Source organism: Methanosarcina sp. DH1 (assembly GCF_020804205.1).
In the GTDB taxonomy this organism is placed as follows: domain Archaea; phylum Halobacteriota; class Methanosarcinia; order Methanosarcinales; family Methanosarcinaceae; genus Methanosarcina; species Methanosarcina vacuolata.
The window spans coordinates 1-57,671 of record NZ_WJBJ01000019.1 but is presented as its reverse complement, the minus strand read 5'-3'; the positions used below and the strand labels follow the sequence as shown (position 1 = coordinate 57,671).

At 38.8% G+C, this 57,671-nt stretch carries 44 protein-coding genes and 2 tRNA genes (1 of these 46 running past the window's edge); 22 read left to right on the top strand and 24 right to left on the bottom strand.

Going from position 1 to position 57,671, the window contains the following annotated elements:
* From FXW07_RS09230 to FXW07_RS09205, 6 genes are all read right to left on the bottom strand, one after another.
* Positions 1 to 959 carry the 5' portion of a GNAT family N-acetyltransferase gene (locus FXW07_RS09230; RefSeq protein ID WP_048153269.1) on the bottom strand. Its footprint begins 49 nt before the window's first position, so 959 of the gene's 1,008 nt are visible here — the first part of the coding sequence; it begins with the start codon at positions 957 to 959; its stop codon lies off the left edge, out of view.
* 128 nt (positions 960 to 1,087) lie between these two features.
* Positions 1,088 to 2,302: a glycosyltransferase family 4 protein gene (locus FXW07_RS09225; RefSeq protein WP_229395363.1), complete on the bottom strand. Its 1,215-nt coding sequence runs from the start codon at positions 2,300 to 2,302 to the stop codon at positions 1,088 to 1,090.
* Positions 2,303 to 2,353: 51 nt separating this feature from the next.
* On the bottom strand, positions 2,354 to 3,250 hold the full coding sequence (locus FXW07_RS09220) for a glycosyltransferase (RefSeq protein ID WP_255679023.1): 897 nt from the start codon (positions 3,248 to 3,250) through the stop codon (positions 2,354 to 2,356).
* Between the two features lie 19 nt (positions 3,251 to 3,269).
* On the bottom strand, positions 3,270 to 4,310 hold the full coding sequence (locus FXW07_RS09215) for a polysaccharide deacetylase family protein (RefSeq protein ID WP_346655640.1): 1,041 nt from the start codon (positions 4,308 to 4,310) through the stop codon (positions 3,270 to 3,272).
* A complete protein-coding gene (locus FXW07_RS09210; RefSeq protein WP_229395178.1) occupies positions 4,303 to 5,376 on the bottom strand; it encodes a DUF354 domain-containing protein in 1,074 nt (357 codons plus the stop codon). The genes FXW07_RS09215 and FXW07_RS09210 overlap by 8 nt, the downstream gene beginning before the upstream one ends.
* 596 nt (positions 5,377 to 5,972) lie before the next feature.
* Positions 5,973 to 6,251, bottom strand: coding sequence for a hypothetical protein (locus FXW07_RS09205; protein WP_048116821.1), 279 nt, complete (start codon positions 6,249 to 6,251; stop codon positions 5,973 to 5,975).
* A gap of 233 nt (positions 6,252 to 6,484) precedes the next feature.
* Here FXW07_RS09205 and FXW07_RS09200 point away from each other — a divergent pair, with 233 nt between their 5' ends.
* Complete coding sequence (locus tag FXW07_RS09200; protein ID WP_229395177.1) at positions 6,485 to 7,768, top strand: UDP-glucose/GDP-mannose dehydrogenase family protein; 1,284 nt, start codon at positions 6,485 to 6,487, stop codon at positions 7,766 to 7,768.
* A 202-nt stretch (positions 7,769 to 7,970) separates the two neighbouring features.
* Here the strand turns inward: FXW07_RS09200 and galU are convergent, their stop codons facing one another.
* Positions 7,971 to 8,858, bottom strand: coding sequence for a UTP--glucose-1-phosphate uridylyltransferase GalU (gene galU / locus FXW07_RS09195; protein WP_156150925.1), 888 nt, complete (start codon positions 8,856 to 8,858; stop codon positions 7,971 to 7,973).
* A gap of 210 nt (positions 8,859 to 9,068) precedes the next feature.
* Between galU and FXW07_RS09190 the strand changes: the two genes are divergently transcribed.
* The gene (locus FXW07_RS09190) at positions 9,069 to 10,028 is read left to right on the top strand and encodes an NAD-dependent epimerase/dehydratase family protein (RefSeq protein WP_229395176.1); all 960 of its coding nucleotides are present in this window, start codon (positions 9,069 to 9,071) and stop codon (positions 10,026 to 10,028) included.
* Positions 10,029 to 10,084: 56 nt separating this feature from the next.
* Here FXW07_RS09190 and FXW07_RS09185 read toward each other — a convergent pair whose 3' ends face one another.
* The 8 genes from FXW07_RS09185 to cooS form a co-directional block, all read right to left on the bottom strand.
* Positions 10,085 to 11,554, bottom strand: coding sequence for a flippase (locus FXW07_RS09185; protein ID WP_229395175.1), 1,470 nt, complete (start codon positions 11,552 to 11,554; stop codon positions 10,085 to 10,087).
* Between the two features lie 764 nt (positions 11,555 to 12,318).
* Positions 12,319 to 15,225, bottom strand: a complete 2,907-nt coding sequence (locus FXW07_RS09180) for a disaggregatase related repeat-containing protein (protein WP_229395174.1) — start codon at positions 15,223 to 15,225, stop codon at positions 12,319 to 12,321.
* A 765-nt stretch (positions 15,226 to 15,990) separates the two neighbouring features.
* A complete protein-coding gene (locus tag FXW07_RS09175; protein WP_229395173.1) occupies positions 15,991 to 17,991 on the bottom strand; it encodes a right-handed parallel beta-helix repeat-containing protein in 2,001 nt (666 codons plus the stop codon).
* Between the two features lie 881 nt (positions 17,992 to 18,872).
* Entirely contained in the window at positions 18,873 to 20,348 is a 1,476-nt protein-coding gene (locus FXW07_RS09170; protein ID WP_229395172.1) for a right-handed parallel beta-helix repeat-containing protein, read from the bottom strand.
* Between the two features lie 1,286 nt (positions 20,349 to 21,634).
* On the bottom strand, positions 21,635 to 22,939 hold the full coding sequence (locus FXW07_RS09165; protein ID WP_229395171.1) for an ISNCY family transposase: 1,305 nt from the start codon (positions 22,937 to 22,939) through the stop codon (positions 21,635 to 21,637).
* 152 nt (positions 22,940 to 23,091) lie between these two features.
* Positions 23,092 to 23,547 carry a universal stress protein gene (locus FXW07_RS09160; protein ID WP_229395170.1) on the bottom strand — a complete coding sequence of 152 codons (456 nt, stop codon included), beginning with the start codon at positions 23,545 to 23,547 and terminating at the stop codon, positions 23,092 to 23,094.
* A 179-nt stretch (positions 23,548 to 23,726) separates the two neighbouring features.
* Positions 23,727 to 24,236, bottom strand: a complete 510-nt coding sequence (locus tag FXW07_RS09155) for a 4Fe-4S dicluster domain-containing protein (protein ID WP_229395169.1) — start codon at positions 24,234 to 24,236, stop codon at positions 23,727 to 23,729.
* Between the two features lie 13 nt (positions 24,237 to 24,249).
* Positions 24,250 to 26,175 carry an anaerobic carbon-monoxide dehydrogenase catalytic subunit gene (gene cooS / locus FXW07_RS09150; protein WP_255679004.1) on the bottom strand — a complete coding sequence of 642 codons (1,926 nt, stop codon included), beginning with the start codon at positions 26,173 to 26,175 and terminating at the stop codon, positions 24,250 to 24,252.
* A gap of 1,685 nt (positions 26,176 to 27,860) precedes the next feature.
* Between cooS and FXW07_RS09145 the strand changes: the two genes are divergently transcribed.
* The 6 genes from FXW07_RS09145 to pyrE all read left to right on the top strand — a co-directional run bounded on the left by FXW07_RS09145 (position 27,861) and on the right by pyrE (position 33,660).
* On the top strand, positions 27,861 to 28,043 hold the full coding sequence (locus FXW07_RS09145; protein WP_048121313.1) for a methytransferase partner Trm112: 183 nt from the start codon (positions 27,861 to 27,863) through the stop codon (positions 28,041 to 28,043).
* 14 nt (positions 28,044 to 28,057) lie between these two features.
* Positions 28,058 to 28,801, top strand: a complete 744-nt coding sequence (locus FXW07_RS09140) for a hypothetical protein (protein ID WP_048121311.1) — start codon at positions 28,058 to 28,060, stop codon at positions 28,799 to 28,801.
* Positions 28,802 to 29,853: 1,052 nt separating this feature from the next.
* A complete protein-coding gene (gene pyrG, locus FXW07_RS09135) occupies positions 29,854 to 31,458 on the top strand; it encodes a CTP synthase (glutamine hydrolyzing) (protein ID WP_229395168.1) in 1,605 nt (534 codons plus the stop codon).
* Between the two features lie 151 nt (positions 31,459 to 31,609).
* A complete protein-coding gene (locus tag FXW07_RS09130; RefSeq protein ID WP_156151076.1) occupies positions 31,610 to 31,843 on the top strand; it encodes a hypothetical protein in 234 nt (77 codons plus the stop codon).
* Positions 31,844 to 32,461: 618 nt separating this feature from the next.
* Positions 32,462 to 33,007, top strand: a complete 546-nt coding sequence (locus tag FXW07_RS09125; protein WP_346655643.1) for a CDP-2,3-bis-(O-geranylgeranyl)-sn-glycerol synthase — start codon at positions 32,462 to 32,464, stop codon at positions 33,005 to 33,007.
* An 89-nt stretch (positions 33,008 to 33,096) separates the two neighbouring features.
* Positions 33,097 to 33,660 (top strand): orotate phosphoribosyltransferase, encoded by a 564-nt coding sequence (gene pyrE, locus FXW07_RS09120; protein WP_229395166.1) that lies wholly within the window; start codon positions 33,097 to 33,099, stop codon positions 33,658 to 33,660.
* A gap of 36 nt (positions 33,661 to 33,696) precedes the next feature.
* Here pyrE and FXW07_RS09115 read toward each other — a convergent pair whose 3' ends face one another.
* Positions 33,697 to 34,017, bottom strand: a complete 321-nt coding sequence (locus FXW07_RS09115) for a carboxymuconolactone decarboxylase family protein (protein WP_229395165.1) — start codon at positions 34,015 to 34,017, stop codon at positions 33,697 to 33,699.
* Positions 34,018 to 34,561: 544 nt separating this feature from the next.
* Here FXW07_RS09115 and purD point away from each other — a divergent pair.
* The 5 genes from purD (at position 34,562) to FXW07_RS09090 (ending at position 38,089) form a co-directional block, all read left to right on the top strand.
* On the top strand, positions 34,562 to 35,863 hold the full coding sequence (purD, locus tag FXW07_RS09110) for a phosphoribosylamine--glycine ligase (protein ID WP_229395164.1): 1,302 nt from the start codon (positions 34,562 to 34,564) through the stop codon (positions 35,861 to 35,863).
* A 268-nt stretch (positions 35,864 to 36,131) separates the two neighbouring features.
* Positions 36,132 to 37,040 carry an ornithine carbamoyltransferase gene (gene argF / locus FXW07_RS09105; RefSeq protein WP_229395163.1) on the top strand — a complete coding sequence of 303 codons (909 nt, stop codon included), beginning with the start codon at positions 36,132 to 36,134 and terminating at the stop codon, positions 37,038 to 37,040.
* 222 nt (positions 37,041 to 37,262) lie between these two features.
* A tRNA-Leu gene (locus FXW07_RS09100) sits at positions 37,263 to 37,347 on the top strand.
* 130 nt (positions 37,348 to 37,477) lie between these two features.
* Positions 37,478 to 37,945 (top strand): NUDIX hydrolase, encoded by a 468-nt coding sequence (locus tag FXW07_RS09095; RefSeq protein WP_229395162.1) that lies wholly within the window; start codon positions 37,478 to 37,480, stop codon positions 37,943 to 37,945.
* Positions 37,946 to 38,001: 56 nt separating this feature from the next.
* Positions 38,002 to 38,089 (top strand) — tRNA-Leu (locus FXW07_RS09090).
* Between the two features lie 703 nt (positions 38,090 to 38,792).
* Here the strand turns inward: FXW07_RS09090 and FXW07_RS09085 are convergent.
* Both FXW07_RS09085 and FXW07_RS09080 read right to left on the bottom strand, forming a co-directional pair.
* Positions 38,793 to 39,404, bottom strand: a complete 612-nt coding sequence (locus FXW07_RS09085; RefSeq protein WP_229395161.1) for a DUF6338 family protein — start codon at positions 39,402 to 39,404, stop codon at positions 38,793 to 38,795.
* A 381-nt stretch (positions 39,405 to 39,785) separates the two neighbouring features.
* A complete protein-coding gene (locus tag FXW07_RS09080) occupies positions 39,786 to 40,439 on the bottom strand; it encodes a hypothetical protein (RefSeq protein ID WP_229395160.1) in 654 nt (217 codons plus the stop codon).
* Positions 40,440 to 42,578: 2,139 nt separating this feature from the next.
* On the opposite strand from FXW07_RS09080, the gene FXW07_RS09075 reads away from it, so the two are divergent.
* Positions 42,579 to 43,268 carry a DUF169 domain-containing protein gene (locus tag FXW07_RS09075; RefSeq protein WP_229395159.1) on the top strand — a complete coding sequence of 230 codons (690 nt, stop codon included), beginning with the start codon at positions 42,579 to 42,581 and terminating at the stop codon, positions 43,266 to 43,268.
* Between the two features lie 499 nt (positions 43,269 to 43,767).
* Here FXW07_RS09075 and FXW07_RS09070 read toward each other — a convergent pair whose 3' ends face one another.
* On the bottom strand, positions 43,768 to 44,319 hold the full coding sequence (locus FXW07_RS09070; RefSeq protein ID WP_229395158.1) for a flavodoxin family protein: 552 nt from the start codon (positions 44,317 to 44,319) through the stop codon (positions 43,768 to 43,770).
* Positions 44,312 to 44,908 carry a sugar O-acetyltransferase gene (locus tag FXW07_RS09065; protein WP_229395157.1) on the bottom strand — a complete coding sequence of 199 codons (597 nt, stop codon included), beginning with the start codon at positions 44,906 to 44,908 and terminating at the stop codon, positions 44,312 to 44,314. Before FXW07_RS09065 ends, FXW07_RS09070 begins: the two co-directional genes overlap by 8 nt.
* Positions 44,909 to 45,376: 468 nt before the next feature.
* Here FXW07_RS09065 and FXW07_RS09060 point away from each other — a divergent pair, with 468 nt between their 5' ends.
* Together FXW07_RS09060 and FXW07_RS09055 are read left to right on the top strand one after the other, a co-directional pair.
* Positions 45,377 to 45,877: an NOB1 family endonuclease gene (locus FXW07_RS09060; RefSeq protein WP_048123986.1), complete on the top strand. Its 501-nt coding sequence runs from the start codon at positions 45,377 to 45,379 to the stop codon at positions 45,875 to 45,877.
* A gap of 212 nt (positions 45,878 to 46,089) precedes the next feature.
* A complete protein-coding gene (locus FXW07_RS09055) occupies positions 46,090 to 46,704 on the top strand; it encodes an orotate phosphoribosyltransferase-like protein (RefSeq protein WP_048121286.1) in 615 nt (204 codons plus the stop codon).
* Positions 46,705 to 47,109: 405 nt separating this feature from the next.
* Here FXW07_RS09055 and FXW07_RS09050 read toward each other — a convergent pair whose 3' ends face one another.
* Positions 47,110 to 49,242, bottom strand: a complete 2,133-nt coding sequence (locus FXW07_RS09050; protein ID WP_229395156.1) for a DHH family phosphoesterase — start codon at positions 49,240 to 49,242, stop codon at positions 47,110 to 47,112.
* Positions 49,243 to 49,806: 564 nt separating this feature from the next.
* On the opposite strand from FXW07_RS09050, the gene FXW07_RS09045 reads away from it, so the two are divergent.
* Positions 49,807 to 50,589: a slipin family protein gene (locus FXW07_RS09045; RefSeq protein WP_229395155.1), complete on the top strand. Its 783-nt coding sequence runs from the start codon at positions 49,807 to 49,809 to the stop codon at positions 50,587 to 50,589.
* Between the two features lie 53 nt (positions 50,590 to 50,642).
* Positions 50,643 to 51,971, top strand: a complete 1,329-nt coding sequence (locus tag FXW07_RS09040) for a nodulation protein NfeD (protein ID WP_229395154.1) — start codon at positions 50,643 to 50,645, stop codon at positions 51,969 to 51,971.
* Between the two features lie 140 nt (positions 51,972 to 52,111).
* Here FXW07_RS09040 and FXW07_RS09035 read toward each other — a convergent pair whose 3' ends face one another.
* Entirely contained in the window at positions 52,112 to 53,437 is a 1,326-nt protein-coding gene (locus FXW07_RS09035; protein WP_048123982.1) for an AIR synthase-related protein, read from the bottom strand.
* 203 nt (positions 53,438 to 53,640) lie between these two features.
* On the bottom strand, positions 53,641 to 54,249 hold the full coding sequence (hisH, locus tag FXW07_RS09030) for an imidazole glycerol phosphate synthase subunit HisH (protein WP_229395153.1): 609 nt from the start codon (positions 54,247 to 54,249) through the stop codon (positions 53,641 to 53,643).
* 1,257 nt (positions 54,250 to 55,506) lie between these two features.
* Between hisH and FXW07_RS09025 the strand changes: the two genes are divergently transcribed.
* Positions 55,507 to 55,992, top strand: coding sequence for an Ig-like domain-containing protein (locus tag FXW07_RS09025; protein WP_229395152.1), 486 nt, complete (start codon positions 55,507 to 55,509; stop codon positions 55,990 to 55,992).
* Between the two features lie 42 nt (positions 55,993 to 56,034).
* A complete protein-coding gene (locus tag FXW07_RS09020) occupies positions 56,035 to 56,496 on the top strand; it encodes a carboxypeptidase-like regulatory domain-containing protein (protein ID WP_229395151.1) in 462 nt (153 codons plus the stop codon).
* A 174-nt stretch (positions 56,497 to 56,670) separates the two neighbouring features.
* On the opposite strand, the gene FXW07_RS09015 is transcribed toward FXW07_RS09020, so the two are convergent.
* A complete protein-coding gene (locus FXW07_RS09015) occupies positions 56,671 to 56,886 on the bottom strand; it encodes a hypothetical protein (protein WP_229395150.1) in 216 nt (71 codons plus the stop codon).
* Positions 56,887 to 57,117: 231 nt separating this feature from the next.
* Here FXW07_RS09015 and FXW07_RS09010 point away from each other — a divergent pair, with 231 nt between their 5' ends.
* Complete coding sequence (locus tag FXW07_RS09010) at positions 57,118 to 57,270, top strand: DUF2080 family transposase-associated protein (RefSeq protein ID WP_229394611.1); 153 nt, start codon at positions 57,118 to 57,120, stop codon at positions 57,268 to 57,270.
* On the top strand, positions 57,267 to 57,671 hold a 405-nt coding region (locus FXW07_RS09005; RefSeq protein ID WP_229395149.1), incomplete at its 3' end, for a hypothetical protein. The genes FXW07_RS09010 and FXW07_RS09005, both read left to right, overlap by 4 nt.

The following is a 57,671-nucleotide window of genomic DNA, read 5'->3' as shown; positions in this document are numbered from 1 at the left end:
TATTTTTTGCTCTCAAGAGTCACACTATAATAGGGAATTAGCTCAGGAGAAAAGCCCATAATGAAATCCGCAAACCTGGAAATATTTGCTGCCATTACGTTCATATACTCGAAATTTCGGGACTTCAGGTCAAGAAATTCGTTATAATACAGAAGAGCATTGGGACCCAGACGGCCAAAATCCGGGTTCAGAGCCGAGGTCCAGGTTACAGTGCATTTTTTTCCATATAGATTTAAGTGAGCTGCAACAACTTCGCCCTCAGGGGTCTCTGTAACAAACATGTAGCCGATATCTTTTTCCTGAATTAGCTTAAACACTCTTTCAAAGAACCCTCTGGGAAGGGGAGGAGCTAATTTCTGTTTTTCGTAGACCATTGAGAGCAGATGGTAATATGTTTCAGGATCGTTCCATACCCTGGTTTTGAGTCCTGCCTCATTTGCGGTTTTAAGTTCTCTTCGAATCTTTCTTGCAATGTTATTATCTACATCTTCGCTCAGATTCAAATAATGGGTATAGTGCACAGTGGAGTCCCATCCGTACCACGTAAAAGGCCTTACGTCTTTAAAACCTGGAGCAAACGTCAGGTGAATGCTATCAAATCCCTGCTTGCAAAGGAATTCCCTGAGAGGATTAAGAATGTCGTGAACTTCCTGGACCTGTTTACTTGCTTTAGAGCTGGCACTCTCTTTTATAAGAGGCCCGCTGTAGCTGGTCATATCACAGGTAGAATTCGCTACCTTTAAAGCGCCCTTAATGTTTTTAACAAAAAGAGGACATCCTCCCACAAGCTCGCCTTTTCTGAAACAACCATAAATTCTAAGATCCTTTGATAGGACATCCCTGCAAATTCCAAGCCATTCACTGGTATGAAAGAGTGTACCAGACTGAGCGTTTTCTACGAGCAAATCCCATTCATTATATTCTGATGGCGCTAATTCTCTAACTTCAATTTCGTCCATTTTAAGCCCCGTGAAAATAAATGACTATTCTTATCCTGATGAGTTATAGGAAAACATAAGGATGATTTAAATAGATGACTATTCTTGCCCTGATGAGTCATAGGAAACATAAGGATGATTTCAAGCCCTCATTTCCTGGCCTCAATTTCTGACTTACAGACTTCGTTAACCTTTTTCGCAACGCTATACCAGCTGTAATTTTCAGTAACATAACTTAAACCTTTTGAACCCAATTTAATTCTTAAATCGGGATTTTCAAGTAGTTTTAAGATACCTTCTGCAAGAGCACCCTGGTTTTCAGGAAGGACAGGAATCCCCCCTTCGGAAGCCTCAAGTACATCAGAGACCCCACTGATATTGCTTGCAACTACTGGTTTTCCGCAAGCCATGTATTCATATAACTTCAAAGGAGACAGGCCTATTTTTGCGTTTCTGGCAAATATAAAAGGAGCGGTGCAAATATCGCTCGCATTAATATAGAAAGGCACGCGATCGTAGGCAATCACATCCGTAAAAATGAACCTATTCTCGACTCCGAGTTCCCTGCAGAGTTTGAGAAGATTATCTTTCATAACCCCATCTCCGATAATCAAAAAGTGGCATTCCGGAAATCTGGAAAGTATAGATGGAGCTGCCTTTATTAGATACTCGACCCCCTGCCAGGGAGCAAGGTTACCCACAAAGCATACAAAAGGAATTTTAAGGTCCAGACCAAGTTCTCGTCTGCAGGTTTCCTGTTCCAGAGGCCGGAAAAGGGAAGTGTTTGCCCCATTAGAAACTACGACTATTTTATCTCCCGGGACGTTATAGCCCTTCTCAAGATTTGATTTTATCCCGGGAGTCACAGCAATAATTTTATCCGAAAACTCAAGAGCCTTCTTGAGAATAAATAATTTTAACCTGGCGTGTGTAGAGAAATATCGGTTTGAGAAACTGCTTCTTTTTTCGGGATGTGAGAATTGATCTCCTTCAGATTTTTCCCTGAAGAGATTCTTTTCGTCTTCAGGAATTCCATTTAATTCATAAATAATTCTTTTGCATCTGTTTTTACATAATAGTCCAGCAAGAAAGCCAAAATTGGGATTGCGGGTATATAGCACGTCAAAAGTTTCGGAACCCAGAAGAAATATGGAGTTTCTGAAATAGCTCAAAGTAAGTGAAAGGAAACTTCCAGGAGGGATATAATAGCTGTGAATATTGGTCATGCTCGAAAAGGAAGTCTTGCCAACAGTAAAAATATGGATCTCATTGCCAAGCCTGGCAAGATTGCTAACAAGCTCGTACCTGTGAATAAGCGAGCCATCAGCAAGAGAAAGTGGCCTTACCATGTCAAGAAAAAGCATCTTCAAATTATCACCTGAAACGAATTGCCTTTTCGAGATGTTTGCTAATCTTCACTGCTCTCTCTCCTTTACATGTCTCGAATTGTGGCCAAAATTTTTTGAGATTCTGGAAAAAAACCCTGAAAATCCCTGATTCCTGTAGTAAGTCCTTACTTCAGAATCCTGGATTTTTTTCTCCCTTCTAATTGCCGAGCCAAAATACCCCCAGCAATAGGCAATGCCCGTATAGTAGGGAGACTTCAAGGAAAGATGAAGTATGTTTAAAAGAGCCATGAAAGGGTTTTTGCCAAGGTAATAGGCCATCCAGCCGTTTTTGAGATGCCCGTTCCAGAGCCCGTCAGCTGCACTTGTTTTACGCTTCTGGATCTGGACCACATCAGTATACTGCATGAGCCGCCAGCCTCGCAAAAGAGCCTTTATATTAGAAATTGAATCTGGAGACGGTTCAACCTGATAACCACCAGTTTCGAGGAAGCACTCTTTCTTCCAGATCCTTCCTGTGCCTCGAGGAAGCTCTTTTGCAGTTACTTCCAGGGACAGTTTTCCGTCATTATCATAATATATTCCCCCACTTACAATTCCTAGAGAACTATCCTTTTTAAACTCAGCCAGAAGTTTTCCAAAATAATTTTTTTCAAGCACCGTATCAGCATCAAGAAGGCCTAGATACTCGAATTCAATATTATTTTCCTTACAATACTCAAGCGCATAGTCAAAGCCCTGTTTGCAGACATAACTGTAGTGAAAAGTGATGTCTCTTGGTCTTGGAGGTAATCTTATACTCTGGATCCATGAGTATTTTGACTGCAGGTCTTTGAGAATACGTGGTGTTTCGTCTATACTTCCATCATCAACTATAATCCATAACTCAGGTTTTACTTCCTGTCCGATTACAGCCTTCGAAACTTCTGGCAGATTTTGTTCTTCGTTCTTTGCAGGCGTAACCAGCAGATACTTTCCTTTTAATTCAGCTCCTATCTGCCCACCACCTGTAGATTTCGTCTCCGCTTGTCATCCATGCCCTTTTTTCGGAACAGTACTGAAGCACCTTCTCATACAGCCTCACCCAATCTTTTCGAAAATTACAACTGAACGCAAAATTATGCCACAAAAGAGTAATAACACCGTTAAGGCCTGCTGTAGTATCAATCAGATTTTTTGTGCGTTCCCAGGCCTCTTCAAAAGATTTAGAAGTAGCAAAAAGAGCAGTGTCCATAACGATAAGCGGAATTTCGAGGATACCAATTTCTTTTCCTGTATTAAGGTTATACGGACTGAAAGGATGGCACATTCCATTCCTGAAGCCAACTGAGTATCTGTGTCCGAAAGTGGAGTCATAGCTAAAACCGACATCTGCAAGAATTTCCCAGGAGTCTGGAGTTTTGAACCTGAGGTAATGATTGCGAAAGCCTATTACTTTTCTACCCAAAACGGATTCAAGTCTTTCTTTTTCTTTTTTTAGATTTTCTGGACTGCCGTATGAATAGTAACCTCCGTGAAGACCAACCTCCCATCCCCTATCTAAAATTTCTCCCAGATGATGTTCTATGTCTTCTATATCATACCTGAATCTTACCGGATCGGCTTCTGCAGCAATGAAGTAAAAAGAGGACTCTGCTTCAAATCTGGCTTCAATGTCCATAATTTTAGAGAAATTAAGGTAAGGAGAGTAGTCTATTCCCCTCAATTTCCACAATAACTGAGCTGCAGAATCCTTGAAATTTAACCGTTTAAGGCTGTGAGCTGATGACAACAAGCTATGGGAAAGAGGCGGGTAAATATCGTCTACATCATGAGTCAAACAAACGGCAAATGATTTATTTTCAGGGAATTCGACCTGCATCCCGTTTTTCATAAGATACCTGGAGACCTCGGGCTCAGAGGCATTTCGGAGATCTTTTTCAGAGAAAAGAAAACGCTGGTGCTCATCCAGCTTTTCGGGATAATACTCTTCTTTTCGGGTGAAAAGATCCCATACATCCTGGTTTTTCATCAGTAATTCATGCATAAGACTCATCCGAAACCGAAGATAAAGAAAGCCCAGATTTTTTTTCAGGAACACTTTCTATGAGATTGACCATGAACTCGGTAACATTGATTTTATCCTTGAGAAGAGCAGCTCTTTTCAAACTCCAGCTTTTCTTAAGTTCCGAGTCTTTGAAAAGTTCTGAAATTTTTGTCAGGGCAGATTGCGAATCGCTGTAATTAAAAAGCAAACCGTACTTCTTTTCGAGTTCAGAAAAGTTCCCCATCGTTCCTGCAAGAGTGGAAATATAGATTGACGGAGTCCCCAGGATTGCACTCTCAACAGCCATCGTTGCTCCTTCACCAACATATAGAGTGGAATAATAGAGCAAGTGGTGAATTTTTTCTGGAGATACACAGATTCTATATTTCTCAAACTCTTTTTCCAGAGGGCCTTCTGAAGTTATGAATACTTTTCCGAATTTTTCGGCTTCCTGGACAAGTGCTACTTTATTTTTTATTCCATGTTGGCCGACATCGTGATGTGCACCCCATGAAACAAAGCGAAGAACCGTAAAAGGCTCCCCCTCCTCTACTTTGAGGTCTTTCAGGATCTCAGGATTGGGAGTAAAATAAGATGGATGAAGATAAGCCAGTTCATGATAGCCACTATACCTGATCTGTTTTGGCCCTTCATTATTTAGATAGCATGAAGGAGTACAGATTATGTCACAGAAAGGATAGGTTAACTTCTGTGCCAGTACTGCATGTTCGGTGTCATTAAAAATTATGGATTTTTTCCGCTGCATCCAGGCTACCTGAGCTACAGCTGGAGAAAGGATACCTACAAAAAGGTCAGGATCAAATTGCTGAGTAATTTTAAAAGTTTTAAACTCTCTTATAAACCATTCTTCAAGCAGATTAATTTTTCCTGGTTTAACTTTACTCAAAACCGTATGTGAAATTCCGTAGGCATTCAAGAGATCTATTACTACATCCTTGTCTCGCGAGACTACCATTACTTGATGCCCTTTTTTTTCAAGACTCCATATAGCGTTTTTAAAAAAATGAACATGGGCTGGATGCCCTATATCGACAAGAACTCTCAATTTTTCACTCCCCAATAAATATTTCCCATGACTATGATCAAAAGAAAGTCTGTCTGCTTGAGTAGTCTTTCGAGATTGAGAGTTAGGAAACTAACCTTGAACCTGATTAAAAAGTATATGAGATAAATTAATATCAACAAATCAGGAAATCTTCCTGCCTTTTTCTCTCTTACTTTGACAAAAATATGCAGTCAAATCCTGGTTTTCACTCAACCCCGATTTCAAACTGTTCTATCAGACAGAACTCTCCCCCATATAATGTTAAAAAGTGGTAACTATCCGTCTCCAGTGGATGGAGCCCCCCCTTGATAGTGCCCCGGATGGATTAAATTATTTAAGATAGTTAGAGTTATTAACAAACAACATTATGATTAGAAGATAAATGGCTCAAAGATAAATAGCTATGGAAAACATAGTTACTGAACTAAGATAACGAGAATTATCAGTGTTGAGAATTATAGACATTATATTCTAAAAAATAGGAAAATAAACATTATTTAGCTTTTTTTAATTTGGTAAGAAAATAGACTTACTGGAAAAAACAAAAGAAATACTGAAGGAAGACTAAAGAAATAAATTTATTATGTATAGAGGAATTACTTTGTAAGAATTATGTTAAAGCTTGCAAAGAGGAAACTAGTAATAAAGCATACTATAAGTGGATAAATTCCCATATCCATTGAATCCACAGAAAACTCATCTTCTTTTCTAGAAGCCAGCAGCATTTCCTTCATACCCACAAGAGCGATTAGTCCCACGACCGTTATCCGATAATACACAGGAATTCCAAAATCCGTCGAAAGAAAGCAGATACCTAAATCTGAAAGGGACTTCCCCGCTGCAAACTCTGTACTCAAACCAAGTATTGAAAACATTATAAGATCCCCCAAAACTTCTGTAAAGGAGTTATCAAAACATGTATTAAACCCTAACTATACAAGGTATTGGCCTTTAAACTATATAAACTTGTGAAGAATTATTAGGAACTTATGGTAGAAAACCGTATAGATTGAAGGTTTCTATAGTAAACCTGAAAAGAGTTCCTATCAAAAAATAAATAAGAATTGGAATTGATTACTCTCCAATTCTCAATAAAGAGGTTCAATTTATGAAAATTTCCGTTATAGGGTCAGGATATGTGGGCTCGGTCACAGCCGCATGTTTTGCAGAAGTCGGGCATGAAGTAATCTGCGTAGATATCGACAAGAAAAAAATGGATCAGATAAATGCAGGCATTCCCCCTATCTATGAGGAGGGACTTGGAGAACTCTTGCAAAAATATGCCGGAAAAAGTCTCACTGCAACCACTGACTATGAATTTGCGATCAAGAATACAAACATTTCTTTTATCTGTGTAGGAACTCCTTCCGCAGAAGATGGAAGCATAGACCTTTCAATTGTTCGTGCGGCAACAGCAAGTATAGGGGCAGTACTGGCAAAGAAAGAAGGATACCATGTAGTTGTTGTTAAAAGCACAGTCGTTCCCGAGACAACTGAAAAATTTGTACTTCCAATCCTTGAAGAAACTTCAGGAAAGGTAGCAGGAAAAGACTTTGGAGTTGCAATGAACCCCGAATTCCTCAGAGAAGGAAAAGCCGTCTACGACTTCATGCATCCTGATAAAATAGTTGTAGGAGCAATTGACCAGAAATCGGGAGATCTTGTCTCAGAACTTTACCGGACCTTTAAATGTGAGGTGACCCGCACGGGTGTATCAACAGCGGAAATGATCAAATATGCAAATAACTCCCTTCTGGCAACCAAAATATCCTTTGCTAACGAGATTGGCAACATTTGCAAAAAGTTAAACGTTGATACCTATGAGGTTATGAAAGCGGTAGGTAAGGATTCCAGGATATCCCCAAAGTTTTTGAATTCAGGAGCAGGATTTGGAGGTTCCTGTTTCCCAAAAGATGTAAAAGCACTTATAGGAAAGGCAAAAGAAATAGGATATTATCCAGCGCTCCTGGAATCCGTAATTGGAGTAAACGAAAAACAGCCAATTCTTATGACTGAAATACTCCAGAAGAAAATAGGAAGCCTTGCGGGAAAAAAGGTTGCAGTCCTTGGGCTTGCTTTCAAGAACGATACAGACGATATAAGAGAGTCCAGATCTATCCCTGTCATTGCTGAACTTTTAAGATTAGAAGCAGAAGTTTCGGCTTACGATCCAATGGCAACTGAGAATATGAAACGGATTTTTCCAACAATTGAATACTGCGGGAAAGCTAAAGACGCTCTTGAAGGTGCTGACGCCTGCCTTGTAATGACAGAATGGGACGAGTTCAAGCAACTTGATTCTGAATTTGAAGTCATGAAAGAAAAGATAGTAGTTGACGGAAGGCGGGTAATTAAAGCGAAAAATATAGATTATGAGGGACTCTGCTGGTAAAAACCAGCAGAAATCATTTTCTCATTTTATATAAAGTTATATGATATACTTTGCTAGCCCCTTATAGTAACGTCTGTAATTGTTGCAACAAAAAACTTCATTATACCTCATTGGGTAGTTGCATTATTCAGCCTCGTGACTATAGTGACTTATATACTAACTTATATACTAACTTGGCCTTTAACTCCTTATGTATGGGACCTTATTTATCTGAAGGTTCCTTAACCGATGCTAGAATTTCTCTCAGGTACTCAAGTACGTCTTTTCTAAGATTCTCGTTTTCAAGGGCAAAATCCACTATTGATTTTACATATCCTAACCTGTCACCGGTATCGAACCTTTTACCTTTGAACCTGCATGCATAGATCATCTGCGACCTGTTAAGGACCCGAATGCCGTCAGTCAGCTGGATTTCGTTTCCTACCCCTGTTCCAGCTTCTTTTATACAGTCAAAAATTTCAGGAGTGAAAACATAGCGACCTATTGCTCCCAGATTTGAAGGAGCATTTTCAGGTGAAGGCTTTTCGACAATATCCTCCAGTACATAGAGAGAATTACTCAGAGGTTTGCCCTTTATAATTCCATAACTACTTAATTTTTCACGAGGAACTTCTTCCACTGCGAGTGTGGATCTTCCATACTTTTCAAAATTTTCAATGAGCTGAGCCGTGCAGGGTTTGTCATTCACAATAATATCGTCTCCAAGAAGCACAGCGAAAGGTTCGTCTCCAATATGGTTTTCTGCCCTGAGGACCGCATCCCCTAGACCGTTAGGTTCTTTCTGACGGATATAGTGAATATCCACAAGGGAGGAAACGTCCCGCACAAGTTTAAGAAGTTCAGTGTTGTGCTTTTTCGCAAGATGCATTTCGAGTTCGGGAGAATCATCGAAATAATCTTCAATTGCCCGTTTACCCCTGCCTGTGATAATTATTATATCCTCAATTCCCGAGGCAATGGCTTCCTCTACAACATATTGGATCACAGGTGTGTCAATAATCGGAAGCATCTCTTTTGGCATCGACTTGGTGGCAGGCAGAAAACGGGTCCCAAGACCAGCTGCCGGAATAAGTGCTTTTTTAACGGTCAAAATAAACTCTCCGGTAAAAAATTCTGTGAAAAGTTATTCATATAGTTAAGCAAATAATACTCTTTAACCAGAATATCTTTAATATTTTATGGTTATCTACTCATTCCACATATAAGAAATGAGATAAAAGTATTTTCTGATTACTTTAAGACATTATAAAGTATTAATCGAAAGAAAGATTATTTGGAAAGATTGTTCGGAGGATTTTCCATGCCTGCAAAGAATAAAATACTTGTGACAGGAGGAGCCGGTTTTATAGGAAGCCACCTCGTAGATCACCTTATAGAAAAAGGGAACAGAGTTACTGTATTTGATAACCTGAGTTCAGGAAAAATGGGATTTATAGAAAATCATCTTGAAAACCCTGACTTCACCCTGATAAAAGGAGACCTCCTTGACCAGGAGGCGATAGAGAAAGCCTGTGAAGGTATCGACTTTGTTTGTCATGTGGCCGCAAATCCTGATGTCAGGCTCGGAGCTTCGGATACCAGAGTTCATCTAGATCAGAATATTCTGTCGACCTATAACCTTCTGGAAGCAATGAGGAAAAACAACACCAAAAAAATTGCGTTTACTTCCACCTCGACAGTTTATGGAGAAGCGAGTATTATGCCTACTCCAGAAGATTATGGCCCTCTTATTCCGATATCTCTTTACGGTGCCTCTAAACTGGCTTGTGAAGCCTTTATTACTTCATATTCTCATACCTTTGATCTGCAGGCCTGGATATTTCGCTTCGCAAACATCGTTGGCCCACACAGTACACACGGGATTACGGTCGACTTTATAAAAAAACTGTGGAAAAACACTAGTCTGCTGGAAATCCTGGGGGATGGCAAGCAGGAAAAATCCTATCTTCATGTTTCAGAGTGTGTTGATGCAATATTATTTTTAATCGAGAACAGCAAAGAAAAGGTAAATATCTTTAATATCGGCTCCGAAGACACCATCAGTGCCACAGATATAGGAAAGGTTGTTATAGAAGAGATGGGGCTTTCTAATGTTGAATTTACCTATACAGGAGGAAACAGAGGCTGGAAAGGCGATGTGCCAAGGATGAGATTAGGGATTGAAAAAATGAAAAGTTTGGGCTGGAAACCGGTCTATACATCGGAGAGAAGTATTAGGGAAACGGCGAGGGCATTACTTGGGGAAAAGTTAGTAGACTAACTTTTATTCCAGTTTTTTTTAAACAATTTTTTGTGGATCCGTATAAAAAGGCAAAATTACTGCTTGACTTCGCTTTTGACTCTGAATAAGTATCTTCGTATTAAAGAAATTTCGTGGTCTGTGAATCCGCCTACCAGGAACATCATAACCAGATAAATAAGTACACCTATACCTGCAATCTCAAAAAGCTCAATGATGCTTGAGATAGCGAAGTAGGAAACAAAGAGATACATAACTACTGAGGACAGAACGCTTTTTGCAATATCATGAAGATAAAAATCAAGTTTAAAATGTTTTAAGGAAATATGCATACAAAGCACAGACATTAAAAAGTAAGAAAATAAGGTTGACAGTGAGGCTCCAACAATTCCAATAGAAGGTATCAGTAGAAGATTAATCAATACATTCGAAACTGCTGCAACAATATTAATGTAAGTTGCAGTTTTTGTTTGCTTTATAAGGAGCATTGTGTTGACAAATATCTGGAAAATTCCTGCCAGAAGACCTGAGAAGGCAGTAATGGGAATTACAAACCAACCCGAAAGAAAATCATCAGTGGTAAGGATCCCAAGCAAAGGCTTTGCAAGAGCTGAGAGCCCGAAGACTGCAGGAATTGAGACGAGAAGAAAATATCTTAGAGAATGAGACATATAAATTCTGACTTCATCCATTTTATTTTCATCGAAAAGCTTTGATAACTCGGGAAGAAGAATGAGCTGAAGAGAGCTTACAAAAAGCTGGATAAGACTGCCAATTGAGCAGGCTGCCGAATATACACCCACACTTCTAAGGCCGAGAAAATAAGTAACCATATATCTGTCACTTGATTCTGTAATCCACCTTACAAGTGAATTGGGAGTTAACGGTAGAGAAAATTGCAGATACTCTTTCATGTAAGTAAATCGCGGAATAACGAATCCTATTTGTGATACGATCATCAGAAGAGAAATTAAAAAAATGAAGCCCTGTACAAGTAGAGTAGCTGCTATTACACCAAGAAGCCCATATCCCATTTTGAGAAGAAAGAGAATAAAAAACAATTTTCCAAATGTTTCAAAAAGGGTTAAGTAAGAAAATGTCTGAATCTGCCTGAAAATCCTGAAATAAAAAAGAGATATAGACTCGATTACGCTCAGAAGGATTAAAAGGGAACCTGCCTGGATAAAATAAGTTGCATGAGGGTCTTTAAAACCGAAGGTGGCAAGCGGCTCTGCAAACGTATAGAGTAAAAAAGAGGCAAATAGACCGGATACAGTTACAAAAAAGAGAATTGAATATACTGCTTCCCTTATTATTTTGATTTCCGTTTCAGAAGATAAAAACCTGACAAAACCCATAGAGAGGCCCATCAGTGCAAGTGGAGAGATGAGAGATACAGTGATATTGATTTGAGCCCAGAGTCCATAGTCGTATGTTCCAAGGGTCTTTGTAATTATCGGAAGCAGGAAAAAAGTTCCCAGGCTTGTAAGTACCTGAACTGTCCCGATAAAACCAACATCCTTTGCAAACTTTTGATATGACACCATATCACCTTAAAAAGAATTCCGTTTTTAAGAATTTCCATTGAAAGAAGTTATGAAAATAGCCTTACATGAAAGTATTTCTTAAGACTTGACCCGGCTCAATATCCAGCGCCTGATATTTAAACCCTTTTGAATGCTTCTCATCTTGCTCAAGTTTTAATCTCTCAGTAGAAGTTCTATTTATAACTATATTATAATAAGTTTCATTCATATAAAGTACCTTTAATTTTGAATTCAAAAGTTTCGAGATATTATACTTATATTCAGTGTTAACTTCAAATTTTTTTAGCGGCATTTTTTTCAACAACGACAAATTTTAACTGCCCCCAATAAGAGATTTCTACAAAAGATAAAAGCCTTTGTGTTGAGATAAATTTTGGCAGAAGTGCAGTGCATATATGGACATAATTTTCTAAAAAACATGCAGTTGAGACAAAAAGAATTAAGGATGCGAACACCGCAAGTTCTGGCTTATTAGGAAATATAATTAAAAATGTTACACAACGTATGCATAAATCCAAAAGATATCCAGAAATTAGAATAAGACGTTTAAAAAGAAGAAGAAGAAGTTTGGAAGCAAAAACAAATAATTAAACCTGATTAGTAGGTCTAGAAACCACACTAACTTACTTAAAAAAATTTTTTATGGAAAATCTTAAAAATTCATGTTTTTCGTGCATTAAAAGAAAAAAGTTCCAAAATATCCGACCGCAGAAGTTTATTTCCGGGTCGGAAGTTATGGAAAATCTTTTTTGAGAATTCAACTCTTACCTGTAAACTAGATTCAGTTTTGGTACCTGACTTATATTTCCGCAGTCAGCACTGTAGAAGGCGATATAGTTATCACTTTCACTGCGGGCTTTTATAAGGAAACCTGTGTTTTCATACCTGCCACTGATATATTCTTTTACGAGATCAGTTACATCGAGCTCATAGTACCTGTTATCTGGCAAGCTATCGGCTCTCAGGGTTAATGTAGCATATGGAGTACTTCCCTGGAGAACACCATTTCTGTCATACCAATCTCCTCCTGCGTTATTCCAGGCAATGTCTTTATTCTTTTTATTCCAGCTCACATAATCAGGATTCCAGGAAACAGGCCTGTAAATCTCGATAACAGTATCATTTGATCGTGTGCTGGAAGGATAATACCAGAAAAGAGAAAGATTTGCACTTTCTACCTCTGTGGTACTGGTATATTCACTTAAATTAAACGAAATAACATCCCTGTATCTCCCAACATTGCTCAATTTTCCTACATCGATAAATGATGTGTCAGAAAAGACGCCCTCAGGTGAGATTTCACGCAGGCGGTTATCTTTTGCGCCAGTAATAGTTGCATTTGCAGTTACCCTTTTCTTAATATTAAGCTTTGGTGCCTGGCTTGTGTTTCCGCAGTCAGCACTGTAGAAGGCAATATAGTTATTATTTTCACTGCGGGCTTTTACAAGGAAACCTGTGTTTTCATAACTGCAATTGACATATTCTTTTACAAGATCAGTTACATCGAGCTCATAGTACCTGTTATCTGGCAAACTACTGGCTCTCAGGATTAATGTAGCATATGGAGTACTTCCCTGGAGGACACCATTTCTGTCATACCAATCTCCCCCTGCGTTATTCCAGGCAATGTCTTTATTCTTTTTATTCCAACTCACATAGTCAGGATTCCAGGAAACAGGCCTGTAGACCTCGATAACAGTATCATTTGGTCTTGTGCTGGAAGGATAATACCAGAAAAGAGAAAGATTTGCACTACTGATTTCAGTAGCATTGGTGTATTCGCTTACATTAAACCATATAAGGTCTCTGTATCTACCAACGCTGCTAATTCCTCCTACATCGAGAAATGATTTCTCCGAAAAAACATCCTCAGGAGAAGCTTCACGCATGCGGTTGTCGTACATATCTCCAAAGAGATTCAAAACAACACTTATATTTGCAACTTCAGAAGCACTGAGCTTACCATCGCTCACTTCAAAAGATATCGCGTAGAGACCTTCCTGCTCATTTGCCGGCTTCCAGCTGAAAAGCCCTGAATTCCCATCAAAACTTGCACCTGCAGGAAGGCCAGAAGCTGAGTATGTAAGGCTGTCTCCATCCTCATCAGAAGCTTTTACTAAAATATTCAGGTTCTCTCCGGCTTTAACCGTGACCTCAGAAATCGGCTCCATTATGGGAGCATGATTTTCCTCAGAAACCCCTGAAAGAGATGCATAGATCGTGTTTCCATATCTTCCTATATTGATTATGTTTCCATTATCTTCGGGCTCGTTAGAGTAATCCGAGAAAGAACATCCGGCATCAATGCAGGGAGAACTAACTCTGTCTTTAACCCAGGTTTTTCCGTTCCAGCGACCTGAGACCGACTGAAGATGGTAGTCATGGTTTTCTGGGTCTGCAAAAAGAGGGGTTACATAGATATCAGTTGTTGATGCGCAGTTTTTATAGTTACCTGCTGAGTTATTGTAGAAACAGTTATTTTCCAGCACAAAAGAATGCGTTTCAGGCAGATAATTCATAATTCCATAACCTGTTTCAGTCGGAGACTTTGTGCGCAATCTGGTATTTACAATTATGTTATTGCGGACAATTGTTGTAAATCCGTCGCCTCCTGGCACATAGGTTGGGGAATAACTGTTGATATACATATTGGCAATTGCAGTATGGTAGATTCCGTCAAAAACATTGTTTTCAATGACAGTGTCTTCAAATCCACCTGTTATGATACCGCCTACCCATGTAATGCTAGGATTGGTGCCCGTGTCATAGAAAGTATTGTGATGGATATAGACATTTTTCGCCTGGTCTCTGGTAGCAGAAGAGCTATCATAGTTGAAAAGCCAGATTCCAGGGCCATAGGTATTATTGATAGTATTATTGTAAATCTCTACATCATCCATAATGCCTGCAGACTTTTCTACCTGAATCCCTGGCCCGCCTGCACTCCAGTGGTAGAAAGAATCGATTAAATTATCATGGAATTTTACATCATTTGAGTTCCAGATTCTAAGACCACTGTTAGTCCTGCAGGTTATKRTATTATTCCAGGCCTCTACATTCTGACACTGAATMGCAAACAGACCGTCGTGTCCGAGCTTGTAGATAGTATTGTTATAAAACTTGATGTTCTCGCCATATTTTATCCTCAGCCCGTCTCCGTGACCGTCGTGCATATACATATCGCATACGGTTACGTTATTGCAGTAAAGGAAGTAAATCACATTATAATATCCTTTACCCTTAGCGAACTCGGTGTTACCGTCATGGTTCACATTGACCTCGAAACCTCTTATTACAATATTATTATTTCCAGAATTGCTCATCTGCTGGATTAAAGGCTTCATTGTAACCCAGCCTGCGTGATCAACCAGCTTGATCACAGCAGTCGAATCACCTTCAAAAATAGTATTGCTGCCGATGAGAAGAGTATCGTTAATAGAATAAGTAAAAGGACCTTTAAGGTGTATAGTAGTATATTCAGAGTTATCGGCCACAAACTTAAGAGCCTGATTTATCTGTACATGATCATCTTTTCCATCGCAGTTAAAATCTCCACTACCGTCCCCCGCAACATAAACAGTTGGTGCAGGACTTCGACATAAAGCAGTAGGAACGCTTGCAAGAATAAGGCAACTTACCAATAAAAGGAGTCCAAATTCTCGTTTTAACATCGGGATTATCTGGGATTGATCACAACAGCGCATATTGTTAATTTTGGTAGGTAGATGTTCATGTGGTGACGTATCAATATCCCCATAAAATTTGTTACTATTTATCAAAAATTTGCTTAAACTTAATATTCGGATTCTCATAAAGTGAATAATGTTTTTTAAATAGTGCTCACTCTCAGACGTTCAAGGCTATAGAAAAGTTCCAGAGAATTTATTCATGGCAAATACTATTGAATCCGATAAAATGCAATGAATAAGGGACTCAGAATAAATCTCCCTGATTTTCAGGCCAATTCTCGACTTCACCAAATCCCCCCATGAAACATAGTGAACGGTCTGAGTATTAGCCCTTAATTAAAGATCTATAACCAACACTGTAAACTATATTGTAATGTTATAAAAATATTTGTGCAAACTTGATAAATATTTAAAGAGTTGCATAGTGTTAGAGAGAACAAATAAGTTTTTAGAAAGAATAAATTTGTAGAAAGAATGAATTTTTAGAAAGAGGAAACACCATATAAAAAACATAAAAGTTGGAGAAGAATGTGGAAATTAGGAGTAAAACTCTGACATATCATAAAAGTATTGTCAGAGCATATTGCTCCAATTCCATTCTTGCAACTCCATTCTAACTGCGTTCTTAAGATATTCCTACCATTTTTCTGAGAACTTGCTTTATTTACACAATTTAGAATTGATTCAACAGAGCTGGTTTTACCACAGACTGCGAGTTTTTTTGGTTTAGAACTTACTAAGCATCAGTCATTCCTCCAATCCGAGAGATAAATTGCTCAAACAAAGACCTTCAGGAGATACTTCGTAAAGGTAGGTGTCGTACGCGTTAGAAAGGTTCAAAGCGGCTTCTTCAACCACACTTATTATCGCAACTTCAGAATCGTTGAAAATGCCATCGCTTACCTCAAAAGATATAGTGTATACTCCTTCCTGTCCGTCTGAAGGCGTCCAGCTAAAAACCCCTGTTTTGTCAAAACTTGCGCCTGCAGGAAGATCAGATGCTGAAAAGGTAAGGTTGCCTCCATTCACATCAGAAGTTTTCACTGTAAAGTTCAAAGTTTCTCCAATCTTAACTGTAGTTTCGGGAATTGATTCAATAACCGGACCCTGTGTATCGACAGAAAGATCTTCGGAGTATGTGAAATTATCTTCGTCCTCATCAAAAATTTCCTCCGTAAAGTTAAGATCCTCATCAGTCTCATTTTCATAAGTCTCATTTTCATAAGTCTCATTTGTATCTTCGGAGATTGAGTCTGTTAACAAAGACTGAACAGTCTTTACTTGTGTGGATGACAGTGAAGCATAGATTGTGTTTCCATATCTGCCTATGTTGATCCTGTTTCCATTATTTTCAGGTTCTTTAGAATAGTCCGAAGAGGCATATCCGGCATCAATACAGGGAGAACTAACTTTGTCCTTAACCCATTTTTTCCCATTCCAGTGACCTGCAACTGACTGGAGGTGATAATCATGTTTTATCTGGTTTACAAATAATGGGTTTAAGTAGATGTCAGATTTCGAAGTGCAGCCTTTATATTTGCCTGCTGAGTTCTTGTAAAGGCAATTATTCTCCAACACAAAAACATGGTTTTTAGTGATGTAATTGATCACTGCATACCCTGTCCCACTAGGAGACTTTGTACGTTTTTGAGTATTCACAATTATGTTGTTACGGACAATTGTTGTGTATTTTGACGAGTACTTTGGAGAATAAACTTCTGGATACATGTGAATAACAGCAGCATGATATACGCCGTCAAAAACATTATTTTCAATTAGAGTATCATGGAACCCACTGGCTACAATACCTCCAACCCAGGTAATGCTAGGATTGGTGCCTGTGCCGTAGAAGGCATTATGATAGATATGGACATTTTTCCCTTTGTCTTTGGTAGCAGAGGTGTCATAGTTGAAAATCCAGATGCCTGGGCCATAGGTGTTAGAGATAGTATTATCATAGATCTCTATATCATCCATAACACCTGCAGACTTTTCGATCTGAATGCCCGGTCCGCCTGCACTCCAGTGGTAGAAAGAATTAATTACATTGTCATGGAATTTTACATGATTTGAGTTCCAGATTCGAAGACCACTGTTAGTCCTGCAGGTTATTGTATTCTTCCAGGCCTCTACGTTTTGACACTCAATTGCAAACAAACCGTCGTGCCCAAGCTTGTATATCTTGTTGTTATAAAATTGAATATTTTTTCCGTATTTTATCCTCAGCCCATCTCCGAGTCCATCGTGCATATACATGTTGTATACCTTTACGTTACTACACTTAGTAAAGTAAATTACATTATAGTACCCTTTACCCTTAGAAACTTTGGGATTACCATCATGGTTTCCATTAACCTCGAACCCTCTTATTACAATGTTTTTATTTCCGGAACTGCTCATCTGCTGGATCATAGGTTTCATTGTAACCCAACCTGCGTTGTTAGCCAGTTTGATAACAGCATTTGAATCCCCTTCAAGAATAGTATTGCTACCAACGAGAAGAGTATCGTCAATAACATAAGTAAAAGGACCTTTGAGGTGAACAGTAGTATATTTAGAGTTACCTGCTACAAACTTAAGGGCCTGATTTATCTGTACATGATCATCTTTTCCATCGCAATTAAAATCCCCACTCCCATCTCCTGCAACATAAACAGTTGGTGCAGGACTTCGACATAAAGCAGTAGGAATACTTGCAAGAATAAGGCAACTTACCAAGAAAAAGATCCCTAATTCTCTTTTTAGCATCTATATCACCTGAGACTACTACAAAAAGTTTATCAAAATATTTACAGAGTAAGTACTGGGCAAAAAGTACCCATGTGTCTACAAAATTAAAATTGCCTGTCAAATAATTAGACAAATTTCTTACTCAGTTCGTTGAATGGTGGATAAGATTTTTCAGATAGTATCCACTCTCCAACATTCAAGACTATAGAAAGTCGTAGAGAAATTGTTCATAGCAAAAACTACTAAATCCTATCAAAGGAACAAAGGAATCCAGAAGAAAGCACCCTTTATTTCAGGCTAATTCCTCAAATTCATCTAAGTCCCCCCAAGGAGCATAGTGAATAAATTGAGTATTAGCCTTTAATAATTTTAATAGTCAACACTATAAACACTTTAATAATTTCTATAGTCAACACTATGAACTAAATCACTATGTTATAAAAATATTTTGACAGTCTTTTTGAATTTTTAATCAGTTTGTGAAATGAAAAGAAGAGTCTATAAAGATTTTAGCCAGGCCCGAAGTCAGAAAAAGCTTTAGTAACATTTACGGGAGGTCTCAAAACTCCAACAATTTCTATAACTGGGAGAAACATTTTTGACTTAATTCAGCCGGAAATCATCCCAAAATTTACGCAGGGTTGAACCCCTACCATCAATAAATCATCCCAATTATAGAATTGAATGTCATTTTGAGACAGCCTGTGCAATATCATTAAGAATATAATCAAATGATATCGTTAAAGTTATACAGAATCTTTTTCAAATCCCTCCCGGATATAATTTTTAACGCGTGTCTAGTTTTTCCTAACGGCTATGGCACTTATATCAATGTTAATTTAAATGCAACCTCAAGTCTCTGGATTCGCAATAGAAGAAACGATAAACATATCGATGCATCAGTGCTTTGATTTCGATGCATAGATTGTGTTCCCATACCTTCCGATGTTGATCCTGTTTCCGTTATCTTCAGGTTCATTGGAATAGTCAGAAGACGGATATCCGGTATCAATACATGGAGAACTCACTTTGTATTTAACCCATGTTTCCCCGTTCCAACTTCCACCTCTTGATTGAAGGTGGTAATCATGGTTTTCCTGGTCTACAAATAACGGCCTTATGTGGATATCAGCTTTCGAGGTGCAGTCTTTATAGTTACCCGCTGAGTTATTGTAAAGGCAATTATATGCAATCTCAAAGGAATGTGTTTCAGGTAGGTAATTGGCAATTCCATATCCTGTTCCGCTCGGACTTTTTGTACGCTTCTGGGTATTTACAATTATATTGTTGCGGACAATTGTTGTGTATTCTGACGTATAATTTGAGAAAAAACCTTCGGGACTCATGCTGACAATGGCAACATTATATGCACTGTCAAAGACATTATTTTCTATAAGTGTATCATGGAATCCACTTCCCAAGATACCCCCAACCCATGTAATGCTAGGATTGGTGCCCGTATCATAGAAAATGTTGTTATGGATATAGACATTTTTCCCCTCGTCTTTGGTAGCAGAGGTATCATAGTTGAAAAGCCAGATTCCAGGGCCGTAGGTATTATTGATCATATTATTATAGATCTCAATATCATCCATAGCACCTGAAGACTTTTCTACCTGAATGCCCGGGCCGCCTGCACTCCAGTGGTAGAAAGAATCAATTAAATTATCATGGAGTTTTACATCATTTGAGTTCCAGATTCGAAGACCACTGTTAGTCCTGCAGGTTATGATATTATTCCAGGCCTCTACATTCTGACACTGAATCGCAAACAGACCGTCGTGTCCGAGCTTGTAGATAGTATTGTTGTAAAACTTAATGTTCTTGCCATATTTTATCCTCAGCCCGTCTCCGTGCCCATCGTGCATATACATATCGCATACGGTTACGTTATTGCAGTAAAGGAAGTACATCACATTATAATATCCTTTACCCTTAGCGAACTCGGTGTTACCATCATGGTTCGCATTAACCTCGAAACCTCTTATTACAATATTACTATTTCCGGAATTGCTCATCTGCTGGATCAAAGGTTTCATTGTAACCCAGCCTGCGTGATCAACCAGCTTGATCACAGCAGTCGAATCACCTTCAAGAATAGTATTGCTGCCGATGAGAAGAGTATCGTTAATAGAATAAGTAAAAGGACCTTTAAGGTGGACAGTGGTATATTCAGAGTTAGCAGCCACAAACTTAAGAGCCTGATTTATCTGTACATGATCATCTTTTCCATCGCAGTTAAAATCTCCACTACCATCTCCTGCAACATAAACAGTTGGCGCAGGACTTTGGCATAAAGCAGTAGGAACGCTTGCAAGAATAAGGCAACTTACCAATAAAAGGAGTCCAAATTCTCGTTTTAACATCGGGATCATCTTAAGGTGATCAGAATAAAATTTATTAATATTTTTGATAATTAAATATTTGTGCAGTAACGTGTCCACACCTCCGCAAAAATTGCAATTGTTTGATAAAAATTTGACGAAGTTTGCCCATATTTTCAGATATATTGGGCAAGATATTACAAACATTAGATCCTTTCAGAATTTAAAGGCTTTATATACGCAAATTAATTTTTGAAAGCGTAAAGGGTTAATATATAATAACACCTTTAAGGATAAGGCAACCCATCGATAAAAAGATTCCTAATCCTCGTTTTAACATCGAAATGATTTAGTATTAATCATTACAAAAATTCATAATTATTTCTGTTAGATAGATATTTGTGTAGTAACAGTGTATACAGTCACATAATTTAAGAACACTTACAAAAAATATTTATAAATTTGGTAGTTTTTTCATACTATTTGGCAAATTTTTGTAAAAGATAGTTATATGAGTTTAAAGATGTGAGAAAAAGTACTGAACTAATAACTCATAGAACTTTCGGTACACTGCCAGACAAGATGATATAGTAAAGAATTCAAAATAAATCGCCTGTTTCTCAGGTTAAGTTTTCCAAATTACAGTTTTCCAAATTACACAAATTCATCTTGAGAAAAGAGTGAATTTATTGTTAGTTTCTAATTAACCCCTTGCAATAAACAGTGCAATTAAGATAAATATCCATTCGTCATCGGTTAAGATATGATCTATTAGAAAAATGTTACAATTATCATGTTTTTCTGTAAACCTGTAAAGTAAATCAAGATGTGTAGATAATTTTAGTATCCATATTATGGTTAAATGATTCCTTAACCGAAGACATATGGATAAATATCACATAATTGCCAAACTCTGTTACAGCAGAGCTGTAATATTAGTAAATAATGAAGAATTGCAGGATTGAAGATTGGTAGTTTACTCAAGCCGTAAAATGCCGTAAGTTACAAAAAATACTTTCTCAGCCTGCGTTTGTTTTATGAACACAGCCATGAATAAAGCTGTAGACTTTCTTTTTACAAATACAAAGATTTAATTAAATAATATCTTTGCATGACTCAGTTTCATAATTTAGTGATTTCTCATTTTTTCCGTCCTTAAAACTTCACTTTTCTCTGCTAACTGCTCAAATAAACTGTAATAATCCTTGAGAAATGATTTCTTTGGCAGGAATGCCAAAGAATTATTTTACTCCGTTAATTGTTTCACTGAATTTTTTGACTAAAATCGATACGCTCCGCTACTTAATCCTTAACTCAGCTCTCAAAAATATCTTTTACTAAAGCTTAAATGGAGTAAATAATCTGAACAATTCCAGAAATGACTTTTGTGGTTTCTTGAGCAAATTTAATCTTCTCATTTGAGYAAGTTTRATCTGATTCTCAATTCCTTTATCWGTCCTGAACTGCTTCTTGTTATCCGTTTTTAGACTTTTTGAATARTARCTTTCAATAGGATTATTTGTCGCCGGCGCTCCTGGAAGATAATGGAACAAAGTAAGATTTAGCCAGTGTTTATTGATCATCCACAATCGTTTTTGAACCAATTCATCATATGTTCTTATATTTTCCATTAATTTATTGAAGTTATATTTTGCTTTTTCAAGACTATTAAGTGGAAGATTTTCCTTTTTCCGTCTTCTTTCAAGCTTTAATTCATTTCTATACTTGTAAAATTTCTTTTTTGCKTTTTTACTCCATTCCTGATGTTTTTCTTCTTTATTAACTAGATTAGGTTCTTCAGATAGAAGTTCTTCCAGAAATTTAATYTCATTCTCTCGATTGTAAAATATATTCAATAACCTGTACTTCAATAATTCCTGTTCAATKGTTGTATTTTTTGGGAAATCACTAACAATAAGCTTGTTTAAGTGCATTAAACAATATTGATGGACTAACTTATCCCCAAAAATTTCCTTTAATATATCAGGGTATCTCTTATCAAAGTCCGTAACGATAAACACAGGCTCTGATGCATCCAGATTTTTCTGTAAAAATCCCTTGATGGTTTCTGAACTCTTATCTTCAAAAAGTTCATCTGCTATCGTTCTTTGAGTTTTTGCATCCAGTAAAGTTAAACGGTATTTCTGACATCTTCCTTCTTTTGGATGTTGTTCGTCATAGTGCACCATATGTATATTTTCTGAAAATGGAACAGTTTTCTGTTCCATTTCTTCGTAGAATGCTCTTAAAATAGTGCTTTTTGATCTCGGATAGATGAAGTCCATTATATCAGAAATTCCATCGTATGAAACGTTATGGTATCTGAGTAACTGGAAGAAATCATTGAATGAATTAAAAAGTAAAGTCTTCAGATCTTCCCAAAAACTATGATCTTCTTCGTGTGTATTACCACAATTTGAGCATTTATATCGACCAATGTTGATTTCTCCAAGACCTTCTTTAGTATGAGGATTATAGCCATTATGAACCATTGGAGTACTACAAATTGAACAGACTGGAGGAATTTTTCTACGAAAAATTCCTCGTGTRGTATATTCATARTCGTTTCCAAAACAACCAAAAACGTCTAAGAGAGCAGGGAGCTCCGAAAAGTTATTAAGAGTAAGGTTTATAGTTACCATTGTTTTTGCCGTAACATCATTACATAATTATAGAATTATAATTTTGTGTAGTGATGTTACACTTACTTTTATCACTAGATTTTGGGACTGAGTCATTTTTACGTTTATCTGATTTTTTTATATTTAGCTGATTTTTATGTTTATTTGACCTTTTAAGCAATTTCTCCCCTTACGACGAGTACCGGTTTTTTTGAATGCCTTACCACATTTTCTGCCACGCTCCCGAGCAAGAACCTCTCAATTCTAGTCCTTCCTAGCGTGCCCATGACAATAAGGTCAATGTCGCTTCTTTCTGCAAAATTGACAAGCTCATTTGCAGGAATTCCTTGCAGGATTACGGACTCAACCTCGACATTTGCAGCTTTCCCGGAGTTTTCGACATAAGCCGTAGCCTCCTTGCCTTCAGCCTTGAAGTATTCAAAAATGGCTCTTTCCCATCCAATGTCCTTTGGATAGGTTATCGAAAACCTTTCCGAAGCAATCACGTACACAGCATATATCTTTGCACCGCTTATTTTTGCGATTTCGACTGCTGTTTCGACCGCTTTTCTAACAGATTCCGAACCGTCGGTTGCAACCATTATCTTCCTGTAAAAACTGTTAGTCATACCTGACTCCCCATTTTCTTTTGAAGTTATGGTTGTTGATATGACATAATCCTTTATAAAGTATCATTCAGGAAAGAAGCGATGGCGCAGATAGGAATATTGCTTGAAACCGAGAATGCGCCATCACGATTCTATTTACTTGCAAGTTCTACGGCAGTTCAGCTAAGGTAACTTTTCTTTTAAACCTCGTTCGCCTCTGTGAAAATAAGGGCATGTGTAGGGCAGGCTTCAACGCAGGCAGGCATATCTCTACCCTCGCAAAGGTCACATTTTATCCCTGCTTCAGCTTGCCTGCTGATTACCTTACGATTGTGATTCATGGAACTGGTCCAGCAGCCCATAACAAGAATCATATGATAGAGAGGAGTAAAACGTGAACATACAGTAGAACAGATCCAGCAGTCTACGCAACGATTCGGGTCATAGCTTACCATGCTGGCGTTTTCATCCTGAGAGATAGCTTTTGTAGGGCAAACCGAAACACAGGGAGCATCCTTACAGTGACGGCAGGTAATGGGAAGAGAAACTCCAAGGTCAGGGACAGGCTCCAGATTGATGCGTTTTTTCGGAGCCGGCTTTTCTCCTATAGCCGAAAAGAGGCTTTTGCTCTCGGAATGTGCAACGGCACATGCAGTCTCACATGAGCGGCAGCCCATACAGCGTTCGGGGCGAATAATTAAATCCTTCATTATAAATCATCTCTTAGTTCAAGCCCAGAGCCTTTCTTTTTTCATCAATGTGCTCAAGCATCAGGTCTGCGGCTTTAAGGGGTTCAGGTTCAACCGCAAAACTTGCTCCGACCACACCGTTCAAGCCTCCTGTCAGAAGGGACGTAACAGCCTGACTTCCAAGAACAGCAGGAATAGTCCCGAGCACGGTAAATACGCCAGATGAAACCACATAAGCCCCGATGCTAACCGCCTTTTCGCTCATCCATTCAGGGGCTGCTCCTGCTGCTGGAAGATCACTTATGTCCACACCCAGGCGGTTTGCAATCGCGGATGCAAGCACAAGGATACGGCTGATATCAACACAGGAACCCATATGCAGGACAGGGGGTATGCCCAGAGCCTTACAGACGGCTTTTAGCCCATCGCCTGCCATTTCGGAGGCTTCCGGCAGAAGAAGCCCTGCTTCGGCACATGCAATTGCATTGCAGCCGGTTGTGACCACAAGCACATTGTTTTTGATCAGTTCTTTAACGAGGTTGACATGGCCGTAATTGTGCTTTGTTTTTACGTTATTGCAGCCGACAACAGCTCCTATTCCCCTAACTGCCCCACCTTTTATTGCCTCAATAAGAGGATCAGGGCTTCCTCCAAGGGCACTGAGGATAGCCTCGGCACTGAAGCCAACCATGCACTCCTGCTTCTCTTCAGGTATGGTAACCTTTTCCGGAACCCTGTTAGGGAAGTTTTCGACAGCAATCTTTACGATTTCTTTTGCAGTTTCATAAGCCCTGTCTTCATGGAATTCCATTCTTACGGTGTTGGGAAAATCGGCCTTTGGGGACGTAGATATAAACTTCGTGTGGTAGCAGCCTGTAAGTTCCCCAAGTGAGGGCATGACACACTGGACATCGACAACCATAGCTTCCACAGCGCCTGTAATTACTGCCAGTTCCTGCTGAAGGAAGGTTCCTGCTATTGGAGTACCGTGCCGCATCAGGGTCTCGTTACCAGTACAGCAGATCCCTGCAACGTTGATGCCTGATGCACCCTTTTCCTCTGCCAGTTTAAGGAGTTCGGGATCTTCTGCAGCTTCTACTATCATTTCTGAGAGAATAGGTTCGTGCCCGTGGACAATTACATTTACTTTATCGCTCGACAGTACTCCCAGATTAACTGTGCTTCTTCTAGGCTGTGGGGTTCCGAAGAGTACGTCCTGGACATCGGTAGCGATCATCGAACCTCCCCAGCCATCGGAAAGCCCTGTGCGTAGTCCTTGCAGCAGGATATGAACCGCATCATTGTCCACACCTATATGAGTCCTGTGCATACATTCCACGATTTCCCGGTCAATTCCCCTGGGCTCTATTCCAAGCTCGGCCCAGAGCTTGAGCCTTGATTCAGGAACTCTTCTGGTACACTGGAGATGTCCGTCCTGTTTTCCAAATTCCTGAAGCAGTGTGTCGGCAAGTTTGCCTGCGACTTCCTCCAGGCTTTTGCCTTCTGAGGGAATTCCATATTCCGAAGCAAGAGACAGCAGTTTTGCTTCATCTTTTATCCTGTAGCTGCCAGCTTCTCCTTCACTCATTTTCTTAAAGGTCAGAACAGCATCTCTTGCATGGTCGGAATGAGCTGCTGCGCCTGCGGCAATCATTCTAAGGAAATTCCTTGCAACTATGATATCTGCGGTAGCACCGCAAATTCCCTTTTGAGCTCCTTCTCCGAAGGGATCAATCCTGCATGGACCCATATTGCAATTCCGACAGCAAACTCCTAGCTGCCCGAAACTGCACTGAGGTAGTTGTTTTTCATATCTATCCCAGGCGGTTTCAATGCCTTCTTCTTCAGCTTTCTGAAGCATTTTCTGGCTTGCAAGGTCAATGCTTTTCTCATATATTTCCGTCTTCATCTCATATCCCACATTTAGCATGAAAATGCTGCCATCTGCAAACATTTTCATTGGTTGTGCATTTTATTCAGAGAATATCATGTTTGTTTTCTCTGTTCCTTCTGGAACTATCCGAAACTTCGGATCAAACACTCTGATTTGAAGAATTAGTCCCTAAATCTGTGATCCTGAAGACTTTACCTGGCTGATTTTTTATTTCTTGATTTCCAGCCCTTTATAGTCTTAAAACTGGTTAATATGGAAAAAATTCTTCAGAATTATCAAATTTTATTGTTTTATAAACTTTTTTAAAAAAAACTGCAACTATATTCAGATAGAACTTACCCTAAAACCAAAATTGGCTCACTGGATATCGAATTTTGAACAATAAATTGAGTTTTTTGTGAAGAGTTCAAACATTTATCTACTATTTAAAATTTCTTAAATTGAGTCATATGTTTGTGGATTGCTTAGAGGCTACTTCACTCTTTATGTGTTTATTCCTCTCACATTTCTGTTCTAAACTCCTTTTCTAAACTCGATAATCTCTCTACGTAATCGAGTTCATATTCCATTTTATACCTCATATTGTGGTTTCATTATTTTCAAATTGTGTTCTATTAAATTGTGTTTCGACTGTTGTGTAGATAGGTTTTGTAGATAGGTTGTGTAGATAAGTTGTGTAGATAGGTTTTGTAGATAGGTTGTGTAGATAAGTTGTGTAGATAAGTTGTGTAGATAGGTTGTGTAGATAAGTTGTGTAGATAAGTTGTGTAGATAGGTTGTGTAGATAAGTTGTGTAGATAGGTTGTGTAGATAAGTTGTGTAGATAGGTTGTGTAGATAAGTTGTGTAGATAGTTTTTTGGAGGCTGCCTAAAGGTCGCTTATTAACAAATTTCTGATATATACCTTTTTTCCAGTTTATTTTTAAGCTTAGATTAATGTTGCACAAAGAACCCCGATATGTTTTATAGGTTTTATCAGAAGTTAAAAACATGCCATTCCTGACAAGGATCCTTGTGAAATTTGCTTTGAAAGCTTCTTCTCTGTTTTTTATTAATCAATTGGTTCTCCTCGATTCTACGTTTTATTCGTTTTTTCACCAATCGGAAGAACGGAATCCTATTTCCTCTTATCTATATAAATAAATTGTGCTTATAAGCAAGAGAGATTTTGTGCAAAGCCGCTTATAGGTAAAAAGAATTAAGCAAAAGTTTCATGTAGTGCAAAAATTAGCTGTCCCACTCTAAAAAGATCTATAGGGAAATCCCTTTAAACTATATCTCTAAACTTATTTTACTGGCCCGGTTTAAACTTAGAAATCTAACAATACAAATTCATTTCAAAATGTTTGACATATTACAAATGGAAGGTTTTATAGAGTTAATGGGTTGTAACTTATAATTCTCTAGTAAAACTCATATAAAATTTAATAAAGACTTAAAAGTCTTTTTTGAATACCGTAACCCGGTGAGAACTATTATAATTTTATATTTATAACATCAATAGGATATTAGTTTTGATATTAGCTTATATAAAGAACAACATTCGATAGAGTAGACAAGCTTCAAATCAGAAGTGCCTGTAAAAATATAGATTACATTAAAATAGGAGTATGAATTGAATACGGTTAAGTAACGGGATAAAGTTCACATCCGCAGAACAAAAAGCAAGGATTAAAAACAATCAACTTTCCTTATTTAATGTTAAACTTTGTCTCCTCTTATAGGTAAAGCGACTTTAATGGTGAATTTTGGTGAAAAGAGATCTTATGGATATTCTGGCCTGCCCTATATGTAAGGGCGACCTGGTTTTGAACGTTGTCGAAGAAAATGAAGGAGAGGTTATATCCGGAACCCTCTACTGCCCTGTATGCAAAGAGCACTATCCCATCGACGAGGGAATCCCAAATTTACTTCCTCCTGACCTTAGAAACTGATGTGAGGGTTAAACTTGCAGCAGACATTCCAGAATGTTATTATCAACCGACAAGAGATAAACTCAATTGAGTTCGAAAAGGAAAGTGTTGAGATTTCTCTTTCTCCCGGCGGAGAAGAAACCTTTGAGGTCCTGATCACAAACTACGGGTCCCCTACGCATATTCACTTCTCAGTAAGTGATGAATTGAAAGGTCAGATCATTTTTCTGAGGGATAACCCATATGTGCTTCAGAAAGAATACGTTTCTGTAGTTGCAAGAATCCCGCAAGAAGGCAGGGTGCTTACAAAAGGGCAGATCTATATCACAGCGGGTTATGGCTCCAGAAAGAAAGGTTTTCCAGTCCAGCTTGGAAAAATCGATCCAAAGCCGCAGGAACACTCCGAAGACGAGTCCCATGCAGGAAATCAGGAAGATGAATTGAGTTCTCAAAGATCCTCAACTACACTACCTATAAAACTCTCTCACCCTAAATCGGGAAACGATTTTGGCGGGTTTTCATCTTTTATCCACAGAAGTTTTAAAGGAAGCTTTTCAGCCACCGAAAGAAAGAGTCCAATACATATAAGTGATAACGAAAAACTTCCTCTGAATATTGCTTTTGGAGGCTTTTTACTACTTGCATGCTTATTCTTCCTCTACTTTATACTGCCATCGGGCCTGCAGTTTAAGGTCAGCTTTGCCCAGTCGGTTTTGTTTTCAATACTTTTTGTGACCTGCATGATATATATTCTGCTAAAAATTGCAGAAGAGAGCTAAAACCTTTAGGGGAATCACAGTTTTAAACCTGACTTATATCCATTTTGAACCTGATATCCATTCAATTCACTTAAGATTCATAACTGAAAGTTGATTTTCAGGTTCTCAGTCAGAACTCATTTCAGGTTTATAACTCATATTCCGATCCCCTTTCAAAAGCACAACTTAATTTTTTTATTTATACAATTTATTACTAATTTTGCTCTTCATTCTACATTAATTAGTTAATATTCACCATGTATCTTCACGTCTGCCAAAATTTTTATTTAATTCTCTAAATTTAAATTTGATTTTTTTGAACGTTGTGGGATTCAAGCCAAAAATCAGTTCTGAATAAGATGAATGGTTCTTCGTCATCCCCCATGGATAAGATGATTTTCAATTCAAGATTGCACTGGTTTTTATGAGGAAATTATGAGGAAATTATGAGGAAATTATGAGGAAATTATGAGGAAATTATGAGGATATCCACACAAAACAACGAAGAACCAGATGAATTTTTACTTATGCGCCTGAAGCTAATTCTCACTTCGGTTTCAGAAGTAAATTCTGAGTTATAAACCTGAAATTAATCTCAGTTATAAACTCACATTCTGCCCCCCCTCAAAAATAAGGTGATTTTGCAACAACTAAATAAACTTCTTGAATTAGCTGTGAGCACATGCTCAACAAAATCAATAAAAATGCATGGAAAAATACATTCCAAATATTCATAATTCTGAATTATCTAAAAACTAAAAAAAATGTACTTTACTGTACCTTATTCTCCCTCAATCCAGATTTTTCTGTCGGCCGGCACTTTAGCCATTACTTTATGAGTTATTCATCATCAGGTCTATTCTCTTACTCTCACTTCTTATTTGAGTCTGTTCATTTTTAGAAGTTGGGAGTAATTTTTATATCATGAAGATATTGGTATTGTGTTCGTACAAGAGGATTAATGACAGATTTTTATACATTACTAATTTGATTATTTCCTGTCTAACTCCGCGTAATAACCTTTATAGTAGTCTGAAACCACTATTAGGAAAAACTAATGAGGAAGCTTATCCATGAAGTACATCATAGTTACCGGTGGGGTGATGAGCGGGCTTGGAAAAGGCATTACCATCGCATCCATTGGAAGAAACCTTAAAAACAAAGGTTATAAAGTTACGGCTATCAAGATCGACCCTTACATCAATATTGATGCAGGCACCATGAGCCCCTACCAGCATGGGGAAGTTTTTGTGCTCAAAGACGGAGGTGAAGTTGACCTGGATCTTGGGAATTACGAGCGGTTCCTTGATACTGAACTTACGAGGGACCATAACCTTACCACAGGCAAGATCTACTTAGAAGTAATTTCCAAAGAAAGGAGAGGAGACTACCTCGGAAAAACCGTTCAGATTATTCCCCACGTCACAAATGAGATCAAAAACAGGATCAGAAAGGTTGCAGCCCGGAGTGGGGCTGATATCTGTCTTATTGAAATCGGAGGGACTGTTGGGGACATTGAAAGCATGCCTTTCCTTGAGGCTGTACGTCAGATGCACAGGGAAGAACCTTCTGAAAATATTGCATTTATTCATGTCACCCTGGCTATGGAAGACCTTCAGGGAGAGCAAAAAACCAAGCCTTCCCAGCATTCCGTAAAGGAACTCCGTGCCCTTGGGCTCAGTCCTGAAGTAATCGTTGTAAGGTCAAAGTCTCCTCTTCAGGAAAGCGCCAAAGAGAAAATTGCCCTGTTTTGTGATGTGCCCCAGGAACTGGTTATCAGCGCTCATGATGCCGATGATATTTATGAAGTGCCTCTTGAGATCGAAGAGCAGGGATTAACCACCCAGCTCATGAAACACCTGCAACTGGATTCCAATGTTGAAAACGGTGCATGGAAAGAGATGGTTGCAAGGATGAAATCTACAACTGATACTGTAAAACTTGCAATTGTCGGAAAATATACCAACCTTGAGGATTCTTACCTCAGCATCCTTGAAGCTGTCAAGCATGGAGGAATTGATAACGGATGCAGGGTTGAAGTCAATATGGTTGAAGCCGAAATCCTGGAAGAAAATCCAGCCGAGATTGAGAAGCTGACACAGTATGATGGGATTCTTATTCCGGGCGGTTTTGGCGGGCGAGGCACAGAAGGCAAGATGATGGCAATTAAGTTTGCCAGGGAAAACGATATTCCATTCCTTGGGATCTGCCTGGGTATGCAGCTTGCAGTCATCGAGTTTGCCAGAAATGTGGCCAAACTCAAAGGGGCAAACAGTACGGAATTTGACGAAGACACACCCTACCCTGTAATTGACCTCCTGCCTGAGCAAACAAGTGTTGCAGACATGGGCGGAACCATGCGCCTTGGGGACTATGAAGCCATCCTGAAAGAAGGATCTATTGCCGCTAAAATTTACGGGACCAATTACATTGTCGAGCGCCACCGCCACAGGTATGAAGTTAACCCGGAATTTGTTGACAGACTTGAGTCTTACGGTATTGTCTTTTCAGGCAAAAACAAGAACAGGATGGAGATTGCCGAGATTCCTGGCAAACGCTTCTTCTTTGGTTCCCAGTTCCATCCTGAGTTCAGGTCAAGGCCTGGAAGGCCATCTCCGCCATTCAATGGTCTCGTCGCGGCAATGTGCAAATACAGGAAGGAAAGAGAAGGACGATAACGCAAGTAAAAGTTATTTTAGGGGATTTATCACTTTTAATTCCCTTTTTCATGAATATTTTAATCTTATCTGAGAAGTTAAAACCTTTAACCTGACCTGGCACTCTGCCAAAAAGATTAATTTGGCTGGAAACTGATAAATACTTTTAAAATTGAAAAAGGTAGATTACGCGAGATCTATTGAGGCATCTTACATAAGCAATGCCTGTACAGATATCGCAACTTCACCAAAACCTATGAAGGTACGCATTATGGCAATGTCTAAAAAAGATTTGGATAAGAAGAAAAGCGCTAAGAAAGAAAAGCTTGAGGAGCTGGAAAAACAGGCTTCTGCAGGTAGCAAGGATGCAAAAAAGAAGCTTGCAAAGGAAAAGAGAAAAAAATAATTCCTTATTAAGCGTTTCTTTTCTATATAGCGTGTGAGAAGATCTGGGGACTATTCACCCCGATCGACACCAATTTTTATTTCAAGATTGTACAAAAAGTACTATAAAATTCCATTACCTATCTAGAAACCTTTACATTTCTAAATCCTTACTTTCCTATTATGAGATTTCATTGGCACTTGTTTTTCTTCGTTTTCATAGACTTTTCTCATCATCTCAAATTTAATTATTCTTCGAAAAAAAACTATTCAGAATAGCATAGTATAAAGGCACTGGGAAGCGCTAATTAAGATTAAAACGTAAAAAGAAATACAATTAAATAGAGTCAATAGTTACATAATCCCATCAATTGAGTACGTTAAGCCCTTATCTAAAATCCATTACTTAAATTACTTAAGTCAATTGATAACTCCATTTTTAAGTCGATATCTTAATCGTAACTGACTGATTGAAAAGCAGAGTAAGACAGCGAGCAAAAGTTACTGGTATGCTCCGCGGGCAATTATATAGAGAATTAAAAAGTAATAGAGAATTAAAAAGTACGGCGATATCCAGAAAGTTAAGCTCGCCTCAAAAAACAAACCTATACAAAGAGTTGATATCACGATCGAGCTGATAATTAAAGCCTTCTGGTTGATGCTTCCAGCATACCTTTCCAATCCATTTGCAGCTGTTTTTGGTGGCGGAAAGCCGATTGATTGGGGTAAGACCTATAAGGACGGAAGAAGGATCCTTGGAGACGGAAAGACTTATAGAGGGCTCTTTTCAGGTATATTTTGCGGGTTTATTGCAGGGTGTATTGAGATCTGGCTGAGTTCCAGAGGGTTTGAGGTTATGGGGATCAAAATGCCTGCCTTTGGCCCGGATTACAAAAGTTCTTTAATAGTTGTGCTCGCCCTCGCATCCGGCGCTCTGTTCGGGGATATGTTCAAGAGCTTTTTCAAGCGCAGGATGGGCCTGAAAAGAGGAGCATCTCTTCCTCTGGTAGACCAGCTTGATTTTGTTGTGGGAGGCTGGGTATTTACATACCTTGTAGCCCCTGAGTGGTTTGTGAGTAATTTCACTCACGGGATCATGCTTACCGTTATTATAATAACGCCTCTGCTCCATCTTGCAACAAATATAATCGGATACTTTATAGGTGTAAAGAAAGAACCCTGGTGAAATTATACTGGAAATTCATAAGAATCAGTACAGGAAGAACTTTAATAAAGCACTTATAGCGCTAATAAGGCTGCAAATACGGTGAGAGAATGAACAAAACAAATTTCGAAACAGGAAATAACATTGAGAATCAGAAACAGGAACTAATCGCAGCCCTCAAGGCCTGCGGAGCCGTTCGCTACGGGGATTTCACGCTTGCCTCGGGAAAGAAAAGCAAGTATTATATAGACATCAAAAAAGCAAGTACTGACCCTAAAACCCTGAAACTTATAGCACGACAGGCAGCATTCAGGATAAAACAGATGGATGTGAACATAATAGCAGGAGTGGAACTTGGAGGTGTGCCATTGGCAACTGCAGTTTCTATGGAAACCGAGCTTCCTCTGCTTATAGTCAGGAAATCTATAAAGGACTACGGTACAAAGAGCAGGTTTGTGGGCGATATTAGACCGGAAGACAGGCTTGTAATGCTCGAAGACGTAACAACAAGTGGAGGATCGGTCAGGAACGCAATTGAGGTTGTCAGGGAAACCGGAGCAAGCGTCAAATATGTAATCAGTGTTGTGGACAGGGAAGAAGGAGCAATAGAAAACTTAAAAGAGGCAGGTACGGAGCTTGTACCTCTCGTAAGTGCACGTGACCTCTTAAAGTAAAGGAAGTGCAAGAGCACCTGCCGATACTGAAGTTTTTCAGATTTTACCTTCAAATCCATCAATTGCTGCAGGAAGGCACTCAAGGACTTTAGCAAAACCGGAATGGTGAAGGTTCAGAACCACTGCAGCAATAATTTCTTCACGAGCTGCACCCTCGTTCCTTGCCATCATTGCATGCATCTGTACGCCACGTGGGTTTCGGTTCGCAGTCTGGATGGCTATGGTAATCAATTGTTTTGTTTTAGCATCAAGGCCTTTCAACGCTTTCTGGGCTTCAATAAGGTCATTAAAACGTGCTGCTACTTCAGGACATTCTTTCTGGAAGATTTCATATGGATTTTGACTCGTAGTTTTCATCTCCTGAAAGAGTCTAATTATTTTTTACTTTATAAAAATTAGGATTTTCGTCTCAGGAAAAGGGCTGGTTTTTACCCCGCTAGGAAAACCTGGGATATCCGATTCATGGAAAAAGGATTTCGATCACTGGAAAAGGTGGAGCAAAAATCTGAAACGGATCTCAAAAAGGAAGATTTTTAGTTAAATTTGGAGCCTCACAATGAAAAGATATTTATTAGAAGAAATAAAGAACTAGGAGGTCCTTCAGTATATTCTTTACTAAAGTATTTGGTAATAAATTGCCAGCAAGTTGCCAACAAACTATAAATAAATAATTAATGAGTAATCAGCAAATTGCTAATGAGTAATCAGCAAATTGTTAGTGAGTAATCAGCAAATTGTCAATAAAAGGAGACAGCTGCATAAAGCAGCATTGAAAGGTTTTGAGGACTGAAAATTCATTACCTTTTTCTTATCTTATCTATTTCACCTTATATCAGTACATATTGAAACCATACTTATACTTGAAAATAATAAGAATCTTTTTAAAACCAGGAGAATAAAAATGAAAATTTTGCTTATCGGCGGAGGCGGAAGGGAACACGCAATCGCCGAAGGAATCAAGAAAAGCAAGCATAATCCCTCTCTTTATGCGTTAATGGCGAAAAAAAATCCCGGAATTGCTGCTCTCTGTGAGGACTTTCTCCTTGAGAAGGAAACTGAAGTTGAAAAAGTTGTTGAGTACGCAAAAGCCAGAAACGTCGAAATGGCTTTTGTAGGCCCTGAAGCCCCTCTTGCAACAGGAGTTGCAGATGCCCTATGGGATGCCGGAATTCCGGTTGTGGGGCCTAAAAAAGCCTGTGCAATTATAGAGTTTGACAAGGCCTGGGCAAGAAATTTCATGAAAAAATATGGAATCGAAGGCTGCCCTGCCTATGAAGTTTTCACAGAGGAAAAACCTGCGCACGCTTTCATAGAAAAACTGGGCGACGTGGCAGTCAAACCCTCAGGTCTTACAGGGGGCAAAGGCGTAAAAGTTATGGGAGACCAGCTCCCTGACCTGGAGGCTGCCAAGGCCTACACAAGTGAGCTGCTTGAGAAAGGGTCTGTAGTCATCGAGGAACGCTTCATAGGAGAGGAATTTACGCTTCAGGCCTTTGTAGACGGAAAAAGCCTTGTTTTCTTCCCTGCCGTGCAGGACCACAAAAGAGCCTATGAAGGAGATCTGGGACCCAATACAGGAGGTATGGGTTCATACACTGATGCAGGGGAAATCCTGCCTTTTATGCTTCCTGAAGACCTTGAGAAGGCAAAGAAGATCATGCAGGATACCGTAAAGGCGCTTTCTGAGGAAACCGGGACCGGGTATCAGGGGATTCTCTATGGGCAGTTCATACTTACAGCCAGTGGCCCCAAGGTCGTGGAATTTAATGCTCGGTTCGGTGACCCAGAAGCCATGAATGTGATCTCTCTCCTTGAAACAGATTTCGTGGATATCATGTCTGCGGTGGTTAAAGGGACCCTTGGAGATTTACCTGTAAGCTTTAGCAAGAAAGCAACTGTCTGTAAATACGCAGTTCCTGCCGGCTATCCTGAAAATCCTGAAAAAGACAGCGAGGTAACTGTAGGAGACATAGGGGATGCATCCATTTATTATGCTAGTGTCTATGAAAAAGAAGGAAAAGTTTACACAACCAGCTCCCGCGCCATTGCAGTTGTCGGGATTGCCGAAACTATAGCTGCAGCCGAAAAAATTGCCCAGAATGCCCTTGAAAATCTTCACGGCAAGCTGTTTTTCCGGAAAGACATCGGGACTACCGCTCTTATCCAGAAGAGAATTGACCATATGAAAGAACTTAGAGGCTAACTGCCTAGAGGCTAATTGCCAAGAAAATAAGGATTACTGCTGAAAACAAGGCTAACTGCCTGCAATGTCCTGCAAAAGTACGGCGTGCAAATAAGTACTATGCAGTAATATAAACTAAAGTTCAACCAGAATGAAGTAAGTTCAGTTAAAAAAGAGAAACTCAGCTTGAATGAAGTATATTCAGTTTGAATGAAGTAAATTCAGCTTGAATGAAGTAAATTCAGCTTGAATGAAGTAAATTCAGCTAGAGTAAGTCGGGGTTGAAGTGATGAAGAAGGATGTACTTTCGATAACTGACCTGTCCAGAGAAGAGATTTATGAACTCCTCAAATCGGCTATGGACTTGAAAGAAAAACGCAAGGCTGGAGAACCTACAGAGTACCTGAAGAACAAAAGCCTGGGAATGATTTTTGAGAAAGCTTCTACAAGAACCAGGGTATCCTTTGAGGTTGCAATGACTGATTTCGGAGGACATTCCCTTTACCTGAATTCCAGAGATATCCAGGTAGGGAGAGGCGAGACTATTGAGGACACTGCCAGAACTCTCTCAGGCTACCTTCATGGAATCATGGCCAGAGTTATGAGCCACGATACCGTAGAGAAATTAGCCAAATACTCAACCATACCTGTGATCAATGCGCTTTCGGACCGGGAGCACCCCTGCCAGATCCTTGGCGACTTCATGACCATAATGGAGTGTAAGGGTAAGTTTGAAGGCCTGAAATTTGCCTGGGTAGGAGATGGAAACAACGTCTGTAATTCAGCTCTTCTAGGCTCGGCTATTATGGGAATGGAGTTTGCTGTTGCCTGCCCGAAAGGATACGAACCTGAGCCCGAGTTTCTTGAAAAGGCAAAAGCCCTCGGAGGCAAGTTTACAGTTACGGATGACCCGAAAGTTGCCGCAAAAGATGCGGATATCATTTATACGGATGTCTGGGTCTCCATGGGCGACGAAGCCGAGCAGGAGAAACGCCTGAAGGACTTTGCCATTTTCCAGGTCAATAACGAACTTCTTGGAGTTGCAAAGCCGGACGTAATAGTTATGCACTGCCTGCCAGCCCGTCGGGGCCTTGAGATTACGGATGAAGTTATGGACGGCCCGAATTCCGTGATTTTTGAAGAGGCTGAAAACCGTCTGCATGCGCAAAAAGCCCTTATCCTGAAATTGATGAGATGAAAATTTCATCAATTCCAACCTACTTTATATAAATTATAAATGCTCAGGGATTTTTCGGCTTCTGCGGTTTTAAATCTTAGTTTAAACTTGCTTAAAACCGGTTCCCAAAAAAGGAAATTATTGAAAGAGTTTAAACGAATTTCGCCCTCCGAGCAGGCTTTCAAGGAAAAAGTATAAGAACAAAGAGCACTACTATTGCTCCTGCAACATAAGCTACATCGTGCGAGAGTTGCCCAGCCAGGTCAAAGGCGCTGGATTCAGAGTCCAGTTTCGTAGGAATTCGTGCGTTCGAATCGCACCTCTCGCACTAATTCTTTTTTTCTAAATTATTATTATCAGTTCATTAAAGCCCTTTTCTCAGCTACCTTAAGGTAAAACCGTGCACCTTATGGAAAATTGAATGCTAAAAATTTGTAAAATACTCAAAGGGATTAGTGATGATTAATAGAATTCGTGTAGCAGCAATAGTTCTTCAGGAACAAAAGATTTTATTAGTTAAACATGTTCACCCAAAAACTGGTTTTGAGTGGTGGGTACCACCTGGTGGAGGTTTAGAAGAACTAGATAAGAATATTCATGACTGTGCAATTAGAGAAACGCGGGAAGAGACCGGATACAACATTGAAACAAATGAAATATTATATATTCGTGAGTTTGTTGATTTAGAAAACTGTACGCATAACTTAGAAATTTATTTGAGAGGTAATGTTTTAAGTGGTGATTTGTCAATAAAAAATATTCAAGGAAACGGACCCTATGAACATTATATTAAAAAAGTTTGTTGGCTAGATAAAAGACAAGTGAAAGAATTAATTGTATTTCCAGAAATCATAAAACAAGATGAATTTTGGGCGGATACTAACCAAAAAAGATTTACCGAATACTTAGGTAGGCAAGATGGATAAGATTCAGTGTTTAGCGAATGTAAGTATATTTTATTCAAAAGTAAATAAGTCAGCATGCGAGAGTTGCCCAGCCAGATCAAAGGCGCTGGATTCAGAGCCTGGTCTTGTAGGAGTTCGTGCGCTCGAATCGCACCTCTCGTACCAAATCTTTAATTAAATCTTAATTTTGCTTAAGTTGCTTATTTTATAATTTCTTTTGAGTTACGGCAATTCTAGAATCATTTCAAGATCTTATATGAAATTATTAGGCTTGTATTTTGATCTTAGAACTCGGTGTTCTGTGAAGTTTTCTAGATCTTAACATTTTTCAGCTAAATGGTCGTTTACTAATATCTGTTTTAGCTTTCATGATACATTTCAATTCAGTTTTTTATAGTAAATTATAATGCATATATTACAATAAAACCTATGCACTTTTACATCAGTTACAAAATACTTTGTTTTGAATATGCTCAATAATTTTAAGATAAAACAAGCCCCATGTGCCGAAGGCCTATAATTTCATTGACTCCAAAAATATGTCTGAACTTCATGGGAACGAAATTAACAAAATCGGTCATATTCTGCAACTGTGAGAACCTTTGTTCCATCAAAGGTAAAAAGTCTATTATTTATGAAAGATAGTATATGAACAAAATATTAAAAAGTTCGTATTTTATGAAGAATTTGCTAAAAATTGATAGTGAAATAAGTGATTTTTTGCTTAAAATACGAACTTTCTATGTTAAAAGGTTCGTATATTGAAATATCCTGAAAAATTAAATTTTTAGGAAAACATACAGGTTTTGCAAGAAATCTATGCATAGTATGTAGAGCAAATTTACAGTAAATTTGATACTTTGTCAAGTTATATAGTTTTTTGATGTTTTATTTTATCTAGAAATTCGATTCTTTTTATATCTTCGTTGAGTAGAAGTACTCCTTCCAAATTAACTTCGCATTCTTCGACTTTATTTTCTTCATTTAAAATTACAGGGTTGTGTAAAAATATCTCCTTAATTTGATGACTATTTGTGTCACTAGTACAAGTAAAAAGTAAGATTTGTCCACAATACTTTAATCCATCTGAGGTGTAAACTATTACATAATCGCAATAACCAGGAATAACAGCATCCCAAACAGTCGTTGACTCATAATTTAAGGTACTAAAAAGGCATTTTCTAAATATCCCAAATACATTGTATTTTTCGAAAAGTAAGCAAAAGACTAATAAGAAGAAGAATAATACAAAAAAAATTAGTAATAGATGATCAAAACCAAAAGAGTTAGATAAATATTCACTAATGCTGGATGATAAGTTATACAAGACTATAAATATGAAGGAACTCAATATAATAAACTCAAAGCTATCCTTAGTAGATGAACGTTGAATTACTCGATCATAAAATTTAATAAATAGAAATCCAGGTATAATTACAGATAAAATTTTTAATAAGTAATTAACATCATCTAATAACATCTTTCAAATTTCTCCATTATTTTTGAACTTCTACTCTATGAAAATCAATTTCTTTACTATATTACTATATAATATTGTAGTTTTTAACTTTTTAGGATTGGGCTGTGTATTAAATCTTCTGTAAATTTTCTTTTCATTTATACACAAGAGTTGTTTATTTCCCTAAAATACGAATATCTATCAATAAACGTTTGTATTTAGTAAGTCTTGAAAAATTAGAGTTTTTAGAATATTGCACAAGTTTTGCCTCAAAATCTGTGTATAATTGAAAAGCAAATTTACAGAAGATTTAATATACTACCAAAATAATGCTGAGTAATTCAAATTTTATAGAACTTTCCCTACACTGCCGTCCTTTATCAATATTCTTTGCTTCTTATTCTAAATGTCTGTAGATTTGAGAGCAAATTCATGTTCTTGGGCAGACTTTTCATAAAAACCATAATAATCCTGTAAGGTTTTAAAATAATGTTTTGCCAATTCAAATAAATCATCATTTCCTACTTTGTTTAAAAGCTCTTTAGTTTTATCTGTTGTTGGTATAAATGCAAATTTATATTCTATATGATCTAGTTCAGCATCTTCATTAGATATTTCATCTGTATCAATATTTATTGTAATTATTTTGAAGTTACTCACATCTGGAATACAATCTGAACGTGGATCAGTTTCATAAGTAGCCTCTACAGAACTAATTTTGCTACCGACAGAAGAATTGGAATATCCATATACTTTATTTGCAGAGAAAAAATGCTTTGCATCGAATTTTACTAGTAGTGGTGGTTCATGATTAACCACATTTCGAAATTCTTTAAACAATTTAGAAATGTCATCCCATCCAGAGAACTTGCTTGAATTCCACTTTTCACTTGTTCTTCTTGGAAACTCTTTATACATTACTTGGGTTAATTGAAAACTACAAGTCAAAAAGTTTTGAAGATTTTTACGAACAGCAAGAATAGAACGATCATTTTCAATTAATTCGTTGTAAGCATCCAATAAATCTCTGTAAACAATATTTGTATCTTGTATCATCTTTAATCACATGTTTAAATTAATCATAATTACTATCTTGAGTCCCGTTGCAAACAAGATCTTCTAAGGATATAATAAAATAAAAAGGAAATCAAAAGTGTGATATGCTATCTAATTCCTTTAAATGAAAACATTTGTAGGAAATTGTCTTATTAGGAAGTAGTTTTTTGCTTAAAAATACGAACCTTCTATGTGAAAATGTTCGTATTTGAAAAAGGTAAAAATTTTGAGATGAAATTATTTCAGAATAAAACAAGGTTAGGAAAAAAACAGAGTTGAATGTCCTGATTTGGTCATTCCTTTGGTTCTTAAAATCCCTCAACAGAGTTTTATTTAACCTTTTAATCCTATATAAACATATTGCTTTTGGAGGCTTAATAGCTCTTTATTTTCCTATTTGAGCATTATTAAATCTCTGATCTAAAAGTACTTAAAGGATAGGATCCATATGGGTCAATAAAAACAAATTAAAAGAGAATGGGTATCTAACAAGATATGACTGTACCTTGCTAGATGAAGTGGTGTATGATAAAGTATGCCTAATGATCAAAGAGATATCGGAACTAAACTTATAGAAATATATGATAAAAATATAGATAGACTCTACTCGACAATATAATTCGCAATTGTGGTACTAGCTCTATATGCAACAATATTCGCTTACAGGGAGTCAACAATAATTAAAGCGTTATTTGGAATTAATTTGAGCCTAGTTCTTTGTATTATATCGTTAATAATAGCACTTGCTCTTTCATTATATAAAATAAAAGGAAATAACGAATATACATTATTCGAAAAAAGCAACGATTCGATTCAATATAAAACTGAAAATGATTTTTCAAAACAGAATAAGCTTTTATTTTTAGAAGTAAATGACCAGTATGCAACTTTTATAAGTTCACTTTTGTTTATTATTTGTTCTATTGGGTTTGGTTATAGCTACATAGCACAGAACCAACCTATAACTTTTCCTCTTAAAGAAATACTGCTTGTTCTTTTTTCCGTTTTATTTGTTATTTCTGCTGGTATTAGAATTAAAAGTTTTATCTATACTCGGTAGAGGAGATAAAGGGAAACTATGTCTTTAACCAGCTGACGATTATTGATCTAGATGCCTTATGAACACGAAATTCTTCAGGATTTAAGAGGCAATTTCTTAGCGTACGAAATTCAGGATTCGCTGGCCGCACCCCTTAATGCATCGGTTTTGAGGTAAAACCTATGCAGTAATTCAAAATATATGAAAAACAAGAGCATCATTCTATCTAGAGAATTCTCAGCGTGCCATGAACCAGTGATCTCCAAGATATAAACATGAGATCACCTCTTCCCCTAGAGCTTAATGGATATCATTCAGAGTTTTACATAGAGGACTAAACGTTATACAAAACATCAACATGCGAGAGTTGCCCAGCCAGGTCAAAACCGCCAGGTTCAGAGTCCAGTTTCGTAGGAATTCGTGCGTTCGAATCGCATCTCTCGCATCAAACTTTTTTATTAGCTTTTATTTAAGGTTTCATACATTTCTACAGGTTTTTTTCAAGGATTTTCAAGGTTCTTTAGTTTACGATATCGTATCATCTTAAAATTCAATGGAGAATTTTCCAACTCAATAACTATGCCACAATTTTATCATATAGTTATAAAGTTGGGTGCATCGTCTGATGTTGTTTTTCATACTTAATAAAGTTTATAACTTTTCAGCAAATACATGAAATTTACTTTTACCCATACAATTTGAAGATGATACAAAATATTCAAATTCCTTATGTCGACCTGCCAAATATAGGGTGAATTTTCCGTACTCCACAAACTCTTAAATTTCAGTGAGTAAGATCTCAGTACTGAAAAAAATAGGCCAAAAATGGTAGTACTGCGAGAAATTGCCTGTATTCATATAAACTCGGGAATACTTATATTGAATCTTATCATGTATTATTTGTCTGTATTTGACAGGAATTTGCCCGTAACTGATAAAATAACTCTTAAACTTTATAGGAATATTTTGATCAAAAATTGTCATGTCTTATTTGCCGGAACTGGACAACCAGACAAACAACTTTTGAAAATACTTATGAAGTTCTAAAACAGTATTACTACCTTAAAAGTAACAAAAATTTCAAAACCCGAGTTGAGAACATGGATGTAAAAGAGATAAATAAATATGGACAAGAAATTGTAGACTGCCTGAAACTTGAGACTTCTCCTGTTGCAGTAAAGTTGATCCCGAAAGGAGGAGAAATTCCTGAAGGAATGAAAGAAGTAGATGAGACTATGAGGCACTGCCAGCTGGTTGACAGGGTTAGAAGAACAGGTGAAGAGTTCTATACCCTTGGGGAAGACCAGATGTGTAAAGGTGGCGCTGGCGCAATGGGCCTTGGCGAAATGCCTCCAAAGGTCGCAAGTGGAGAGTTTTATTTTAATAAACTCAAACAGTTCAGCACCCAGGGCGCTGCAAGGCGTACCCTTGAAAGAGTTCCCAAGCTTCCCCCAAACTCAACAGAAGCTATCCTGTACTCTCCTCTGGAAAAAGCCACGTTTATCCCTGATGTTGTTGTGATTATCGGTAAGCCTAAACAAATAATGTTACTCACACAGGCTGCAATGTATAAAACCGGAGGCCGGGTCGAAGCGAGTTTTGCAGGGAAGCAGAGCCTGTGTTCAGACGGGGTTGTCAATGTATATAAAGAAGGCAAAATCGGAGTCACAGTCGGTTGCAGCGGCAGCAGGACATACACCAAAATCGCAGACGAAGAAATGATTATGGGAATTCCTATCGAGCTTCTGGCTGATGTAGCTGCTGGCCTCAAGGAAATTTGCCCTAAGTAAAATCCGGAAAGCGTATTTCCCTTTAAAGCAAAATTTCTTCAGCTCAAGCCCTTTACAAGATTTCCAAAAAATCGTGAAAGGGCTTGTTAAATACACAGGATAAACTTTTGGATATGTATATCTTAAACAGGATCTTCGTTGTTTTGTGTGGATATCCTCATAATATCCTCATAATATCCTCATAATATTCTCATAATATTCTCATAAAAACCAATGCGGTCTCGAATTGAAAATTGTTTTATCCACAGGGAATGACGAAGAGCCTGAAATATCCAATTCGTTTTTTTGAATTAATACTAACCTTTTCTTGTTATTCTAAGGCGTAATTCCGGATAAAACAATGAAAAAACAATCCTGGACCGCAAATTAATCTATTTAAGAGGAGCAAGACTCAAAACCATAAATTAGTCCTTTTGAGTGAAGCGTAGCAAAAAGGACAACTGACTCCCAAAATGCAATTAGGGTAGTGAAAGCCGGTTTGTGAATAAGGATAAGTTCTTTAAATGCTAGTGCCAAAGGCTTGCGCTTTAGTTAGCCAATCTCCCTGTAAAATATCTCCTTTTGCTGATACGCTGGTAGCTATTAAGATACCTCTGTCTTCCCATTTCATATAATCTGCCGTATACTTGTAAGTGTCTATGGCACCGCTGAAAAATTGTTCTTCATCGCACTCTCCACACATAATTAAAGCAGATTCTTTTACTATGAGAGATTTTTTACGGCTGTCCACACAGTAGGCACAAAACCTGTCAATTACAGCCTTTAACTGTGCAGAAATTCCAAAGAAATATAACGGGGAAACCAGTACAAGCATATCTGCACTTTCAAGTAGTGGTTCAATTTCTTTCATATCGTCACATTGAACGCAGGCTCCATCTTTTGTCCAACACATAATACAGGCCTTACATCCACTAACATTGAGTTTTGCCGCTTTGATTTTATTTACGGTATGCCCCTTTTCCATTGCTCCTTTCATAAAGGCATCTGCTAGCATATCGCTATTTCCATTATCTCGTGGACTACCAGTAAGTATCAGTATATTTTTATTCATTATATAACATCTCCAAAAAATTAGTTTTATCTTTCTCTGTAATTTTGCGTTTCACCCTACACGGATTGCCAACAGCTATTACATTGGCCGGAATATCCTTTGTCACTACACTTCCTGAACCGATTACAGTGTTATCGCCAATAGTAACACCCGGATTCACAATAGCGCCGCCACCAAGCCAAACATTGTTGCCTATGGAAATAGGAATGGCATATTCCAACTGGTCATTCCGTATGTCGGGATGTATGGGGTGTTCTGCGGTAAAAAGACTCACATTGGGTGCAATAAAAGCGTTGTCACCGATGGTAACTGTAGCGCAGTCGAGAATCGTGCAATTATAATTGGCGTAGAAATTCTCCCCTATGGAGATATTGTATCCATAATCGCAGCGAAAGGGCGGTTCAATAATGAAGTTTTTACCCGTTTTGCCAAAAAGTCTTTTAATGATCTTATCGCGTTGCTCAATTTTGCTGGGGTGCAGAGCATTAAACTCAAAAATCAATTCCTTTGCAGCCTGACGTTCTGCGACCAGTTCGTCCCCAAAAGCTCTATACGGTTTGCCTTCTAACATTTTTTCTTTTTCTTTCATTTTAAATTCCTTAGATCTTTCAATAAATTGACGATATCACTTTAAGTTTTCTAGTTGTATGTTGGAAGCAGCCATTCCGTATGGGCTTTTTTTAATAATCGTTTTCTTTATAAATAAAAGGAACAGGCATCTGAGGCATAATTTTGATAGCTATATAGCAGACAGAATTTAACCTGAAAACCATATTAATTATCTTGGACATATTTCTTCGTCATGCGAAATGGCTTCAGTGCGTGTTGGAAAAGTAGAGTTTAAAACTTCGCATGAGATTAGTCCTCTTGAGCAGTCGAATTGAGCAAAACAGATTTCATGCTCTCGATGCGGAATTTTGGGTACACTACAGAGCTACCAGCTGTTGAACAGAGAACAGTCTTCCAGAGACAGAACTTAGGCTGTAGAGCCGCAACTCTGCCAGGATGGGACCCAGACGGGAATCAATTATATACTAAAAGAGAAAAGAGAAGAAAAATGACCTATTACATAGCAGACTCAGCTGTTTTTATAATGGGGAACTGTGACCTGGACAGTTCTCTCATAATTACCGTTCCTTCGGTTGCGGATGAATTGAAAAGTAAGGATTCCGAGCTTCGTTTTGATCTTGCAAAAGAAGGTGGGTTACGTGTGGAATGGCCAGAGCCTGAAATGGTAAAAGAAGTTCGGAAAATGGCTGAGCACACGCGGGACTCCGAAGAGCTCTCAAAAACGGACCTGGAAATCCTCGCAAAAGCTCTTGAATACAGGGATAGGGGCATATTGCTTACGGATGATTATGCAGTCCAGAACGTTGCTGTGCAGCTTGGGATTCAGGTTAAGCCTATTGCCCAGAAAAAAATAAAGGATATTATTATCTGGCAAAAGCAGTGTATAGGTTGCAAAAAGACTTTTGACAAAGGGGATGTCTGCCCTATCTGCGGTTCTCCCCTCAAGAAAAAAAGGAAAAAAAGTAGAAAAGAAAAGAGTTACTCTTGAGCTGAAGAAAAAGATATAATGCTTGATAATGTAATAGTGTCTTTAATTGAGAGAATGTACATTTGAATATAGTTTTCCAGGCAGTATTCGAGGCAAACGTTGTGAATTTGTTGTAAAAAGTGCCGAAAAAGTGCCTAATAACGTACCTAATAAAGTACTTAATAAAGTGCCGAAAAATACAGCCAGATAAAAATTCAGGTGGGAATGGAGGCATGAAGAACATAGAAGATTTAATCCAGAAAGCTGTGGAATTGCAGAGTAACGGGCTTGTAACCGGCCAGATTGCCGACGAACTCAACGTTTCAAGGGAAACGGTTACCTGGCTTTTAACCCGTTCAAAAAAAGAAGTAGCAGCCCCCGCTCCGAAGGATATTTCCGTAAACTGGAGCAGCATAGGAAAAAGTGCTACACGGCTCCACTACATCTCGCTTGCGCTCTGCGACATGGTGCTTGAGACTCTGGAAAAAACAAACGCCGAAGTTGACGTTGTTGTCGGTGTCGCTGCCAGTGGCATTCCCCTAGCAAGCATGATGGCAAATGAACTGGGAGCTGACTTTGCTCTATATCATTCCCGTAAAGGACAGGATGTAGTCCAGCCAGGCCAGAAAGGAACAATAAGCAGAAACTTCGGAGGCGTTGCCGGCAAGAACTGTGTGATCGTAGACGATGTTATTACCACAGGTTCCACAACTATGGAAGTCATTGAGCAGCTTCGGGAAATGGGCGCAAAACCAAGAGCTGTAGCAGTTCTTGTAGATAAAAAAGGTGCAGATATGATTGCTAATGTCCCGATCCAGTCTCTTGTAAGGATTGTACGCCTGGACTAAATAGCAAAGCAAGGAAATTGTAATAATCTTTTTGCATGGGGGCCTTTCCAAGTGAGAGGTTTCCCATAACTTGCAGTATTTTTTAAAATTAGTGTTTAATTAAGATTGTCTTTATTATTTTTTTATGAAAAATAGTTTGACGAGTCATTTTCAAATAACGAGTCATTTTCAAGGAAATTTTGTGTAAAAATTAGAACTTCTTAAGAGGGCATATTTTAAGATTATAACTTTTTGAGAACTCAATATCTTAAAAACTCAATTTCTTAAAAATTCAATTTCTTAAGAACTCAATTTCTTGAAAACTCAATTTCTTAAAAACTCAATTTCTTAAAAATAGACTATTTAAAAATAGAATTTTTCTATCCAGAATAGAAGCAAAGGAAGGAAAGAGGCTATTAAAGCCCTTTAATATTCGACATCGGTGGCTGCTATCTTTTCAGCAAGCCTTGATAACACCTCAGTCCTCATTCCTTCTACAAATTTGATACTTCCTACAACCAGATGTCCTCCTCCGCTGACGCCTGCACCTTTCATTTCTTCCCGGAGTTCCCTGACGATTTTCGGAATATTCATGAGCACACCCTTTGAACGGATGACCGCAAAATCAGGGCCGTATCCAATGGTTACCACGGGTTTATCCGGATATTTTTTGGTAAGCACGTCATGAACTTCTCCTGAGGTCTTTCCTGGTGGCGGGAAGGTGAACTTCTGGGCGTAGTTTTCAACGTCTATCACGTTCATGATAGTTCCATTTGACAGTTTTTGAGACTTTACATTAAAGAGGCAGGTCTCAAGCTGGTCCTGGATCATGGTATTTGCCTGTTCGCAGAGCAGGGAAACAAGGTTTTTATGGGTTTCATGATCCCCGAGATCCAGGATGTCGTCGATAAGGCCCTTTCCACTACTGAATTTCAGCCAGAACTGCTCATAGTCCAGAGCCAGAGCCATTTCTTTCAGCTCTTCAAGGTTATAACGGTCCGATACAAGAGAGATATACCTTTCAGCTTCCGGAGCCTCTGAACGGTCTCCAACCGCTGAAACCGCGGGAAGATGTTTTATTGTGTCGCTAATATCGGGATTGATCATACGAGCAACTTCAGCACAGAGCATTCCGGCAGTAACCCCGAAATCTCCTCCCACATGCGCAGGATTTACATGCCCTATAAGGTACTGGTCAACAATCTCATCCGGATGATGGTGGTCGATAACAAGCATGTCGATTCCATAGACTTTGGCCTGCCGCATTGAAGGTACGTCTTCTTCCGTTGATCCGTTGTCTACCAGGATTACAAGAGGCATTTTCTGACCATGCCTGGAAAGATCTTCAAGTGCAAACGAAATATCCCTCGTAACATCGGCAAGTTCGTAAAAAGGAGCTTTGGACGGGGCACGCTTGTAGAAGTAATACTCTGCATCCATTCCTCCGATTTCCGTAATAAGAGGCAGGATGGCCCTTTCAATTGCAATTGCCGAGGTAATGCCATCGGCATCGGCATGGTGCCTTAGAATAATCGGGGTTGAATGGAGAATAGCTCTTTTGATTTCTTTGGCTACATGGAGCATCCTGGGTTTAAGTTTCTCCATAATCTCGCTTTTGACAAGGAAAGGAATATCCGCAGGAGCTGCCTTTTTGTCAATTTCTCTCTCAACTCTGCCCTTGACAATTGCTTCCTTCTCTCCGGTCAGCAATTTCATGCTCATGACCTCGATCTGGATCTGGTCATCTCGCAAAGTCACTTCTCCGGTAATGGAAACAATCATTTCTATGTCAATATGCGGATAGGACCTTTTCCCTGCGCTCTCAAAGGCTGCACAGGGCACAAAGCCTCCCTCATCGCTAATTGTAAAAATCGTGGGCCCGCTGGTCTGCTTTACCTGAATTACTTCTCCTTCAATTCTGAGGAGCCTGCCCTTCATACTGGAGTCGATTTCAGCTGAATTTTTGAGCGGAAGCTCTTTTTCAATCTCGACAGTTTCGTATTTTTTAAGGGTTTTAGGGATCAGGTCAAGCTTTCCTCCGGCCTTAATGCTTTTTACCAGTACAATCACGGCATCTCCCACTTCTGGAGGAACTCCGACATTGCTAGAATGCATAAGCCCTCTTACGTGAGGGTTAAGGTCCACAAATACCCCAAAAGACGCTTTACTGCTCACTACCCCATGATAAAGTTTTCCTGCTTCCACATCTTTAAGGTCGCAGGACTCATCAAGGGCATAAACATACTGAGAATGAGCACAGGAATCGCATACTTCTTCATCGGGATCCTGGGGGTTCTCAATACGTGCTCCACAAATCTTGCATGTGTATATCTTCCCCAGCCCCTTACAGGTTTTACAGGGAGTAGTTACTTCGATACTTCCAACACCTTTACATTTCTCACAAGCAGCACCATTTTTTAAAAGGTTGTCAATATTTTTTTCTGACATTTTCATGAAATCAATTGATTTTGATTTACCTTTGCCCTTACACTGAGGGCAGATTTCAGTTGAAACAACTTCATAGCCACGTCCGTGGCAGTCTGGACATTCCTTACTCATTAGTATCAACACCAATGGTTCTTCCGAACCTGCGTTTTCTTGACTTACTGTTTGTGGCTCAGAATAAGTTTCTGAACCTGACAGTGTTTCTCGTTCTTAGTGTCAGCTTTTAAGTATGCTGATCTAACTCTGAGGCCTTATCAGGGCCAAAAATCAATGTCATTCTGGTTCTTTTTCCCTGTTAACTCACTTTTCCCTGTTTTATATTTTCTATGTTCCAAATATAAGTGTTTTCAGAGACAAGTATTTCTCAGAATGAGTCTCTCAAAGTTTCTTCATAATTTCATCCAATAAGGCATCTGCATTTTTGACATTTTTCCTTCTCCGGTATTGCTCAAAATCTGAAAAACTGAGGTCAATGAAGATCTAGAGAAGGAAGAAATAATAAATAATAATACAATAATAATATAAGCTTTTCAGATGTTTCTAGAGTGCAGGGTGCAAAATTTTTGAATTATGAATACTTACTTTATAGAAAGTTTATTATTGATTATCCGAATAAAGAATACTTAGTTATTATTAAGTCTAATTTAAATATTAATGGAATAAGAGGTCATAAAAATTATGAGCATCTTTGCCAGTCAAATCTACCTTCCTGTATTATTAGTTGTAATATTAATACTCTCACAATCAATAAAAATGGTTAACGAATATGAGAGAGTAGTTATTTTCAGGTTGGGACGTCTCAGTGGCGTAAAAGGCCCTGGAATTTTTCTGATTATCCCAATTGTCGACAGAGCCTTAAAAATAGATCTGAGAGTTGTTGCAATCGATGTACCCAAGCAGGCTGTAATCACCAGGGATAACGTCACGGTTGAGGTTGATGCGGTTGTTTATTACAAGGTCATAGAACCTGGAGCTGCCATAACTCAGGTTGAAAATTACATGTTTGCGACTTCTACCCTCTCACAGACTACCCTGAGAGACGTTATGGGACAGATGGAGCTTGATGAGCTGCTTTCGGAAAGAGAAAGTATCAACAAACAAATTCAAGAGCTTCTGGACAAGTATACCGATCCCTGGGGGATCAAGGTTACGGGAGTTACAATTAGAGACGTTGCCCTGCCTGATACAATGAAAAGAGCAATTGCCAAACAGGCTGAAGCCGAAAGAGAAAAGCGTGCCAGAATTATCCTTGCGGAAGGAGAATCTCAGGCTGCGCAGAAAATGAGAGAAGCTGCAATTTCCTATGAAGGTGTGCCCGCAGCAATCAAGTTGAGGGAGCTACAAACTTTAGCCGAGATTGCCAGGGAAAAGAACCTCATAGTAGTTACCCAATCCCAGGCTCTTGAAACCGGAAATATAGCGGCTTTATCTAAGGCTATTGCGGAACAAAAAGAGCAGTAAACAAAAATAAGCTTAAAAAAGGATAATAACAGCAAAAGAACTGAAGGAAATGAATGAGCAAGAAAAGACCGGTAACCATGTCTGTAGAAAGAGGGCCAAATCTCTTCTTTATTTTCTTCCTGTGTTTCATCCTCATAGCCGTTTCTATACCCTCTGTGGATGCAGGACCTCAACAGAAAGTACTTGTGCTTGAAATATCCGAGGCTATTACACCAGCTTCAGATGATATTATAGCAGATGCTATAGAAAGAGCTGAAAATGAAAATTTTGAGGCCCTTGTAATTAGCTTGAATACCCCAGGTGGAGGCCTGGATGAAACTCAAACAATAATAAGCGCAATTGAGAATGCAAGCGTGCCTGTTATCGGGTATGTGCCCGAAAGTGGTAAAGCCTGGTCAGCCGGAACTCTCATCCTCATGGGAACAGATATCGCTTCAATGGCGCCTTTCACGGTTATAGGATCAGCTCAGCCCGTTCAGATGTCGGCAGAAGGGACAAAACCCATAACAGAAGAGAAAATAATAAATGCTCTTGTCAAATTTTCGGTTGCAACAGCCAGTAAACACGGGAGAAACGAGACCTTTGCAGAAGAAGTCATAACAAAAAATAAAAATCTTGACGCAGAGGAAGCTCTGAAGAGCAACGTAATAGAATATGTAGCACCCTCTATCCCGAATTTACTGACACAGATTGACGGGCAGGAGGTAAAAGGAAAAGTCCTGCAAACCGAAAATGCAGGGATAGAAAACTATGAATCTCCACTTTCTCTCTCCCTTTTAGGGTTGATTTCAAACCCGATTATCTCATCCCTTCTTTTGACCCTGGGAATTTACGGGCTAATTTTTGGAATCTCAAGTCCGGGAGCAGGAGCAGAAATTTTTGGACTCATCTCAATCGCACTCGGGTTGATAGGCACAGGCTTTGATATTAACATAGGGGCAATTTTCCTAATTCTTCTAGGAATAGGACTTCTGATCATTGAGATTAAAGTACCTGGATTTGGGATATTCGGGTTTGCGGGCCTAATCAGCCTCATAATAGGAAGTATACTCCTTGTACCCATGGGAAGCGAAAATATTTACACCCCAGAATTTAGAAAGGTTCTTGCCCTGACCGTCGTTGCCCCTACAGTTGTTTTCGGATTGTTCCTGGTTTTTGCAATCTACAAAGTAACAGAGATCAGAAATAAAAAACCGGTTATTGGGGAGTTTATAGGGGAAATTGCCGAAACTATAGACCCTTTAGGGCCGCAAAAAATAGGCTTTGTCCGTTATAAAGGAGAATACTGGAAAGCTCATTCAGAAGAGGAAATTGAACCGAAGGTAGAGGTCGAAATTACTGGAAAAGTAAGGGAAACCCTTTTAGTAAAAAGAAAAATGTAATTATCCCCTCTCCTCCGGCTCAATTTCTTTTTCTTTTAAGCCTTTTAAAAAACTTGAAAAGGCTTTTGATTAAAATGTGTTAAGTAATTTAGACATGTAATTTAAACATTTTTTTCGCTAAAGCCTTTTTTTAAAAGGCTTTATTTACTTCTTATTTTTTCGAGGACTTTCTGTTTCTTTTCAATAGCTTCAAGAGCGGCCTTATCAATTGCTGCTTTCATTTCTTCAAAGTCCCTGGGATTCTCTTCCCCATGAACTTTTTTAACTGGTGTATATGCAGACTCTCTAAACCTTGGTGTGAAGTCCCGGCATTCGCCATTTAAGAAGATTTCAGCTCCGTTTCCTTCCTCAACACGCCCTATGACATCAATTTTAATATCTGCAGCTCTGACAGTATCAAGAATTTCATCAGCATATGCAGGGGGAACAATTATAAGCAGGGCATCGAGAGAAACTCCAAGATAGTCGATTTTCAGGCTTTCAAGCATTGAAAGCACCTTTGGGTTCACAAGAGCCCTTATCTTTTCCTCTTCAAAGACCAGTTTTACCCTTGCGGTCTTTGAGATTTCTTTTGCATCTCCCCTTATCCCGCCGTTTGTTACATCAGTCATCGAATGGACTTTCTTATGCAGTCCGGACTGCAACAGGACCTCACAGGCTTCCAGGAAACGGATATTAATGGTTTCCTCCACAACTTCATGCATCCCATAGTAAAGTGCAGTTGTGGAAACCGTACCCCCACCTGCGCCTTCGGTCATAAGGATAAGGTCTCCTGCTTCGGTCCGGTTCCGTGAGGTAAGAGAAGAGGTTATGCCCACAGCTCCAACGCCGCCTGTCATGCGTTCACCTATGACCATGTCCCCGCCGATCCGAAGCGTGCTTCCTGTAATAAGAGGTATTCCGGTAAGTTCCGATACCGTAGTTATTCCTGCAATATGGTCGAAGATCTTTGCTACATCTCCGTCGTCTGCTACATGAATGTCGGAAAGCATTGCCAGGGGGCGAGCTCCCATAGCGTATATATCACGCAGAGCTGCCCGAGCTACGTGAAAGCCCGAAAGAAAAGGAAAGTCGCTCAGGCGAGAATGAATTCCGTCAATTGTAACCACAAGGTAGTCTTCGCCGATTTTGACAACTCCAGAGTCATCAAGCTGAGAGCTATCTACAACAGCACCTGTCTTGCCTATAACTTCTCCAAGCTTGGAATGAACGTAAAAATCCCCTGTACCCCTGGAACCTACCCCGAATTCTCCCATTGAAACTCCTGAGAAAGTGGGGCTTAACACATCACCGGTCACATCAAGTGTTGCTTTTGCCTCACAAACAACCGCAGCCGCGATCTCATGAGCCCTATCTGGGTTTATATGCTTAATTTCAAGAATTCTTGAAGCCAGCTTTGCCTCAAGCTCTGCTTCATTTGAGGGGTTCTCCCTGAGAGCCCGTTTTGCGTAGCCTTCTATATCCATAGTAACCATCTCTTGCAGATATTTCTGCCCTGAAAGGTATGCAGGGCAGGATAGTTTGGCATTCAAGTACAATCCATTTATTTTAGGTATTCTGTTGATTTTAGATACTTTAGTGTAAAGTGCAAAGGAATCAGAATTAAATAACCAGAAAAAATGAAAAAATAAATTTTGAGCCCGAGGGAAAATTCCTTAGAGAAATACTTTCAGCACATGTCTACAAAGTTTTTCAGAATCTTCAACCCGATAGCTCCACTTTTTTCAGGGTGGAACTGGGTACCCATAACATTACCTTTGGAATTTACGACAGACGCTGAAAAGTCCAGCCCATAATTGCAGGATGCAAGGGTGTTTTCAGGCGCTGTGTCCACATAGTAGGAATGGACGAAGTATACGAAAGAGTTGTCAGGAATTCCTTTAAACAGAGGGTGGTCCTGCTCGATTTTAATGTTATTCCAGCCAATATGAGGCACCTTTAACTCGGATTTTGGAAAGCGCAGCACCTTTCCAGAAATAAGGTTCAGCCCATCAGTAAGCTTTCCTTCCTCCGAAGAACTCATGAGAACCTGTTGTCCAAGACAGATCCCGAGCATCGGCTTGCCTGACCGTGCGTATTCTTCTATAGTCCCTTTGATGGGGTCAAGGCACTTCATCGCGTCCACAAAAGCGCCGACGCCCGGGAGAATTAAACCGTCTGCGGCAAGAATCTCCTCAGGATCCCCTGAGATTGCGGGACTTGATCCGACCTGTTCAAGCCCTTTTTGAACACTGCGGAGGTTTCCAAGCCCGTAATCGAGAATCACAATTCTTTTCATAGCTTTAACAAACTAAGTTAAGATAGATTAACTTTACGCGCAACGAAAAGTACAGCACGAAGATAATCGAAGGACAGAAGGAAACCAATTAAAAGAAAGGTAAAAATGAAACGAAAAAATTAGACAAAATATAAAGGGATTGTAAAATCTTTTGCAGTTAAGACCTCCCAGCAGGAAGGCTGTAAGAGCTATTCTCCCTTTCAAAAGTCACCTTGTATTTGCCACAATGTATACATTCATAGCGTTTTTCGAGCACTGTTGGCAAAAAGCACAATGCACCGCTTTTCCGCTTCCATTCATGCAGTCCTAAAAAACACAAGAAACTACGGTTACGATCCGATTCGTCTGAGTCATCAGAGCATTCCTGAGTCAAAAAACTGTTTCTCCTCGTTTCTGATTGTTAAGGTTATTCTACAACAGTAAGTAAATTATGGTTAAAAGAACTATATAAATACATAGTTTTTTTAGGAAAATATAAAGGAGTTCTGCTATGGGGAGATATGTATGGCTAAAAATAAACGAGTAAATCCATATTATTAAAATATTAATAAAATTTAATATTAACCATGTTATAATGTTGTAATGTTTTTAAGGGAATAAAACAATTTTATACACGAAGGTTAGAAAGTCTCCAGAAATAGCACCTGAAAATGAATCCAGGAAGATGCGTTCATTATCAGTTTTTGGTACTCTACAAATCGATGAACTGCTATTCTTCGGCGGTCTTACTACCTGGATCCATTCTTTCCATGTAACTTTTGTTCAATTCAGTAAATTCTTTATATGCACTCTAAGATTTTGCCAAAATAGTGCATCTCTTATCGACTATTTTTCCATTTATTATAAAAAATTTAATGTTTTGACATTAGGAGATGCTTCAAACTTTCTACAATTTTCCTGAGCATAAATCTCCAGGAAGCACAGGAACTTTTAGGAAACTTCTTTTCAAACTGCTTCCTGATCTCTCCTATGTCTTCATGAGAGAAACATAAAATCAATGTGATGGGTCAGTTTTCTCCTGAGGCCTACAGCTAATACCATCTTACAGTATCTAAGTACCTTCGATGAGCTCGTCTTGTTCTTCAAACTCATAAATACAGCCATGTCAGGCCTCTCAAGATCCGAGTTACAGCCTTGCTCTTCTACAGGCTTCCTATCTGCATTTTTCTAGGGCTTCAAGAGATAACAACCCCGCTGTAGCAAAATATTAATAGAGTCTGGTGTTAATAATTTAGCAAAGTTTTTGGGGGATATAACATGAAGAAATTTAAATTTATCAGACATGACGAGAAAGCTATGGAACTCCCGATTAATATCGTTGTGATGCTCGTTGTCGGGATGGTTGCCCTTGCAACACTCATTTCGATCATGCCGACCCCGACAAAGGATATGTCGGTATTTGTGGAAAATGCAGGGCTTAGAGGAGGCACCTTTGAGAAAGGGAACTCAATAATAGTAGATGAAAATACCGCAGAAAACCCTTTTGCAATAACCGTAGTTGTAAAGACAACTGACAGCGACGGAAATCCTGTAAGAAATGCAAACGTTATTCTGAGAGGGCTTGGTGGAGCAGCATCAAATACTACGGATGCTAATGGGTTCACTTACCTGACAACTCCGCAAGGTGCAGAGGTCAGGCTTGACCCTAACCAGAACGAGGGGACAATGGACCTGAAAATTGTGGCCGACGGTTTTTATGACTACGAGAAAAAAGATGCTGTAATGATCATCAAGACCAGGTAATTGTGCATCTTCCAAAAGTAAAACTGAAAGGAGGAGCCGTACATGCTGCGTGATAAATTCAAACATGACGAAGCAGGAACTCTGGGGCTTCCAATAAGGATTGTCGTGCTGACGGTTGTGGGTCTTATAGGATTTTGCACGATTCTTACAGCCCTGAGCAATGCCCCTACTCCTCCAAAACCTATGTATGCTACAGCAAATATGAGTGTACTTTCCTTACCTTCCACTGAAGGAGACAGTAATACGGAAACAAACCTGAGCGTGCCTGTAAAAGTGTTTGACAGCGAGAATCGCGGTATAAAGGGTGCAAACGTGATTGCCTGGAGCCCGGATAGAAAAAAAGCCTATTCGGGGGTTACAGACCTCGAAGGAAATGTAATATTGAAAATTTCGAATCCCAGACTGCCTCCGGGAAAAGCTGAAGGATACATTAAGATAAAAGTAATGAGAGAAGGATACAGAGATTTCACCAGCGATTATTTTCTGAAGGTGATTCGGAGCTAAATTGCTCTGGATATATTTATGCTGAAGAAGTCTGAGGTAAAAAGGATACTGAATCTTATTTTTGCATCATTTCTCCTTGCTTTCTGTTCTCTGTACTTTCTGTTCTCTGTACTTTCTGTTCTCTGTATTTTCATGCTTGTTACGTTGCGATAATTCCTACCCGGTATGCCAAATTTAGGTATTTGTTTCCTCTACTGTTGCAAGATCACCTTTGTTAATATTATTAACTGAACTGTGAGCCTCGTACACATACCTTTGTCCCCTCATTGCCGACAGCACTGCAGCTATGCCACAGAATACAGCTCCGATTATGAAAGAAATCCGCAGCGCTGGCATGAATGCCTGCTGTAATGTCTGCGGGAACCAGTAGTTACTTGTCAGTGTGGTCACGATTTGAATGGGGTATTCGTGACCCTCTGCACTCCCGTAGTAATAAACTGTTTAACAAACGTATCTTAATTGGGGAAGGATTGACACTACATTTAATTGGGCAAATAAGGATTAATATCCATTAAATAACTAATCATCTTTCCAGTATCTCCGAATCACTGCTCTAATTTTTCCAGAAACTCCTAATTTAGCCAAATTATTTATCCTTTTTGTATATACATATTATATACTATGAAGCAAGTTGAGTTGGAACTCCAAAACCATCTTGAAATTGATAACATTGAAGGATTCCTAATTCGTAAAGTAACCAAATTCGGGAACGGTGCAAAGGTCGACTGTCCCAAGGAGTATCTTGGACGTACGGTTTATCTTGTGATAATATGACTTTAGATCCTGCCAGATATTTTCGCACTCTAAAGACGTTGGATACATTCATAGATCGTTCTCTGGAATTAAAACCAAAGAGCAAATTCCTTTCCGGTTTCCACTATAATCGAGATCTTCTCAAATCTTCAGTTGCCAACACCTATGTCGAAACCGTTGGAAACCGAGCAGACTCTTTACATCTTGCAATAAAGAAAGTGCCTGTTTCAAACATTTATTGGGAGTATCTAGAAACGGTCAAAATCTTGGGAACAAAGTTTTGGCTTCAAGAAAAAGAAGTTGTATTAGCCTTTGATTATACAGATGAAGATTTTTATGGTGACCCTCAAGGTTTCTGGATACATGGATGGACTGGAGAACATGGAATATCTGGGAAATTCAAATTCTTGACATGTTCAATT

What these genes read in the sequence shown, in the direction of transcription:
- FXW07_RS09020 (WP_229395151.1), top strand. Translation starts at nt 56,035, where the DNA reads ATGCTGCGTGATAAATTCAAACATGACGAAGCAGGAACTCTGGGGCTT.
- FXW07_RS09070 (WP_229395158.1), bottom strand. Translation starts at nt 44,319, where the DNA reads ATGAATAAAAATATACTGATACTTACTGGTAGTCCACGAGATAATGGA.
- FXW07_RS09215 (WP_346655640.1), bottom strand. Translation starts at nt 4,310, where the DNA reads ATGCATGAATTACTGATGAAAAACCAGGATGTATGGGATCTTTTCACC.
- FXW07_RS09075 (WP_229395159.1), top strand. Translation starts at nt 42,579, where the DNA reads ATGGATGTAAAAGAGATAAATAAATATGGACAAGAAATTGTAGACTGC.
- argF (WP_229395163.1), top strand. Translation starts at nt 36,132, where the DNA reads ATGAAGAAGGATGTACTTTCGATAACTGACCTGTCCAGAGAAGAGATT.
- FXW07_RS09080 (WP_229395160.1), bottom strand. Translation starts at nt 40,439, where the DNA reads ATGATACAAGATACAAATATTGTTTACAGAGATTTATTGGATGCTTAC.
- cooS (WP_255679004.1), bottom strand. Translation starts at nt 26,175, where the DNA reads ATGAAAATGTTTGCAGATGGCAGCATTTTCATGCTAAATGTGGGATAT.
- FXW07_RS09185 (WP_229395175.1), bottom strand. Translation starts at nt 11,554, where the DNA reads ATGGTGTCATATCAAAAGTTTGCAAAGGATGTTGGTTTTATCGGGACA.
- FXW07_RS09155 (WP_229395169.1), bottom strand. Translation starts at nt 24,236, where the DNA reads ATGAAGGATTTAATTATTCGCCCCGAACGCTGTATGGGCTGCCGCTCA.
- FXW07_RS09050 (WP_229395156.1), bottom strand. Translation starts at nt 49,242, where the DNA reads ATGAGTAAGGAATGTCCAGACTGCCACGGACGTGGCTATGAAGTTGTT.
- FXW07_RS09190 (WP_229395176.1), top strand. Translation starts at nt 9,069, where the DNA reads ATGCCTGCAAAGAATAAAATACTTGTGACAGGAGGAGCCGGTTTTATA.
- FXW07_RS09205 (WP_048116821.1), bottom strand. Translation starts at nt 6,251, where the DNA reads ATGTTTTCAATACTTGGTTTGAGTACAGAGTTTGCAGCGGGGAAGTCC.
- FXW07_RS09010 (WP_229394611.1), top strand. Translation starts at nt 57,118, where the DNA reads ATGAAGCAAGTTGAGTTGGAACTCCAAAACCATCTTGAAATTGATAAC.
- FXW07_RS09060 (WP_048123986.1), top strand. Translation starts at nt 45,377, where the DNA reads ATGACCTATTACATAGCAGACTCAGCTGTTTTTATAATGGGGAACTGT.
- pyrE (WP_229395166.1), top strand. Translation starts at nt 33,097, where the DNA reads ATGAACAAAACAAATTTCGAAACAGGAAATAACATTGAGAATCAGAAA.
- pyrG (WP_229395168.1), top strand. Translation starts at nt 29,854, where the DNA reads ATGAAGTACATCATAGTTACCGGTGGGGTGATGAGCGGGCTTGGAAAA.
- FXW07_RS09225 (WP_229395363.1), bottom strand. Translation starts at nt 2,302, where the DNA reads ATGCTTTTTCTTGACATGGTAAGGCCACTTTCTCTTGCTGATGGCTCG.
- FXW07_RS09200 (WP_229395177.1), top strand. Translation starts at nt 6,485, where the DNA reads ATGAAAATTTCCGTTATAGGGTCAGGATATGTGGGCTCGGTCACAGCC.
- FXW07_RS09035 (WP_048123982.1), bottom strand. Translation starts at nt 53,437, where the DNA reads ATGGATATAGAAGGCTACGCAAAACGGGCTCTCAGGGAGAACCCCTCA.
- FXW07_RS09085 (WP_229395161.1), bottom strand. Translation starts at nt 39,404, where the DNA reads ATGTTATTAGATGATGTTAATTACTTATTAAAAATTTTATCTGTAATT.
- FXW07_RS09065 (WP_229395157.1), bottom strand. Translation starts at nt 44,908, where the DNA reads ATGAAAGAAAAAGAAAAAATGTTAGAAGGCAAACCGTATAGAGCTTTT.
- FXW07_RS09115 (WP_229395165.1), bottom strand. Translation starts at nt 34,017, where the DNA reads ATGAAAACTACGAGTCAAAATCCATATGAAATCTTCCAGAAAGAATGT.
- FXW07_RS09175 (WP_229395173.1), bottom strand. Translation starts at nt 17,991, where the DNA reads ATGCTAAAAAGAGAATTAGGGATCTTTTTCTTGGTAAGTTGCCTTATT.
- FXW07_RS09055 (WP_048121286.1), top strand. Translation starts at nt 46,090, where the DNA reads ATGAAGAACATAGAAGATTTAATCCAGAAAGCTGTGGAATTGCAGAGT.
- purD (WP_229395164.1), top strand. Translation starts at nt 34,562, where the DNA reads ATGAAAATTTTGCTTATCGGCGGAGGCGGAAGGGAACACGCAATCGCC.
- FXW07_RS09025 (WP_229395152.1), top strand. Translation starts at nt 55,507, where the DNA reads ATGAAGAAATTTAAATTTATCAGACATGACGAGAAAGCTATGGAACTC.
- FXW07_RS09040 (WP_229395154.1), top strand. Translation starts at nt 50,643, where the DNA reads ATGAGCAAGAAAAGACCGGTAACCATGTCTGTAGAAAGAGGGCCAAAT.
- FXW07_RS09095 (WP_229395162.1), top strand. Translation starts at nt 37,478, where the DNA reads ATGATTAATAGAATTCGTGTAGCAGCAATAGTTCTTCAGGAACAAAAG.
- FXW07_RS09045 (WP_229395155.1), top strand. Translation starts at nt 49,807, where the DNA reads ATGAGCATCTTTGCCAGTCAAATCTACCTTCCTGTATTATTAGTTGTA.
- hisH (WP_229395153.1), bottom strand. Translation starts at nt 54,249, where the DNA reads ATGAAAAGAATTGTGATTCTCGATTACGGGCTTGGAAACCTCCGCAGT.
- FXW07_RS09160 (WP_229395170.1), bottom strand. Translation starts at nt 23,547, where the DNA reads ATGACTAACAGTTTTTACAGGAAGATAATGGTTGCAACCGACGGTTCG.
- FXW07_RS09170 (WP_229395172.1), bottom strand. Translation starts at nt 20,348, where the DNA reads ATGATCCCGATGTTAAAACGAGAATTTGGACTCCTTTTATTGGTAAGT.